Source organism: Rheinheimera sp. A13L (genome assembly GCF_000217935.1).
Classification (GTDB): Bacteria; Pseudomonadota; Gammaproteobacteria; order Enterobacterales; family Alteromonadaceae; genus Pararheinheimera.
The window spans coordinates 57,672-115,342 of the sequence record NZ_AFHI01000009.1 but is presented as its reverse complement, the minus strand read 5'-3'; the positions used below and the strand labels follow the sequence as shown (position 1 = coordinate 115,342).

The 57,671-nt window shown below is 46.8% G+C and carries 49 protein-coding genes (2 of these 49 cut by a window edge); 11 read left to right on the top strand and 38 right to left on the bottom strand.

Annotation, left to right across the window (positions count from 1 at the left end; all coding sequences use genetic code 11):
• Window positions 1-841: the 3' end of a PAS domain S-box protein gene (locus RHEIN_RS20330; protein ID WP_008898150.1), read on the top strand. Its footprint begins 3,014 nt before the window's first position; only the last 841 of its 3,855 coding nucleotides appear in the window; the start codon falls outside the window, past its left edge; the stop codon is at window positions 839-841.
• Window positions 842-904: 63 nt separating this feature from the next.
• On the opposite strand, the gene RHEIN_RS06330 is transcribed toward RHEIN_RS20330, so the two are convergent.
• The 3 genes from RHEIN_RS06330 to RHEIN_RS06320 form a co-directional block, all read right to left on the bottom strand.
• Window positions 905-2,560 (bottom strand): diguanylate cyclase, encoded by a 1,656-nt coding sequence (locus RHEIN_RS06330; protein WP_008898149.1) that lies wholly within the window; start codon window positions 2,558-2,560, stop codon window positions 905-907.
• 156 nt (window positions 2,561-2,716) lie between these two features.
• Window positions 2,717-3,976, bottom strand: a complete 1,260-nt coding sequence (locus RHEIN_RS06325) for an ABC transporter permease (protein WP_008898148.1) — start codon at window positions 3,974-3,976, stop codon at window positions 2,717-2,719.
• The gene (locus tag RHEIN_RS06320; protein ID WP_008898147.1) at window positions 3,970-4,665 is read right to left on the bottom strand and encodes an ABC transporter ATP-binding protein; all 696 of its coding nucleotides are present in this window, start codon (window positions 4,663-4,665) and stop codon (window positions 3,970-3,972) included. The genes RHEIN_RS06325 and RHEIN_RS06320 overlap by 7 nt, the downstream gene beginning before the upstream one ends.
• A 67-nt stretch (window positions 4,666-4,732) precedes the next feature.
• Between RHEIN_RS06320 and RHEIN_RS06315 the strand changes: the two genes are divergently transcribed.
• Window positions 4,733-5,290 (top strand): DUF3299 domain-containing protein, encoded by a 558-nt coding sequence (locus RHEIN_RS06315; protein ID WP_008898146.1) that lies wholly within the window; start codon window positions 4,733-4,735, stop codon window positions 5,288-5,290.
• Between the two features lie 71 nt (window positions 5,291-5,361).
• Here the strand turns inward: RHEIN_RS06315 and RHEIN_RS06310 are convergent, their stop codons facing one another.
• The 3 genes from RHEIN_RS06310 to RHEIN_RS06300 form a co-directional block, all read right to left on the bottom strand.
• On the bottom strand, window positions 5,362-6,150 hold the full coding sequence (locus RHEIN_RS06310) for a hypothetical protein (RefSeq protein WP_008898145.1): 789 nt from the start codon (window positions 6,148-6,150) through the stop codon (window positions 5,362-5,364).
• 141 nt (window positions 6,151-6,291) lie between these two features.
• Window positions 6,292-9,279 (bottom strand): TonB-dependent receptor domain-containing protein, encoded by a 2,988-nt coding sequence (locus RHEIN_RS06305; protein ID WP_008898144.1) that lies wholly within the window; start codon window positions 9,277-9,279, stop codon window positions 6,292-6,294.
• A 232-nt stretch (window positions 9,280-9,511) separates the two neighbouring features.
• A complete protein-coding gene (locus RHEIN_RS06300; protein WP_008898143.1) occupies window positions 9,512-10,063 on the bottom strand; it encodes a ZrgA family zinc uptake protein in 552 nt (183 codons plus the stop codon).
• 183 nt (window positions 10,064-10,246) lie between these two features.
• Between RHEIN_RS06300 and RHEIN_RS06295 the strand changes: the two genes are divergently transcribed.
• Genes RHEIN_RS06295 through RHEIN_RS06280 form a run of 4 tightly spaced genes read left to right on the top strand, consistent with a single transcriptional unit; the run spans window position 10,247 to window position 15,952 of the window.
• Entirely contained in the window at window positions 10,247-11,770 is a 1,524-nt protein-coding gene (locus tag RHEIN_RS06295) for a cryptochrome/photolyase family protein (protein ID WP_008898142.1), read from the top strand.
• On the top strand, window positions 11,767-13,110 hold the full coding sequence (locus RHEIN_RS06290; RefSeq protein WP_008898141.1) for an FAD-binding domain-containing protein: 1,344 nt from the start codon (window positions 11,767-11,769) through the stop codon (window positions 13,108-13,110). Before RHEIN_RS06295 ends, RHEIN_RS06290 begins: the two co-directional genes overlap by 4 nt.
• The gene (locus RHEIN_RS06285; protein ID WP_008898140.1) at window positions 13,107-14,624 is read left to right on the top strand and encodes a cryptochrome/deoxyribodipyrimidine photo-lyase family protein; all 1,518 of its coding nucleotides are present in this window, start codon (window positions 13,107-13,109) and stop codon (window positions 14,622-14,624) included. The genes RHEIN_RS06290 and RHEIN_RS06285 overlap by 4 nt, the downstream gene beginning before the upstream one ends.
• Before the next feature lie 59 nt (window positions 14,625-14,683).
• On the top strand, window positions 14,684-15,952 hold the full coding sequence (locus tag RHEIN_RS06280; protein WP_008898139.1) for a pirin family protein: 1,269 nt from the start codon (window positions 14,684-14,686) through the stop codon (window positions 15,950-15,952).
• 19 nt (window positions 15,953-15,971) lie between these two features.
• Here the strand turns inward: RHEIN_RS06280 and RHEIN_RS06275 are convergent, their stop codons facing one another.
• Both RHEIN_RS06275 and RHEIN_RS06270 read right to left on the bottom strand, forming a co-directional pair.
• On the bottom strand, window positions 15,972-16,904 hold the full coding sequence (locus RHEIN_RS06275; RefSeq protein WP_008898138.1) for a M28 family peptidase: 933 nt from the start codon (window positions 16,902-16,904) through the stop codon (window positions 15,972-15,974).
• Window positions 16,905-16,917: 13 nt separating this feature from the next.
• A complete protein-coding gene (locus tag RHEIN_RS06270; protein ID WP_040554638.1) occupies window positions 16,918-18,084 on the bottom strand; it encodes a tetratricopeptide repeat protein in 1,167 nt (388 codons plus the stop codon).
• Window positions 18,085-18,299: 215 nt separating this feature from the next.
• On the opposite strand from RHEIN_RS06270, the gene RHEIN_RS06265 reads away from it, so the two are divergent.
• The gene (locus RHEIN_RS06265; RefSeq protein ID WP_008898136.1) at window positions 18,300-18,995 is read left to right on the top strand and encodes a flagellar brake domain-containing protein; all 696 of its coding nucleotides are present in this window, start codon (window positions 18,300-18,302) and stop codon (window positions 18,993-18,995) included.
• 38 nt (window positions 18,996-19,033) lie between these two features.
• Here the strand turns inward: RHEIN_RS06265 and metH are convergent, their stop codons facing one another.
• Genes metH through metA form a run of 3 tightly spaced genes read right to left on the bottom strand, consistent with a single transcriptional unit; the run spans window position 19,034 to window position 23,648 of the window.
• Window positions 19,034-21,661, bottom strand: coding sequence for a methionine synthase (metH, locus tag RHEIN_RS06260; protein ID WP_008898135.1), 2,628 nt, complete (start codon window positions 21,659-21,661; stop codon window positions 19,034-19,036).
• Window positions 21,661-22,725 carry a homocysteine S-methyltransferase family protein gene (locus tag RHEIN_RS21410; protein ID WP_008898134.1) on the bottom strand — a complete coding sequence of 355 codons (1,065 nt, stop codon included), beginning with the start codon at window positions 22,723-22,725 and terminating at the stop codon, window positions 21,661-21,663. Before RHEIN_RS21410 ends, metH begins: the two co-directional genes overlap by 1 nt.
• Entirely contained in the window at window positions 22,722-23,648 is a 927-nt protein-coding gene (gene metA / locus RHEIN_RS06250; protein ID WP_008898133.1) for a homoserine O-acetyltransferase MetA, read from the bottom strand. Before metA ends, RHEIN_RS21410 begins: the two co-directional genes overlap by 4 nt.
• Before the next feature lie 171 nt (window positions 23,649-23,819).
• Between metA and RHEIN_RS06245 the strand changes: the two genes are divergently transcribed.
• Window positions 23,820-24,698, top strand: coding sequence for a hypothetical protein (locus tag RHEIN_RS06245; RefSeq protein WP_008898132.1), 879 nt, complete (start codon window positions 23,820-23,822; stop codon window positions 24,696-24,698).
• 171 nt (window positions 24,699-24,869) lie between these two features.
• Here RHEIN_RS06245 and recA read toward each other — a convergent pair whose 3' ends face one another.
• Window positions 24,870-25,928, bottom strand: a complete 1,059-nt coding sequence (gene recA / locus RHEIN_RS06240; protein WP_008898131.1) for a recombinase RecA — start codon at window positions 25,926-25,928, stop codon at window positions 24,870-24,872.
• Window positions 25,929-25,994: 66 nt separating this feature from the next.
• Window positions 25,995-26,486: a CinA family protein gene (locus tag RHEIN_RS06235; protein ID WP_008898130.1), complete on the bottom strand. Its 492-nt coding sequence runs from the start codon at window positions 26,484-26,486 to the stop codon at window positions 25,995-25,997.
• Window positions 26,487-26,518: 32 nt separating this feature from the next.
• Here RHEIN_RS06235 and mutS point away from each other — a divergent pair, with 32 nt between their 5' ends.
• Both mutS and RHEIN_RS06225 read left to right on the top strand, forming a co-directional pair.
• Window positions 26,519-29,104: a DNA mismatch repair protein MutS gene (gene mutS, locus RHEIN_RS06230; protein WP_008898129.1), complete on the top strand. Its 2,586-nt coding sequence runs from the start codon at window positions 26,519-26,521 to the stop codon at window positions 29,102-29,104.
• A gap of 144 nt (window positions 29,105-29,248) precedes the next feature.
• A complete protein-coding gene (locus RHEIN_RS06225) occupies window positions 29,249-31,096 on the top strand; it encodes an alkaline phosphatase D family protein (RefSeq protein ID WP_008898128.1) in 1,848 nt (615 codons plus the stop codon).
• A gap of 44 nt (window positions 31,097-31,140) precedes the next feature.
• Here the strand turns inward: RHEIN_RS06225 and RHEIN_RS06220 are convergent, their stop codons facing one another.
• From RHEIN_RS06220 to xerD, 22 genes are all read right to left on the bottom strand, one after another.
• Window positions 31,141-31,596, bottom strand: coding sequence for a hypothetical protein (locus RHEIN_RS06220; RefSeq protein ID WP_008898127.1), 456 nt, complete (start codon window positions 31,594-31,596; stop codon window positions 31,141-31,143).
• A gap of 237 nt (window positions 31,597-31,833) precedes the next feature.
• Window positions 31,834-32,715, bottom strand: coding sequence for a transglutaminase family protein (locus RHEIN_RS06215; protein ID WP_008898126.1), 882 nt, complete (start codon window positions 32,713-32,715; stop codon window positions 31,834-31,836).
• 62 nt (window positions 32,716-32,777) lie between these two features.
• Window positions 32,778-35,261, bottom strand: a complete 2,484-nt coding sequence (locus RHEIN_RS06210) for a circularly permuted type 2 ATP-grasp protein (protein WP_008898125.1) — start codon at window positions 35,259-35,261, stop codon at window positions 32,778-32,780.
• A 3-nt stretch (window positions 35,262-35,264) separates the two neighbouring features.
• Window positions 35,265-36,224, bottom strand: a complete 960-nt coding sequence (locus RHEIN_RS06205) for an alpha-E domain-containing protein (RefSeq protein WP_008898124.1) — start codon at window positions 36,222-36,224, stop codon at window positions 35,265-35,267.
• 3 nt (window positions 36,225-36,227) lie between these two features.
• Window positions 36,228-37,679, bottom strand: coding sequence for a circularly permuted type 2 ATP-grasp protein (locus RHEIN_RS06200; RefSeq protein WP_008898123.1), 1,452 nt, complete (start codon window positions 37,677-37,679; stop codon window positions 36,228-36,230).
• 166 nt (window positions 37,680-37,845) lie between these two features.
• Window positions 37,846-38,844, bottom strand: a complete 999-nt coding sequence (gene rpoS, locus RHEIN_RS06195; RefSeq protein ID WP_008898122.1) for an RNA polymerase sigma factor RpoS — start codon at window positions 38,842-38,844, stop codon at window positions 37,846-37,848.
• A 99-nt stretch (window positions 38,845-38,943) separates the two neighbouring features.
• A complete protein-coding gene (locus RHEIN_RS06190; RefSeq protein ID WP_008898121.1) occupies window positions 38,944-39,792 on the bottom strand; it encodes a peptidoglycan DD-metalloendopeptidase family protein in 849 nt (282 codons plus the stop codon).
• 3 nt (window positions 39,793-39,795) lie between these two features.
• The gene (locus tag RHEIN_RS06185; protein WP_008898120.1) at window positions 39,796-40,374 is read right to left on the bottom strand and encodes a YqaA family protein; all 579 of its coding nucleotides are present in this window, start codon (window positions 40,372-40,374) and stop codon (window positions 39,796-39,798) included.
• 17 nt (window positions 40,375-40,391) lie between these two features.
• Window positions 40,392-41,030: a protein-L-isoaspartate(D-aspartate) O-methyltransferase gene (locus RHEIN_RS06180; RefSeq protein ID WP_008898119.1), complete on the bottom strand. Its 639-nt coding sequence runs from the start codon at window positions 41,028-41,030 to the stop codon at window positions 40,392-40,394.
• Between the two features lie 3 nt (window positions 41,031-41,033).
• The gene (gene surE / locus RHEIN_RS06175) at window positions 41,034-41,786 is read right to left on the bottom strand and encodes a 5'/3'-nucleotidase SurE (protein WP_008898118.1); all 753 of its coding nucleotides are present in this window, start codon (window positions 41,784-41,786) and stop codon (window positions 41,034-41,036) included.
• A gap of 28 nt (window positions 41,787-41,814) precedes the next feature.
• On the bottom strand, window positions 41,815-42,867 hold the full coding sequence (gene truD / locus RHEIN_RS06170) for a tRNA pseudouridine(13) synthase TruD (RefSeq protein WP_008898117.1): 1,053 nt from the start codon (window positions 42,865-42,867) through the stop codon (window positions 41,815-41,817).
• Window positions 42,867-43,346, bottom strand: coding sequence for a 2-C-methyl-D-erythritol 2,4-cyclodiphosphate synthase (gene ispF / locus RHEIN_RS06165; protein ID WP_040554637.1), 480 nt, complete (start codon window positions 43,344-43,346; stop codon window positions 42,867-42,869). The genes truD and ispF overlap by 1 nt, the downstream gene beginning before the upstream one ends.
• Entirely contained in the window at window positions 43,346-44,047 is a 702-nt protein-coding gene (gene ispD, locus RHEIN_RS06160) for a 2-C-methyl-D-erythritol 4-phosphate cytidylyltransferase (RefSeq protein ID WP_008898115.1), read from the bottom strand. Before ispD ends, ispF begins: the two co-directional genes overlap by 1 nt.
• Entirely contained in the window at window positions 44,044-44,328 is a 285-nt protein-coding gene (ftsB, locus tag RHEIN_RS06155; protein ID WP_008898114.1) for a cell division protein FtsB, read from the bottom strand. Before ftsB ends, ispD begins: the two co-directional genes overlap by 4 nt.
• A 104-nt stretch (window positions 44,329-44,432) precedes the next feature.
• On the bottom strand, window positions 44,433-45,077 hold the full coding sequence (locus RHEIN_RS06150; RefSeq protein ID WP_008898113.1) for a hypothetical protein: 645 nt from the start codon (window positions 45,075-45,077) through the stop codon (window positions 44,433-44,435).
• A gap of 74 nt (window positions 45,078-45,151) precedes the next feature.
• On the bottom strand, window positions 45,152-46,447 hold the full coding sequence (gene eno / locus RHEIN_RS06145) for a phosphopyruvate hydratase (protein WP_008898112.1): 1,296 nt from the start codon (window positions 46,445-46,447) through the stop codon (window positions 45,152-45,154).
• 60 nt (window positions 46,448-46,507) lie between these two features.
• Window positions 46,508-48,145, bottom strand: coding sequence for a CTP synthase (locus RHEIN_RS06140; RefSeq protein ID WP_008898111.1), 1,638 nt, complete (start codon window positions 48,143-48,145; stop codon window positions 46,508-46,510).
• 195 nt (window positions 48,146-48,340) lie between these two features.
• Window positions 48,341-49,867, bottom strand: coding sequence for a lysine--tRNA ligase (gene lysS, locus RHEIN_RS06135; protein ID WP_008898110.1), 1,527 nt, complete (start codon window positions 49,865-49,867; stop codon window positions 48,341-48,343).
• 27 nt (window positions 49,868-49,894) lie between these two features.
• Window positions 49,895-50,993 (bottom strand): peptide chain release factor 2 gene (gene prfB / locus RHEIN_RS06130; RefSeq protein WP_192826708.1). Its coding sequence is split into 2 segments (ribosomal slippage): window positions 49,895-50,917 and window positions 50,919-50,993, totalling 1,098 coding nucleotides; the frame shifts between segments, so codons are not numbered across the junction.
• A 150-nt stretch (window positions 50,994-51,143) separates the two neighbouring features.
• Complete coding sequence (recJ, locus tag RHEIN_RS06125; protein ID WP_008898108.1) at window positions 51,144-52,874, bottom strand: single-stranded-DNA-specific exonuclease RecJ; 1,731 nt, start codon at window positions 52,872-52,874, stop codon at window positions 51,144-51,146.
• A 12-nt stretch (window positions 52,875-52,886) separates the two neighbouring features.
• Window positions 52,887-53,594, bottom strand: a complete 708-nt coding sequence (dsbC, locus tag RHEIN_RS06120) for a bifunctional protein-disulfide isomerase/oxidoreductase DsbC (RefSeq protein ID WP_008898107.1) — start codon at window positions 53,592-53,594, stop codon at window positions 52,887-52,889.
• A gap of 21 nt (window positions 53,595-53,615) precedes the next feature.
• Window positions 53,616-54,521, bottom strand: coding sequence for a site-specific tyrosine recombinase XerD (xerD, locus tag RHEIN_RS06115; protein WP_008898106.1), 906 nt, complete (start codon window positions 54,519-54,521; stop codon window positions 53,616-53,618).
• A gap of 94 nt (window positions 54,522-54,615) precedes the next feature.
• Between xerD and fldB the strand changes: the two genes are divergently transcribed.
• Window positions 54,616-55,152, top strand: coding sequence for a flavodoxin FldB (fldB, locus tag RHEIN_RS06110; protein WP_008898105.1), 537 nt, complete (start codon window positions 54,616-54,618; stop codon window positions 55,150-55,152).
• A 10-nt stretch (window positions 55,153-55,162) separates the two neighbouring features.
• Here fldB and RHEIN_RS06105 read toward each other — a convergent pair whose 3' ends face one another.
• The 3 genes from RHEIN_RS06105 to RHEIN_RS06095 all read right to left on the bottom strand — a co-directional run.
• On the bottom strand, window positions 55,163-55,939 hold the full coding sequence (locus tag RHEIN_RS06105) for a substrate-binding periplasmic protein (RefSeq protein ID WP_008898104.1): 777 nt from the start codon (window positions 55,937-55,939) through the stop codon (window positions 55,163-55,165).
• Between the two features lie 115 nt (window positions 55,940-56,054).
• A complete protein-coding gene (locus RHEIN_RS06100) occupies window positions 56,055-57,248 on the bottom strand; it encodes an amino acid aminotransferase (RefSeq protein ID WP_008898103.1) in 1,194 nt (397 codons plus the stop codon).
• 51 nt (window positions 57,249-57,299) lie between these two features.
• Window positions 57,300-57,671: the 3' portion of a GAF domain-containing protein gene (locus RHEIN_RS06095; RefSeq protein WP_040554615.1), read on the bottom strand. The gene runs 318 nt beyond the window's last position; only the last 372 of its 690 coding nucleotides appear in the window; the start codon falls outside the window, past its right edge — the gene reads right to left on this strand; its stop codon occupies window positions 57,300-57,302.

Sequence of the window (57,671 nt, the reverse complement as noted above, 5' to 3'; positions counted from 1 at the left end):
AGTCAAAGAGCTGACCGAACATATGGATGGCAAAGTGGGCTTTTATAACCTGAATCCAAAAGGCAGTTGCTTCTATCTGAGCTTTGCACAAGCCAGACAAGCCAGCCTGAATCAGCCGAAAATACTGGTGGTGGAAGATGACCCCCATGTCGCTGGATTTATTATGCAACTGCTTCACAGTCAGGGTTATCAGAGCCGTTGTGCTGCAACCCTGAAAGAAGCAATAGCGGCTTTGGATCAGGACCAGTATCAGGCCATTACGCTGGATCTTAATCTGCCCGATGGCCATGGTTCAGCTCTGTTTGCTGAACTGCGCAGTCGTAGCCAGTATCAAACCACTCCTGTGTTGATCGTCAGTTCAGAATCAAAAGACAACCATACTCAGTTATTAGGTGGCATACATGCGCTGGATTGGCTGGATAAACCAGTGTCGCCTTCCTCATTGCTTGGAAAACTGGAATTATTATTAGGAGCGGATAAAAAACACAGTACCCGGATTTTACATGTGGAAGATGATCCGCACTTAGGCCAGATTCTGGCAGTACACCTGGCTGATTTTGCGTCCTCTGTGCAAGCTACCAGTGTTAAATCAGCCTTACAACTGCTGAACAGTCAAAGATTTGATTTAGTCATACTGGATATAGGTTTACCAGATGGCTCAGGACTGGAATTGCTGCCTGAATTAGCTGTTCGACAGCCACAAACCCCAGTGGTGATTTGGTCGGCTCAGGAGTTAAATCAGGCTCAGCGGCATCAGGTGGACTTAGTTTTAGCGAAAAGCAGAATCGACTTACCCGCCTTATTACAGCAGCTAAAAAACTTACTGCCTCCAGCTCAGTAGTAGCTTAGAGCTGAAACAAGCAATTTATGGAGAAGAAAGCTCCGGCAAGCTGCCTGGCTGGTGTCAGGCTGGAGGCTGATACAACTGGGTTTGATTTCGCCCTGCATGTTTAGAAGCGTACAAGGCTTTATCGGCCTGATCGATCAGTTGATCAGTCTGATCTGTGGCTGTCGCCTGGCAAATACCAGCACTGAAAGTACAGTGGAAATTCTGATAGTCAAAACTAAAAGGCAAGCTGGCAAAAGACTGTCGTAGTTGCTCAACCAGACCAAAAGCTTGATTCTGATTACAGTCAGGTAAAATTAATAAAAACTCTTCGCCGCCATAACGGCCAATAATGTCTGTTTTACGCAGTTGCTGCTTCAGTAAGTTGGCTAAACTGCTGATCACCTGATCACCAGTTAGATGACCATAGTTATCATTCACCTTTTTAAAGTGGTCGATATCCAGCATCACCACACTTAAAGGCTCACCGGTACGTTCACTGCGTTGCAACTCATGGCTCAATCGTTCTTTTACTCTGGCGTGTTGTAATAAGCCGGTTAAGCTGTCTTTTGTCATCATATCGGCCAGTTGCCTGGCCCGTTGTGCTCTGGCAAAAACAGCCACTATTAACGCAGTGTCTGTGATAGGTTTAGTCAGGAAATCATCGCCCCCTTTCACTAAAGCCGCCAGTTGGCGTTCACCATCTGTTTCTGAGGATAAATAAATAATAGGCACACTAAGCCATTCATCCTGTAAACGGATCAACTGAGCCAGTTCAGGGCCTGAACAACCCGGCATCAGTACATCCAGCAAAATAACATCAGGACGGAAACGACTCAGGCCATCATAAATTTGTGAAGGGTCCAGCAAAATCTCAGCCCGCAGGCCAGCGCCTTGCAGCACTAAAGCATAATGTTCAGCCAACAGTTGATCATCATCCACTATCAGTACTCTGAAGGCTTCACGCCGCCTTACAGCCAACAAACGCTGTAAACGGGCTTCCAGCGCTGTGGTATTTAAAGGCTTCACAAAGTAGCCCTGAGCGCCGATACGCACAGCCTGCAGGTGATGCTCAAAGCTGTCATGACTGGTTAATACCAGCACAGGTAAAGCTTCATCTAAACTCTGTTGAAATTCAGCAATATAATCCAGACCCGTTTGCTCTTCATCTGGCAAGGTGATATCCAGAATTAATGCTTCAGGCAACTTCGTTTTCAGCGCTTGATCTAATTCAGCAATGCGCCTGTAACTTTGGATCTGATAACCAAAAGTCGCTAAGGTCAAGGTCAGATGTTGTGCTGTTTCTTCGTCATCTTCTAAAACATAAATCAAGGCTTGCTGATCATGTATCAGATCGAGTCTGGCAGACGTCAAACTCATCACCTGGTGTCCACTTTGATGGGCGTATTGCACTTGCTGGAAAATCGCCATAAAACTGTTAATTTCTGACAATTCAGGCGGAAACTCCGCAGCCATCCAGTCTTTTAGCTGTAATTCCAGCTTTTTTGCCAGTTTGCCTAACTGCGGCAAGCCAAAAGTACCAGCAGAACCAGCCAGGGTATGAAATTTATGCTTAAGTGGAAGTACTACTGAACGCCAGTCTGATTGAGCAGATAAGGTCACCAGAGTTCCAACCTGAGAGGCTAAAACAGGGATATCGGCTTGTAACCGCTCCATATATTGATGGTGAAGCTTGGCCAGTTGTTGCTCTAATTTGGATTGCTCTGCAGTCATGCTCAGTCATTGTTCTATTGTAGATGCAGTTCTACTATAACAAATGATTAAACAAATCCCAGTGAGAAATACAAATTTGCCAGAAAATTTGTACGCTATGTGATTAAAACAACAACAGAAATTGGGCATAAACCAAAACGGATATGCCCAAAACAGTTATAACCTGACCATCAGTCCTGAAGCTAAAGCTCTGCGATACGCTAAAAAGGCCGGAATAGCCCCCAACAATAAGGTCAGGCCAAGCACAGCTGCCAGTAACAATGCGGTTTGGTCATGCCACGGATTGATGCTGATAAAAAGCCCGTACTGACTGGCTAATAATTCGCGGAATCCCCAGAGGCCAGCCACCAAAATCACAAAAGCAGAGCCAATGGATAATAACGCCATCAGCAACAATTCCAACTCGATCAGCAAAAATACCGTGGCAGCCGGAGCACCTACAGCACGTAATATCGCCATTTCACGCTGACGTTCTTTTAACCCCGCCAGCAAGGTTGTAACTATACCCACCAGAGTCGCCACTATCACTAACACAGTGATCAGCAACAGCATATTCTCCACCATGCTGAGCATTTGCCACAGCTCTGCTAATGCAACGCCAGGTAAAATGGCGGACAGTGGCTCGCCTTTAAATTCATTCAACTGGCGTTGTACCGCAAAAGTTGCCATTTTAGATTTTAGCCCCAGCATATAAGCGGTAATGACTTTAGGTTCCAAATCCATAGCCAGGCTTTGTTCAGCACTGACACTGCGGCCTGGCGCAGGCATACCACCACCTTGCCAGCCCAAATGAATAGCTTCAATGCCTTCAAGTGGTATATGCACACTCTGATCCACAGGAGTGCCAGTGGGAGCAAGAATACCTACCACTTCAAAAGGCTTGTCTTTGTGCTGCGCAAAACTGACGCTACCAACACCATGCGACAAAATGATTTGTTCGCCCAATGTATAACCGAGTTTTTGCGCAACCACAGAACCTAAAACCGCCTGATACACGCCAGCAAAAACTTTACCCTCTGCCAGTTTCAGTGGCTGTTTTTCGCCATACTGATAAAACTTAAAGTAATCTTCGTTGGTGCCTATCACTCTATAACCACGGTGAGAATCCCCTAAGGAAAGCGGAATACTCCAGGCCACCTGCGGATGAGTTTTTACCTGCTGATAATTCTTCCAGCCGATATTATTGGTGGCATTACCAATACGAAACACTGAATACAACAATAAGTTCAGTTGGCTGGAACGGGCGCCAACAATCAAATCAGTGCCTGATACTGTGCTGGTGAAACTGCTTTTAGCTTCATGTCGAATATGATCGATGCCCAATAACAAGGCGATACTGATAGTTAACGAAATAACCGTCATCAGCACTGTGCCTTTGCGGTTCCATAAACTGGCTCTTGCCAACTGCATTAACATGGCTGAACTCCTTTATGTAACTGTTCCATATCCAGTTCAAACTTAAAATACGAACGCAAAGCAGGGTCGTGACTGACAAATACGACTGTAGTGCCACAAAGCTCAGCTTCAGCAAGCATCAGCTGCATAAAGCCGTCTCTGTGTTTATGATCCAAAGCTGAAGTAGGCTCATCTGCAATCAATAAAGCAGGCTGACTTAATAAAGCCCTGGCTATCGCCACCCTCTGTTGCTGACCAACACTTAACTGATTGGCGGGCGCTTGCCACAACTGTTGCTCTAAGCCCAGCTTTTGCAACAAGTAACGGGCCCGTTGTTCTGCCTGCGGTATTTTTTTAGCAAAAGCACTGACCAGCAAGACGTTTTGCAATACCGACAAATAAGGAATTAAGTTCAGTTGCTGAAACACCACCCCTATAGAAGAGGCGCGTAATTGATCTCTTTTTGCGGCTGATGACGCAGCCATAGACTGACCGGCAATCAAAATATCACCGTACTTACAAGGGTAAATTCCGGCCAGCAAATTCAATAAGGTGGTTTTACCAGAGCCGGATGAACCATAAATAAATAAATGCTGGCCCTGCTCTAATTTCAGTTGTGGTATATCCAATAAAGCGGCTTGGCCCGGCCAACTGAACACCAAAGATTTGAGTTCAAGTGCCGGAATTTTCAGGTCTGTGTGCGCTGACATTACAATGCTCATGTTATGATACGGCTTCTTTTGAGACCTTATAACATAAGCAGAGGCTGAGGCTCCAATGGTTAAATCGTTATACATGGCGTTAATTCTGACTTTGGTCGCATTTACTGCGTTACCGGCAAAAGCTGAAGACTACAAGACATTGGAATGGACAGATTTATTGCCGGAAGAAGATCTGAAAAAGATGGAACAACTGCCGGAAATCAGCCATGAAGGTGGTGAAGTTCCAGCGGGTAGTCCATTAAATCAGGCTTATGCTAATCAGGATCCGGCCGCAGCAGCATGGAATGAAGTGCTGATGTCAGCCAATGTAAAGGGCGAGCTGAATAACAAAAAAGTGAGGGTTCCTGGTTTTATAGTACCAGTGGAATACGATGCAGACCAAAACGTCACAGCCTTCTTCCTAGTGCCTTATTTTGGCGCTTGTATTCACGTGCCACCACCACCACCCAACCAGATTATTTTTGTCACTAATAAGCAAAAAATTCAGGGTGACATGATTTATTCGCCTTTCTGGATCAGCGGTACTTTAACCACTGAAACCATGAGTCACGATTTGGCAAAATCTGCCTATTCAATGAAAGCCGATAAAATTGAAGAATACAGCTACGAGTAATAGTTTTCTTTGGCGTAACCTTTGTCTCTGAATAAAAAAACCGGCATCGCCGGTTTTTTTATTCAGAGCAGTCAATAATAACCTAACAAATGACGTAACCCTGGTGCAGCATATTCCACCAGTTGCTTTTGTACCAAGGGCAATTCATCCGGTATTTCGGCTTCAAGCCCTACTAAGTTTTCTCTGTAGGTACCACTTTGTTTACGGTCTGAGCCTGTAAGTACTCGTGTTTTCCAGTCTTCTGGCCATTCTGGCAAATTCAGTACACTCAATAAGTCACGGAAAAAAGCTTCGGCTTCAGGTTTATCCATGGCTTTTAGATGTTTAACTATGTCTTCATAACGCACCAGCTTCACCCCTGTGCCTAACCAAGCCACAGCGTTATGGGTAAAAATTTCGTTTAAGGTTGGGGCTTTTTGGTAAATACCAAAAATCATCATATTCAGCATTTCTTCAATGGAGACTTTACCGCCTTTTAAATGCTCCAAAGAGCCCTGAAAAGTATCAGATAAGAAAAAACGGGCACGAGCTAACACCCAGTCGTAAGGGTCTCGTACCACCACTATCTGTGGCACATGACGCAAAGCAATAGCTGAATCGTCAGAGAACAATAAATGACCCCAGCTCAACATAGGCTTCTGCGGGGCAAAAGCAGCAAGATGCTGATGTAAAATAGGGATTTGAATAAAAGTCTGATGGTATTGCTGCGCCACTGGCACAAACATACGGAAAATATTGCGGATCAAATGAGTGCCACATTTTGGCACTGAATTTAAGAACACAGGTTGCTGCAATGGGGTTTGCACAAAGTTTGAGTTCAATTCATTTAAGGTATCAGGTTTAGCTATTACCCTTGGCATTGCAGGCTCTCTTATTATGGTTCTGAAATAGCATCTTCCGCCCAAAGCGGAAAACAGACAAAACTGAACTTATCCCAGTTCAATTTAAAAGTAAAAGAAAATGCCGGACTAGGCCGGCATTTTTATTCAGTGTATTACCAATCAGAACTGATAAGACAAGTTCAGGAAGACACGACGTCCCAGTGAGTCATATTGACTATAAAAAGCAGAGTTACCTTCACGACGCAATCTGCGGTCACCACGGAAACTAATGCGTGGCGGCTCTTCATCCAATAAGTTAGCTACACCCAAAGTGGTGGTTAAACCATAGTCTTTCAGTGTGTTAGTCACAGACAAAGAGTGATAAATCACTGCATCAGAATCCAGGACCAGACGAACTTCCTGACCACGGATCGTCGTTGTATTCAGGAATTCCCCTTCACCATAGCTTGTGTAATTTTCTGCAGAGCCCACATAACGTGCGGAATAATCGATATTCCAATCACCTTTACTCCAGCCCAGTCTAAAGTTACCTACATGCTTAGGGCTACCCAAATCGCCTGTAAAATCTTCAGGTGCGCTGCTTGCAAATAACACTCGACTGGCTTCTAACTGAATGGTGTGTTCATAACTGGCAACAAAAGTGCCGTATTCAGTATCGATATCGTACGCAGTTTCAATATCCACACCGCGGTTGCGCTGAGAAGCTATGTTCAGGAAACCACTACGTACTGTTTCGATACGCTGGTCGACTGTTGCACGGTCGAACTGGTCACACAATGGGTCTGTCGCAAAGTTTTCTGACAGATAACACTGACGCACTATCTGAGGACCTGTCAACTCGGTCACTTCTGAATCAATTTCGATATCAAAATAATCGATAGAAGCACTGAAGTTGATAAAGTCAGGAGTCCAGACAAAACCATAAGTCTTGGAAATTGAAGTTTCAGCTTCAAGATTGCCTGCACCACCACCCGAAATAACAGTGGCAGAACTTGCTCCACCAACATAATCAGGTGCTATACCATCCGCAGCACAGTTATCAGCTAAACGCTGGCTGATAGTACCACCCTCCAGTGCTGTCCCCCAATTAATACATGGGTCTACAGTACGCTGACCAACAAAGCTGGTTTGATCGTTTAAATACAACTCGTACAAGGCTGGTGAGCGGAATGACGTGCCTTGTGAAGCACGGAAACGGAAACCATCTACCAGGGTCCAGTTCAGGCCAACTTTATAAGTGGTATCGTTGCCATAAGAAGCCACATCAGTGTAACGAGCTGAAGTGGTGAAATCCAAAGCTTCAATCATCGTCAGATCACTTAATAACGGGATCTGAAACTCAGCAAATATAGCTTTAGAGTTGTCTTTACCTTGAGTGATACCAGCAGCTGAAGCCCCCCAGACGTTACGGGCTAAAGTATGTTCACCCGGTGTATCGTTCAGAGAGTCACGCTGATAAGCAAAACCAAAAGCAGAACCTAAAGGACCACCAGGTAAATCCATCAGATCACCAGTGATAAAGCCTTCCAATGATTGTTGCTTATACACTGTATTGCCTGTGTCATAACCAAACAGGAAGTCTTTGTGTTGCTGACTGATATTACCTGCCAGGAACTGTGGGTCCAGCCAAGGCACATCAATACAAGCTACACCACGGACTGCAGTAGTTTCACCTACACAAGAACCAGTCGCAAATTCAGAAATGGCCACCGCATCTTCAAAAATAATAGCGCTGGTGTATGTACCGTCGCTATGACTGTCCTGATAAGACACATCCCAAAACCAATCACCAAGAGAACCATTGGCACCCACCACAAAACGGCGGTAATCCACAGTAATATCTGAGCCTGAATGGTCAGTAATAGGGGTTGGACTTAACCACTGATCACCACTCCAGCCTACTGAGGTTGGGTTAGTTCCAATACCAAAGGCTTCATAGGTTTCATTGAGGGTATAAGTCCAGAACTGGCGGTAACCATTGGTATTGGTTTCACGGCGGTTTAACAGCGCTTCACCGTATACAGTGATATCGTCTGTTAGTGAATAATCACCCTGGCCATATAAAGTGATGGTTTCTTTACGTGGGATTAAAGATTCCAAATCCTGGAACGGGTGATCGGCATTTAATACCGCATCAGAAGCATTGTCATACCCTACAGGGAACCAGCCAGCAGGTGCCTGCATAAAACCAGGGTTGCTTGGATCTGTAGCTAAACCAGGAATATAGCCCCCCAGGTTGCCAGCATAATCATATTGCATTTTAGTACCAGGGCGAACATTACCACCTTCGTCCTGATAGTCATAAATCCAGACCTGTCCCCAAGGCAAATCGTTGCAATGGTATGAGCCTGTTCTTGGATCTATTAAATCTGCACGCTCACCAGTGGTCGGATTAAACACATAACGTTCACCGCAGTTATAAAAGTCGCGTTGGCCTTTGGCTAATTCCTTGTCCAGCTTGTAATCAGCTAAAAGACGGAATGAACCGTTTTCAGTGCTACGACCAAAAGTGGCATTACCGCTCATAGTCTCGCCGCCGCTGTCAAACGGTTGAGAAGTATTAAAGTTAATTGAACTGTCATCGCCTTTTTTGGTGATAATGTTGATAACACCTGCAACTGCATCAGAGCCATAAAGTGACGACGCACCGTCTTTCAGAATTTCAACCCGGTCAATAGCTTCAAGAGGAATAACGTTCATATCAAAAGAAGCCACTTCTCCGCGGGTTCCTGCAGGACCTGCGCGACGACCATTTAATAAAACTAAAGTTCGGTTGGCACCTAAACCACGCAGCGACAGAGTTTCTGCACCAGTACCACCAGATTCAACAAAAGCTGTTGAAGAAGCTGAAGTGACCTGGTTTGAACCTGCGGCCAAAGTGGAGCTACGTAACAATTCACCTAAATTACCTAAGCCCTGGCTTAAAGCTTGTTGCGCATTTATAACAGAAACAGGTGCAGCATTATCAAACCCGCCTGTGCGGATACGGGAGCCTACGACGGAAATTCGTTCCGCAGCCTGTTCCTCTTCAACTTTTTCTTGTTCTACGATTTCCTGCTGAGCCTGAAGGCCAAATGCCGTTGTGGCAAACAGACAACCCATAGCAATAGCTAAGCGAGTTTTTACTCTCTGTTGTGGTAGTGTCATTTTATATTTCCCTGGATAGGTTGTTATATTTTTTGTATTAATTTGTAGCAGTAAATCTGCACACAGAATGACCTTACCAAAACAAATGGGGTTTGAAAACCTGAATCAAAAATGAATGCTTAAGATTTATCTAATAATGTGCCGGGCGGGTGAAAGTGAGGGATGAAAAAACGAAAAACTCTGCAGCAGAATGGCGTCACATAAAGTGACAACCGTTCTGTGACAGATTGATTTATTTGAACTGAACGCCTTCATTGCCCTGAACCCAGTCGGCGGCCCCTTGTTCACCGTTCAGTATCCACTGCACTGTTACTTTTTCCACACCAGCAGCGATAGTGGCTAAGTCGAGTGTCAATGACTGTAAACGGGCGGGGTTCTGGCAAACCAGAGTGTAATTGGCATTTAAATCTGCGTGCTGCGGTTTAGTGGTGCGTTCTGCTGTTAAATCTGAGCTGATGTCTGTGCCCGTTACTGTGCAATGGGCTTGCGCATCAAAACTAAACCAGGTGGCTGCGGTAAAGTCAGCAATCATTTTTTGCACCAGTTGTCGCTGCGTATCATCTTTAGCCTGATGTTCAAAACCTACAAGGTTCGCCGTTGGAGTGGCAAAAGCCAACTCAGCTTCATTGCCTTCCAATACAAAAGTCAGAGTAGCCTGGCCGTGAGTATGGCTGCCGTGTTCTTCATGATGATGTTCCTGCGCTGAAGTTGCAGCGGCAAACAGACTGCTGGCGAGAAACAGCCCTGATAAGATTGTTTTTGTATTTACGATTTTTGATGTCATCACAGCCCACTCCGAAGCAAAAAATTCTGTTTTATCATAACCGCAGCAACGCCGGTATTAGCGGTCTGAACTGGCTTTTCGCCGCAGCTTTTTGTTCATCCAACGGTATCAGCGTTTTATAACACTCATTGATCTGATTGACAGCCCCTGCCGTATCAAAAAGCAAACTAAATGGCAAAGTCTATGGCGAAGTTAATACTGGTATTGGGAGATCAGCTCAGCCCTGCACTGTCTTCTTTACGTGACCTGCAACCGCAAGACAGGGTTTTAATGGCTGAAGTAGCCAGTGAAGCCAGTTACAGCCCTCACCACAAACAAAAAATCATCCTGATCTTCAGTGCTATGCGCCATTTCGCTGCGGTACTGCAGCAACAAGGCATCAATGTAAGCTATATAGATTACCAGCAAAAAGTCATCAGCCTGACCGAAGCTGTCGCCATTGAACTGGCGCGCTATCCACAGCTAGATCAGATTTGTGTCACTGAATGTGGCGAATACAGGTTAGAACAGGAAATTCTAGGCTGGCAACAACAGTTCCAGCGCCCTTTACTGCTGTTGGAAGACGACAGATTTATTGCCACAAAAGCCATGTTTCAGCACTGGGCTCAAGGCAGAACCCAATACAGAATGGAGTATTTTTATCGCGAAATGCGCCGCTACACTGGCCTTTTGATGCACAACAATCAGCCTGTGGGCGGTCAGTGGAATTTTGATGCCAACAACAGAAAGGCCCTGTCGAAGAAACAACAGTTACCAGACATACTGAAGTTTGAGCCGGACGACATCACCTTAGCAGTCATAGCTTTAGTTAAACAGCAATTCCCGGCCAATATGGGTGATGCAGGCAGCTTTAATTACGCTGTCACCGGCAAGCAGGCGCGACAGGCTTTTTTGCATTTTGTTGAGCATCAGTTGCCACTTTTTGGCGACTATCAGGATGCAATGCAACTGGATGAACCTTATCTGTTTCATAGCATTTGCTCTATGTACTTAAACTGTGGGCTTTTAGATGTGCGCTGGGTCTGTCAAAAGGTGGAGCTGGCTTACAAAGAAGGCAAAGTCCCACTGAATGCCGCCGAAGGTTTTATCCGCCAGTTGATTGGCTGGCGCGAGTATGTGCGGGGTTTGTACTGGTTACTGATGCCAGACTACAAAAATCGTAACTTCTTGCAAGCGCACACCCCTTTGCCGTCCTTTTATTGGACAGGCGACACCAAAATGCGCTGCATGCAACAAGCCATTGGCCACACCATAAAATATGCCTACTCGCATCATATTCAGCGGCTGATGATCACTGGCAATTTTGCACTATTGGCAGGCTTGTCGGTAGATGAGATTTGTAACTGGTATCTGGCTGTTTATGCCGACGCCTATGAATGGGTGGAATTGCCAAACACTCTGGGCATGGCGCTTTTTGCGGACCAAGGCGTGTTGGCATCCAAACCTTATGCCGCCAGCGGTAAATACATTCAGCGCATGAGCAATTACTGCAAAAGTTGTGTCTACGACGTCAGTGAAACCACAAGCCCCATGGCTTGCCCTTTTAATGCTTTGTACTGGAATTTTCTTGAGCGGAATCAGGCGCTGCTATCCGGCAACGCCAGAATGCAGCTGAGTTATCAGAACTGGTTTCGTAAATCGGATGAAGAACGTTTACTAATTACTGAAAAAGCTCAGCAGTTGCTGATCCATCTGGAGCAACTATGAGACGGGCTTTGGTGCTCTTTAACCAAGCCATGCGCTGGCACGACAATCTGTTGTTATCTGAACAGGCAGAATTTGATCAACTGATAGCAGTGGTCGTATTAAATCCTGATGACTATTTAGGCAGACAATATGGCATACAGCGTGCCAGCATCCAGCGCTTGCAAGCTCAGTTAAAACTGCTGCTGAACTGGCAACAGCAGTGGCAGCAAAAACAACAGGTATTGCATATTCGTATTGGTCCAACGGACCTTTGCCTGCAGCAACTGGCACAGCTGTACGGAGCAGACACTTTAATAGCGGCAGAACCCACAGCACCAGAGCAGTACCAACAGCTACTGCAGTCAGGCCTGAAGCTGAAACTTTTTGATATCAACTCTTTATTGCAGCATCAGCTCAGGCCTGATTTAGCAACGCTGCCAAAAAGCTTTTCGGCATTCAGACGAGAACGTGAACCGGATCTTTGGGTACAGCCACCAGAACAGCATGCAGTTACTACACAATTTCATGCTGACCCCAGCCTGGCTGTTGATACCACAGCGTTGGATTTTATCAACCGTTATCATCAGCCAACAGCAGCACTTTTTAACGAAGCTGCCGGCTTAGAGCGCTTGATGCAATTTATCTGGCATCACCAAGCCGTCATTGATTATAAGCAAAACCGTAATGCACTGGATGGGGACTGGAACAGCAGTTTGTGGTCTTTTTATCTGGCCAATGGCACTTTATCCCCTTGCTATACCTGGCAACAAGTACTGGTGTTTGAACAAAAACAGGTCGCTAATGAATCCACCTACTGGCTTCGCTTTGAATTGTTGTGGCGAGAGTATTTCCGCTGGCAAATGCGCCAGCATGGCCGGGCCTGGTTTAGCAAAAACGCCTTTCGTCCTCCCCTTGATTTCTCGTCGCCTCAGGCTGATCCGCGCTTTGAACTCTGGTGCAAAGGTGAAACTGGCCTGCCTTTTGTCGATGCCAATCTCAGGATGCTGTTGCACACGGGTTGGATGTCAAACCGTGGCCGACAAAATGTAGCCAGCTACCTTATTTTTGAATTGCAGCAAGACTGGCGTTTAGGAGCCGCCTTTTTTGAACAGCACTTATTGGATTATGACTGTGCCAGCAACTGGTGCAACTGGGCTTATATCGCCGGAGTCGGCAATAGCAGCGCCCGGCAATTTAATCAGATTAAACAAGCCCTTACTTATGATCCTGACGGCGATTTTGTCCGGCATTGGTTACCGGGAAAAATGGCAACTGGCTCCTCAGTACATCAACCAGAGCCCCAGGTACCTATTCAAGAGTTTTGGTTGCCCTTTTTGCAACAACTGAAAGTCAGCTTATGATCAGTCTGGTTTGGTTTAAACGGGATTTGCGGATTGACGACCATGGCCCTCTGGCAGAGGCGGCCAGAAAAGGTGCTGTATTACCTGTTTATATTATTGAACCTGATTATTGGCAGCAGCCCGACACCTCAGTTCGGCAATGGCTTTTTATCGAACAAAGCTTACAACTTTTGGATCAACAGTTAACGGCTTTAGGCCAGCCACTATTGGTACTGAAAGGCCCTGCAACCCAAGTACTGCGACAGCTCTGCCAGGAGTTTCCTATAGCACAAGTACTCAGCCACGAAGAAACGGGCAATTTGTGGACTTTTCAGCGGGATTTGGCGGTAAAGCAACTACTCAAAGAACTGGCTATTCCATGGCAGCAGTATCAACAGCATGCTGTATTTCGGGCACTTAAAAACCGGGATCTGTGGGCTGGACAAGCTGATGCTTATTTATCAGGTACTTTGTATCCAAAACCAACAGCCTTGCCCTTTATTTGTCATGGCCGTCAGCCGCTGCAGCCTTTTCGACCGCACAGAGCTTTGGATTTGATTCCCTGTAGTTCGGCTCAGACTGCCTTTGTTTTGCCCGATACATTACAAAGCTTTTTTAATTACAGAGCCAAAGACTATAGCCGGCATATTTCGTTACCCGACAAAGCACAACACAGCAGTTCTCGCCTCAGCCCTTATCTGGCTTATGGACAACTCAGTTTAAGAGCCTTGCAGCAGCAAACCTTAAGGCAGATCAAACAACAAGCCGCGCTGAGCTTTGGTTTGTCATCTTTTTACAGCAGGTTACGCTGGCATTGTCATTTTATTCAGAAGCTTGAATCCGACCCGTTAATTGAAACAGAGGCTTTGCATCCCGGCTACGCCCGCTTGCGTAAGCAGGACTTTAATTCAGATTGGTTTTGGGCCTGGTCTAACGGCTACACAGGCTACCCCTTAATTGATGCCTGTATGAGGGCTTTGTTGGCGACAGGATGGTTACATTTTCGAGCAAGAGCCATGTTAGTGGCTTTCGCCTGCTACCACTTATGGCTGGACTGGCGCCCCGTGGCTTTGCATCTGGCTCAATGTTTTGTTGATTACGAACCCGGCATTCATTATCCACAAATTCAGATGCAAGCCGGTACCACGGGCATCAATCCAAACCGGATGTACAACCCTGTGCTGCAAAGTCAGCAAAAAGATCCACAAGGGCATTTTATCAGACGCTGGTGCCCTGAATTACGGTTGTTGCCAGACAGCTGGCTGCATCAGCCCTGGCTGATGCCATTGTCGTTGCAGCGTCAGTATGGCTGTATTTTAGGCACTGACTACCCTATGCCAGTGGTGGACTTGCAACAGGCAATGCGGCTGGCTAAACAGCGCATCACTGAATGCAAACAACAGCAGGACCCAGACTGGTGGCGTGAGCAAAAACATCAGGTAGTGCAACGCCATGCCAGCCGGAAAAGGCCGTCACGGCCTAGCGTTAAATCGGCAAGCTCAACAGGACAGCTAAGCTTAGATCTGAACGAATAGAACTTATACAAGTCTATTTAAGTTATGCTGGGTTCAGTTACCTCAAAAAGGATTTATTTATGACCATCACTGTCAGCCAACATACACCGGGTCAATTACGTCAGACCATTCAAATCAGCAGCCACCAATTGAATGCAGATGCATCAGAAGCAGCCGGAGGCTCAGCGACAGGGCCAGATCCGCATGATTTATTTGATGCTGCGCTCGCCACTTGCAAGGCCATGACGTTACAGCTTTATGCCAAACGCAAAAATATCCCGCTGCAAGAAGTAAAAGTTGAAATCAGTCGGGATGACAGTGCTGAAGCAAAAGGTTTGTATCAGTTGCATGTCCGTCTGGAGTTAATTGGCGATTTAACCACAGAGCAGCGCGAGCAATTACTGGCCATTGCTGACAAATGCCCTGTTCACAAACTGATGACTCAAACCGAAGTACAAGTGCACACCAGCCTGAAAGCTGAACCCGTATCTACAAATCAGACCGAACCTCTGATCATTCAACCACAAGAACGTGATATTGGTTTTATCATCAAACGTTTGTTGCCAGCCAAAGCACAACGCCGTGTTGGACCCTTTATTTTTGTGGATCATATGGGCCCTGCTACTTTTACCCCAGACAGCACCGAAGGTGATGTGCGGCAGCATCCACATATTGGTCTGGCAACTGTGACCTACTTGTTTTCAGGCGCTATGCAGCATAGAGACACTCTTGGCAATAATCAGCGGATTGAACCAGGCGCAGTTAACCTGATGCGTGCTGGCCGGGGCATTGCCCACTCCGAACGCATACCTGCCGATATTCGTGCTGAACAAGTGAAAGTGGAAGGCATGCAAATCTGGTTAGTCTTGCCAGAAGACGAAGCAGAATCTGAACCTGATTTCCAGCATTACCCAGCCGCATTGTTTCCGGCTATTCAGGTGCCAGGCAGCGAGATACGTGTACTTTTAGGTGACTATTTTTCCCAGACCTCAGTCGTAAGTTTTCCAGCCCGTTGCTGTTATGCCGAACTGAAACTGACGCCATGCAGCAGCCTGAATTTGCCTAAATCTGAGCAACAGCTGGCCATTTATCTGGCTGCAGGTTCATTGAAAGAACCTGTACTGAATGCAGGCCAAATGCTGGTGATGACCGAAGATTTAACAGTGGTCGCTGGTGATGATGGAGCACATTTTATGGTGTTGGGAGGCGATGAAGTAGAAGATCCTGTACTGCTAAACTGGAACTTTGTCGCTCGTAGTCCGGAGCGTTTAGTCCAGGCTAAAGAAGAGTGGAACAGCGGTGTTTTCCCTCGTTTGGCTGACGATCCGGAATGGATCCCTGCCCCTTAGCCTCTGTCAGAGTCAGAAGTTATTTAGTTTTTCGTGCCGCCTGATACCATTCAGGCGGTTGTTTGTCTAACCAGAGTACCACCCGACTCAGGCTGTCAAACATCCGTTGCAAATAAGCAGGATTAATTCTCTGCCAGTCATCCTGCGGCGTATGATAGTCTTTGTGCGAGTCGACACCAAAAAACAAAAATGGGATGCCAGAGCGCCGAAAGGGAGCATGGTCGCTGGCGTTAGCCCAGTCTAACTGATGCTGCCCTCTTAATCCTTTGCCTCTTTTACGCAATTTCAGCTTCACCGAAAACTCTTGAGTGTTTAAATAGTCCGCCACACCAGGTAAAGAAAATGCACCATACAGATACAACTGATTAGCCCGCTCTCCCCGACTGAGCATATCCAGATTGAGATTTAACGCTATGTGCTGCAAGGCTACCGGCGGCGAGGCGACAAAAGCTTTTGCACCATAAAGTCCCGACTCTTCTGCATCAGTGGCGACAAAAAGATAACTGTAATGAGGGCAAGGCTGAGTTTTCAGCAGTTCTGCCAGCGCCAGCATAGCCGCTACTCCGGAGGCATTATCGTCAGCGCCGTTGTATACCTTTCCGGCAACAATACCTAAGTGATCATAGTGAGCCGTCATCACAATGTAGGCATCAGCTTGAGTACAGCCTTTTAGTTCAGCAATCAGATTAATACCTTCTTTGTCAGAAAAGCCGGATCTGTAACTAAAAGGATGCTGAAAATCTGCTTTTAATGCGGTTAAACCTAAGTCAACAAAGCGCTGCTGAATATACTGTCGTGCCAGTTGTGCCCCTTCTGTGGCCGTTTTCCTCCCGCTCATACGATCGTCAGATAACTGCTGAATATCATGCAATAAAGCAGATTGAGCCTGCAGCGCACAAGGCGCCAGAGTGCAGAAAAACAGCCAGATAAAATAAACAAAACGACACAGCACTGGCAGAAGTCTCTTAATGTTGCGCAGCAGCAGCTGTCAGCAGTTTTAGTTTGTATTGATAACGTTCACGTTCGCTGCGATTGGGAGCTGATTGTTCAGCCGACTGCAAGTACTGCTGAGCCTTGGCTTTTTGCCCTAGCGACAAGTGAGCTTTGGCCAGACCAAACATAGCCTCAGCTGATTTTTTATCTAATGTAAGGCTCTTTTTATAATGTTCTATCGCTTTTTGTGCCCAGCCAGCAGCCAAAGATTCATGCCCTAACATAATGTGGTAATAGGGGTTTTGATTTCGTTTTGCCGTAACTACACGCTTTAACTGGGCAGCCTTTTCCGTTTCTCCCATCACCTCATAAAGTAACGCCAGATTTGCTTTAGAATTGAGTTGGTCTGGAGCCAGCTGCGCTGCCAACACATAGGTTTTTTCAGCCAATTCAAAGTGCTGTTTCTGCCGATATAAAACTGCAAGGTTATTCCAGCTCTCAGCCGCGTGAGGGTCAACAGTCACTGCGGCCTTTAAATAGGCGTAAGCCAGATCATAGTTGCGATACACCATAGCTTCAGCCGCTTTGTTATTGTAAAACATACCAATCACCTGATTTTGCTTCAACGCAACTGAAGGGAAGTGACTTTTATTACTTTCTACATCAAAATCAATCACATAATTAAAGACGCTATAATTAACGCTGCCATTTTTCCCTATACTTTTTCCACCCACAATACTTAAATTCACATGGCCATTTAACAAACTCTGACCATTATTCCTGGTCCAGTATTCCGGGATTTTTATATCCCGAAATTCAGCTTGTAGCTCCATTTCCTGCGCCAGGCTGTAAGATAAAATGGTTAAAGACAAACAATTCGCCTGGCGGGCGGCTAAGGTTTCTGTAGCCGTCAAAGTGGCATCGTTTTGATACAGTAAACTGGTGCCTTTTTTCTCAAACAAGTAATTCAGTAACAAATCCGTTTTCACCCTGGCTGAAAAGGCAGAGCGTGTAAGCTGTCGGATATCTGCTTTGGTTTGCTCAGGCAAAGCAAAAATTTGTTCCGGAGTTTCAATCACAGCATCAACAGGTTTAAATAAATCGTCATTCAGCAGAGCGCCAGGCGCTATGGTTGGGATATTGTTTTGCTGACATGCTGCTAAAAGCATAACCAAACCAATGCTCAGAAGAAGTTTCATGGCCGTCATCTGTCTTAGCTTTTCATTATTAAACTATAGGGCATTTTTATCAGTAGCGGCTTTTTTCGTATACAGCTCCCATCCCGTTTTTTCACCCTTTGGCATAATTGATAAAATCAGTTTCTAAAACGGAAAATAACTTTGCATTTTTATCATATTTGCACTATTAATCAAAGATTCGTTTTTGTTCATTTTTTAATCAGGAGTAACTATCGATGGAACAGTCGTTACTTTCACCCGTGGTGCATGAAAAAATCCGCCACTTACATCCCGGCTCATTAGTGGATTTACAGTTTTCACAGCCCAATAGTTTAAGGATCCGAACGTCCCTGGTTGGTTATGAAAAAAATCGCTATCTGGTGCTCAAACTTCCGCAACAAGTGATAGACGGTGCTTATAAAGAAGTTTTTGTAGAAGGTAATGTCACTGTAGTGCGTTGCCTGCTTGAAGGTGACTTAGGTGAATGTATTGCTTTTAGAGCCACCATTAAAACCATTTCTCATCATCCGGTTCATCTGCTGTTTCTGGAGTATCCGCAACAGATTGAAAACCGATCTTTACGGGCAAAACAGCGGATCAGGGCTTTTATTCCAGCTTATGTGAATCCGGTGGAACAAGGAGCGTTACCAGAGAATTTTTCACTTTATAATGGCTTTGTTATTGATATCTCGCCTTGTGGCTGCCGTTTTTCGATGAAATTACATGCAGACTCCAGCCAGATCAATAAAGTATCAATAGTGCTGGAGTTATTGGTGCCAGGAGAAGAGGAACGTATTCAGATCCCAGGCGAAATAATGAACTGCCATCTGGAATTACAGGAGTTGTCTTTAGGTATTAAGTTTGATCTACCAGAACGACAGGTCGCAAAAATGCTGCAACGTTTTATCGTAGACACTGCTATCGCCAGCTAGTTGCAGGGTCAGAGCCGTGGCTCTGACCCACCTGTCTATCACCCTAAATTCGGTGCCAACCAACTTTCCGCTTGTTCAGCACTCCAGCCTTTTTTAGCGGCGTATTCATCTTTTTGATCAATACCAATTTTGCTGACTGCAAAGTATTTGCTATCCGGATGAGCAAAATACCAACCACTGACAGCAGCGCCTGGCCACATGGCATAACTTTCAGTTAATTGGATACCAGTTTGCGCCTCCACATCCAGCAGCTGCCATAAAGTGCCTTTTTCAGTGTGCTCTGGACAAGCCGGATAACCAGGTGCTGGTCGTATGCCCTGATACAACTCACGAATAAGTTGCTCGTTATCCAGGCTTTCTTCCGGAGCATAACCCCAGAATTCACGTCGTACTTTCATATGCAGGTATTCAGCTAAAGCTTCGGCCAGACGGTCAGCTAAGGCCTTGACCATAATGCTGTTGTAATCATCATGCTGAGCGGCAAATTCAGCAGCCAGCTCATCTGCACCAAAACCTGTGCTGACGGCAAAACCACCTATATAGTCAGCAATACCAGACCCAACCGGAGCCACAAAGTCAGCTAAACAGCAGTTTGGATTGTCATTACGCAGCTGCAATTGCTGACGTAAGTTAAACAAACGGCAGCGCTCTGTAGTTCTGCTTTCGTCTGTGTAGACAATAATGTCATCCCCCAAACTATTGGCAGGGAAAAAGCCAAACACAGCTTTGCCCTGCACTTTCTTCTGCTGGATCATCAAGTCAAGAATAGCGTTGGCGTCTCTGTGCACCCGACGCGCTTCCATGCCCACTTCAGGGTGATTCAAAATGGCCGGGAATTTACCGGATAACTGCCAGGTCAGGAAAAATGGCGTCCAGTCGATGTAATCACGCAGCTTTTCTAAATCAACATCCTGCCATAAATGCACACCAGGTTGTTTTGGCGCTGGTACCACTTTGGTTAAATCCAGTTTGAATTTATTAGCTCGCGCCTGCCCCAGCGTCAGCAGTTTTTCACCTGGCCTGCTGCGGGCATGCTGCTCACGAGCTCTGACGTATTCATCATTCACCCGTTCTAAAAAAGCTGGCTTATGTTCTTTGCTGATCAGCGACTGCACTACAGACACGCTGCGTGACGCATTAGGCACATAAACCACACCATGCTGATAACTGGGTGCAATTTTTATCGCGGTATGGGCTTTAGACGTCGTAGCGCCACCTATCAGCAGTGGGATGTCAAAACCTAAGCGGGTCATTTCTTTGGCCACATGCACCATCTCGTCCAGAGAAGGCGTAATAAGCCCGGACAAGCCGATAATATCGACATTCAGTTCTTTGGCTTTTTGCAGCAAAGTGGCGCATGGCACCATCACGCCAAGATCGATGACTTCATAGTTATTACACTGCAGCACCACACCCACAATGTTTTTGCCTATGTCGTGCACATCGCCTTTAACTGTCGCCATCAGCACTTTGCCCTGAGCACGAGCACCAGTGCCGGCTTTTTCCAGTTCGATAAAAGGCTGTAAATAGGCCACAGCTTTTTTCATCACACGGGCGGATTTAACCACCTGAGGTAAGAACATTTTACCTTCGCCGAATAAGTCACCGACCACGTTCATGCCGTCCATCAGCGGACCTTCAATCACATGCAAAGGCCGCTCTACAGTGAGGCGGGCTTCTTCGGTGTCCTGATCGATAAAGTCGGTAATACCTTTCACTAAAGCATGTTCAAGACGTTTATTGACAGGCCAGGCGCGCCAGGCTTCATCTTCCTTAACGGCAACAGAGCCATCGCCTTTAAATTCAGCGGCAATATCCAGTAAGCGTTCTGTGGCGTCGTCGCGGCGGTTTAAGATCACATCTTCTACCCGCTCACGTAATAACTCTGGAATATCGTCATACACAGCCAACTGGCCTGCGTTGACTATGCCCATGTCCATGCCGGCCCCAATGGCATGGTACAAAAACACCGAGTGCATGGCTTCACGCACAGGGTCGTTACCACGGAACGAAAAAGAGATATTGGACACGCCACCTGAGATTTTAGCGTAAGGGCATAAACGCTTGATTTCACGGGTGGCTTCAATAAAGTCGACCGCGTAATTGTTATGCTCTTCTATGCCTGTCGCCACGGCAAAAATATTAGGATCAAAAATAATATCTTCTGGTGGAAAACCAATCTGATTGACCAGAATGTCGTAGGCACGCTGACAGATTTCAACTTTACGCGCTTTGGTATCAGCCTGACCTTTTTCGTCAAAGGCCATCACCACCACAGCGGCACCATAACGGCGCAACAATTTCGCCTGATACAAAAACGGCTCTATGCCTTCTTTGAGCGAAATAGAATTGACGACAGGCTTACCCTGAATACATTTCAGTGCAGCTTCTATCACTTCCCATTTCGACGAGTCGACCATAATAGGCACACGGGAAATATCGGGTTCAGACGCCAGTAAATTCAGGTAACGCACCATGGCTGCCTTGCTGTCGAGCATGGCTTCGTCCATGTTGATATCAATGATCTGAGCGCCACTTTCGACTTGCTGACGCGCAACATCCAAAGCTTTTTCGTATTCGCCTTCTAAAATCAGCTTTTTAAAACGGGCTGAGCCAGTGACGTTAGTGCGTTCACCAACGTTAATAAAACGGGCTTGTTGTCGCATTACCACTCCAGACCAAAAGCTTCTAAACCAGACAAATGAAACTGATGTGTTTTTTCTTTCGGCTGACGTGCAGGTTTTCCTGCCACCACATCACTGATAGCCCTGATATGTTCAGGCGTGGTGCCACAACAACCACCGACAATATTTAAAAAACCCTGCTCTGCCCAGTCCGCAATTTCTTTGGCCATCTCTACAGCGTCTAAGTCGTATTCACCAAACTCATTGGGTAAACCAGCGTTTGGATGCACTGAAACATAACATTCTGAAATACCAGATAGCGTCTCTACATAAGGCCGCAATAAATCGGGGCCTAAAGCGCAGTTCAGGCCAAAACTAACAGGTTGCACATGAGCGAGTGAATGATAAAAGGCTTCAGTCGTCTGGCCGGATAAAGTGCGACCAGAGGCATCAGTGATAGTACCGGAGATCATCACAGGTAAACTGAAACCCAGTTCATCAAATACTTTGAGTACCGCAAAAGCCGCAGCTTTAGCGTTGAGCGTATCAAAAATGGTTTCCAGCATAATAATGTCAGCACCGCCTTCAATCAGCGCATGAGTGGATTCACAATAGGCTTCGACTAAGGTGTCAAAATCGACATTACGATAACCCGGATCGTTTACATCAGGCGAAATAGAAGCAGTTCTATTGGTAGGGCCTAATACACCAGCAACAAAACGTGGTTTATCCGGCGTGCTGTATTCATCACAAGCCTGACGTGCCAAAGCGGCCGACTCGCGGTTGATACGGGCAGACAGATGTGACATGTCATAATCGGCCATAGCTATGGGCGTGGCGTTAAAGCTGTTCGTTTCCAGAATATCAGCACCAGCAGCCAAGTACTGGCGATGAATATCCAGAATAAGTTCAGGTTTGGTCAACACCAATAAGTCGTTATTACCTTTTAAATCAGTAGACCAATTGGCAAACTCAGTGCCACGGTAATCTTCTTCCTGCAATTTATACTGTTGGATCATAGTACCCATAGCACCATCTAGTACCAGAATACGTTGGCCTAACAGCGCACGAAGGGCGTCTGGGGTTAACACACTGCGATTGGTCATAACTGCTGCCCTATCTGCTGAATATCAAAAGGTGTGGCCTGATACACATAATAATTCAGCCAGTTGCTGAATAATAAAAAGGCATGGCTTTGCCATAACTTATGCGGACCTTTGGCCGGATCATTTTGTTTATAGTAGTTCTCAGGAATTTTTGGCTCAAGACCTGCGGCGACATCGCGCTGGTATTCATCATTCAAGGTGGTCAAATCGTACTCAGGATGACCGGTCACAAACACCCGGCTGCCGGTGCTGTTTTGCAGCAAATAAGCGCCTGTCGCATCAGCTTCTGCCAATACATGCAAATCCGGATGATGTTGGTATTTTTGTTTTGGCACCTGGGCATAACGTGAATGGGGCACCAAAAATTCATCGTCAAAACCCCGAACTAAAGGGCTTAAAGGCTGAGAGACGTTTTGCCAATACACACCTGATAACTTCTCACCACGAATTTCACGCTGCAAGCCATAGTAATGATACAAAGCCGCATGAGCAGCCCAGCACAAAAACAAGGTTGAAGTCACATGCCGGTCAGCCCAGGTCAAAATTTCTGCCAGTTGAGGCCAATAACTGACATCCTCGTAATTGACTAAACCTAAAGGCGCACCTGTGATAATAAGGCCATCATAATTTTGCTGCTGTACATCAGAAAAATAGCGATAAAAACAGTCGAGATGATTTTGTGGCGTATTTTTGCTGACATGGTTGTCGAGTCTTATCAGCTCCACATCCACTTGCAGCGGACTATTGGCCAATAAGCGCAGCAGCTGAATTTCAGTCGCAACTTTATTTGGCATTAAATTCAGAATAGCGATTTTCAGCGGCCGGATATCCTGTGATAAAGCCCGGCTTTCAGTCATGACAAAAACGTTCTCTGCAGAAAGAGCTTCTACAGCAGGCAACTGATCAATGACTTTAATAGGCATAGCATCTCCGACAAGGCTGAAAAATGAGGTTACTCTGGCTCAAAGCATTGGAAATGTCAACTTCTAAACGTTTAGACGTCTAAATTAAAAAAAGTAAAAATCTGCTTTGACGTTTCCAACTGGCTTATTCCTGTTTATGCTTAAAAAATCTTTCACCAACAGGACATACTCATGCAAAAAACCTGTTCCCCGTTTTTGCTGTTATGTTGTTTACTGTGGTGTTTTTCCGCTTTGGCAAAGCCCATCACTATTTATATCAGAGATGATGTTTACCAGGATTATCTGGCTTTTCTGGATGGTCGTGATGTATTAGAACTGACAGATTTCAGCGGCAGTTTTATGCGCCGTGATGTGGCCGACATGGTATTGCTGCAGCAAGCGCTGAAGCTGGGCGGTTTCCATAAAAATTTTCATTACCTGCCGGGTAAAGTGAATTTTCGTAATACCAAAATGCTGGAGAATGGCGAGCTGCTGCTGAGTTTTGACACCTACTGGCTTAGTGATGCCAACAAACTGTCCGATAAGGTCTATATATCCAGTCCCATAGTAAAACGTGGTCACTATATGGCTGGCATTTACGCCAGCCCAGACAATACCAAAGTATTTGCAATAAAAGAGTTGAAGGACCTGCAAAAGCTGACCGCCGTGTCGACCCCCAAATGGCATACAGATTGGGCAACTTTATCGGCTTTGCCATTAAAAGAGCTGATCAGAGAGGACGAATGGTTGAGCCAGGCCCGCATGGTGCATATGCAATGGGTTGATTTTATGTTGATGCCTTTTTATCCGTCCTCTGACGGCAGCTTTGTGCTGGAGCAAATTAAACTGCAACTGGTGCCCGGTCTTGCGGTTTTACTGGATGACAGCAGGCATTTTGTCATCAGCAAACAGCACCCAGAAGGTAAGCTGGCTTATACGGCGTTAAATAAAGGGCTGGCCTTGTTGGAGCAACAAGGCCGCATTGAGCAACTGTATTCGCAAGCTGGTTTTTTTATCGACCAGAAAAAATACAAAGTGCTAAACCCTTCGCAGCAAAAGGCTAAGCAATAAGGGCAACAAGTAGCGCTATACCCCACCACATCATACTTCTGCATCAAACCGAACCAAAACAAAGCCGGTAAAAACAACAAACCCGACCTGAGCCGGGTTTGTTTTGTATTTTGTAGTGATATCAGCCTGAGCTACCAGAGCTTGAGCCGATACAGCCTGAGCGAATACAGCTTACAGGTCTGCTTCTGCATCAGCTGGCAGCATACCAAAATCTTCTGCTGGTGACGGAGCACCTTTAGATGGTTCCAGTAACAGCATACGGCGTAATTCAGCTTCAATTTCTTTGGCAACAGCAGGGTTTTCCTGCAGGTACTTCATGGCGTTGGCTTTACCCTGACCAATTTTGTTGCCTTTGTATGCATACCAGGCACCGGCTTTGTCGATCAACTTATGCAGTACACCTAAGTCGACTAACTCGCCATCTTTGCTGATACCAGCGCCGTACATAATAATAAATTCGGCTTGTTTAAACGGTGGTGCTACTTTGTTTTTTACCACTTTGACGCGGGTTTCGTTACCCGTCACTTCGTCGCCATCTTTGACAGAACCAGTACGACGAATATCTAAACGTACTGAAGCGTAGAATTTTAATGCGTTACCGCCTGTCGTAGTTTCTGGTGAACCAAACATCACACCAATTTTCATACGGATTTGGTTGATGAAAATACATAAAGTGTTTGAACGTTTGATATTACCTGTCAGTTTACGCAGCGCCTGAGACATTAAACGTGCCTGTAAACCTACATGGCTGTCACCCATATCGCCTTCAATTTCAGCGCGTGGTGTTAAAGCGGCCACTGAGTCGACAACAATGACGTCTACCGCTGCTGAGCGCACTAACATGTCACAGATTTCCAGTGCCTGCTCACCCGTATCCGGCTGAGACACTAATAAATCATCGACATTCACACCTAATTTTTTAGCATATACAGGGTCCAGCGCGTGTTCAGCATCGATAAAAGCACAGGTTTTACCCATACGCTGAGCTTCAGCTACGACTTGTAAAGTTAAAGTCGTTTTACCTGAAGATTCAGGACCGTAGATCTCAACAATACGACCACAAGGCAAACCGCCTATGCCGAGCGCAATATCCAAACCTAACGAACCTGTAGGGATAAAGTCGATATCAAGCGCAGTGCTGTCGCCCAGACGCATAATTGAACCTTTACCAAACTGGCGTTCGATTTGACCTAAGGCTGCGGTCAGTGCTTTTTGTTTATTGTCGTCCATTGCTCTCTCCGGTGGATTCTTGGATGCACTCAAAGTGCTGTATGCTCATACAGTAGTCTTTTTGCTTTAGTCTGTCAATAACAAGATCAACTGCTGCAAGACAAAATCGATTGCCTGCTGGCGCACTGTGGCTCTGTCGCCATCAAAGATACGGTGCGACAATACCTGATGGCCCAAAATTTCAAAACAGAAAAACACAGTACCCACAGGTTTGGTGGCAGAACCGCCGTCAGGGCCTGCAATACCAGACACTGCGACTGCCACTTCAGCACCAGCGGCTTTGGCAGCACCTACAGCCATTTCCAATACAGTTTCTTTACTGACAGCACCGTATTGCAACAAGGTTTCAGCTTTTACACCTAACAGCTGTTGCTTGGATTTATTGCTGTAGGTGACAAAAGATCGGTCCAGATAAGCCGAACTGCCAGGCACTGCGGTTAACACATAAGCAATACCACCCCCAGTGCAGGATTCTGCTGTGGTGATACTGATGTTTTTCCGCAATAATAGCGCTCCGAGATCCGCCGCCAATTGATAGGTGGTTACTGGAATTGTCATCTTTGGTCCAACGCAGGAATTATTAAGCCATTATGCCGCCAGAACAGAAAGACGGGCAAGCCCTAAGCCCGCACACTCCGATGATGCAACAGTACCTTGGCCTGAAATGCCAGCATCCTGATATTTTGCTGTTTTATCGTATGGGTGACTTTTACGAGCTGTTTTACGATGACGCCAAAAAGGCCTCTGCCCTGTTAGATATTTCCCTGACCAAAAGAGGTCAGTCGGCGGGTCAGCCTATTCCTATGGCAGGCGTGCCTTATCACTCGATAGAAGGTTATTTAGCCCGTTTAGTGCAACTGGGTGAGTCCGCTGCTATTTGTGAACAAATCGGCGATCCGGCTTTGAGCAAAGGGCCTGTTGAACGTGCTGTGGTGCGTATTGTGACTCCAGGCACAGTCACAGACGAAGCGCTGCTGAATGAACGGCAAGACACCCTGGTGTCGGCTTTGTATCAGCAAAAAGGCAGTTATGGTTTTGCTTATCTGGATTTAAGCAGCGGCCGTTTTTTAGTTAACGAAGTCACCCATCTGGATGACTTATTGGCGTTGTTGCAGCGTTTAAATCCTGCAGAAATTTTATATGCCGAAGAGCAGGACTGGCCGGATAGCGTCATTAACCGTAAAGGTGTGCGCCGCCGCCCTGTCTGGGAATTTGAGTTAAGCAACGCCAAACGCTTGTTAACCCAACAATTCGGCACCCGCGACTTACAAAGTTTTGGCGTAGAACAAGCCCCTGTGTCGCTGATGGCCGCAGGCTGCCTAATGGGGTATGTCAAAGACACCCAGCGCGCTCAGTTACCTCATATCCGTTCTATCGCTCTTGAACGTAATCAGGACTGTATAGTACTGGATGCAGCAACCCGACGTAATTTAGAGCTGACCCAAACCTTAGCTGGCCAGTTTGATCACACGCTCGCAGCTGTGCTTGACCAATGCCAGACCGCTATGGGCAGCCGTTTATTAAAGCGCTGGATCCATGCGCCGCTACGCGATCAGGCCTTGGTGACAGGCCGTCATCAGGCCGTTGCTGAATTGCAGCAGCATCATCAAAACTTACAGCCACTGTTTAAACAAGTGGGTGATACAGAACGCGTTATTGCCCGCTTAGCACTTCGAAGCGCCCGACCCCGAGATTTCTCACGTTTACGTGCGGCTTTGCAGTTATTGCCAGAACTATCGCCTGAATTGAGCCAATTACAAAGCCCTTTATTGGCTCAGTTGACCGCTAAATGTCAGCCGCTGCCAGAGCTTTGTGATTTATTAGAGCGTGCCATAGTTGAAACCCCTCCTATGCTAATTCGCGATGGCGGCGTGATAGCTTCTGGCTACAACGCCGCATTGGATCAATGGCGTGAACTGGCAACAGGTGCCACTGATTATCTGGAGCGACTGGAGCAACGAGAAAAAGAACGTACCGGCATAGCGTCACTCAAAGTGGGTTTTAACAGAGTAGCTGGCTATTACATTGAAACCGGCCGCAGCGCTGCCGATCAGGTTCCAGCGGATTATATTCGCCGCCAGACGTTAAAAAACAACGAACGTTTTATTATTCCTGAATTAAAAGAATACGAAGACAAGGTGCTTGGCAGTCAAAGCAAAGCTTTGGCATTGGAAAAGCAGCTGTATGAAGAGTTGTTTGATTTAACAGCACCTTACCTGGCTGAACTGCAGCAACTTTCAGCGGCTTTGGCCGAGCTGGATTTACTCACCAACTTTGCCGAACGGGCTGAACAGCTGAACTACCATCAGCCAGAACTGACGCCAGAGCCAGGAATACAGATAGAAGCAGGTCGTCACCCCGTAGTAGAACAGGTAATGACAGAACCTTTTATCGCGAACCCACTTAAGCTGTCGCCAGAGCGGCGCATGCTGATGATTACAGGCCCGAATATGGGCGGTAAATCGACTTATATGCGTCAGAATGCGTTGATCGTCCTGATGGCTTATATAGGTAGTTTTGTTCCGGCAGAGCGCGCTGTATTAGGCCCGGTCGACCGGATATTCACCCGGGTGGGTGCATCCGATGATTTGGCGTCAGGCCGTTCTACCTTTATGGTGGAAATGACAGAAACTGCCACTATTTTGCATCATGCGACAGCGCAAAGCTTAGTGTTGATGGATGAAATAGGCCGTGGCACCAGTACTTATGATGGTTTGTCTTTGGCCTGGGCCTGTGCTGAATACCTGGCGCAGCAACTGAAAGCCATGACCTTGTTTGCCACCCATTATTTTGAGTTAACTGAACTAGCCTCTCAGTTACAGGGCTTAGCCAATATTCACCTGGATGCGGTCGAGCACGACGAACACATCGTCTTTATGCATCAGGTGCAAGACGGCGCAGCCAGTAAAAGTTATGGTCTACAGGTGGCTCAGTTGGCTGGCGTGCCCAGGATAGTGATCCAAAAAGCCAAACAAAAACTGGCTCAATTGGAACAACAGTCAGTTGTCAGTGCCAAAGCGCCTGCAGCGGCTAAAACAGCAGAACCTTTGCAGCAACAATTATTTGTCGAAGCAGAACCTCACCCAATACTGGAGCAACTGGCAAAACTGGATCCTGATCAGCTATCAGCCCGTCAGGCTTTGGATTTGTTGTATCAACTGAAAGCCAGCTTGTAGAAATAGGGTTGAAAAAGGAGCGTTGTTATTTCTGAACTAAGTTTGTCCAAAGCGGCCAGTTGTATTCCCTTGGTGTGGGCAGGCCCTATACTACGCCGCCTGACACCAAAGCGGCTATGTCTCTGGTTAGCCACTTGCGAGCCAGTGGAATTAAAACTTCAGCTTCAACCTGAACAAGGTGAACCGCTAGAGTTTGACGCAACACAGCTGCAGCCCTTTGTGCAACAACTTCAGCTTGCTGGCAAACTCTATCTGTATTTTTTGGATTTGGAACTGCATGAGGCGCTGCCAACTGAACGCTGGATCAGTCATGACCTGCAGTTAAAAACCAACACAAGCGACTGGCAAAACTGGCGTCAGTGGGCGGACGATTTAGTCTATCCGGGCCGGGACTTGCCAGGGTTTATCATCAAACCCAAAGTACATTCGGTGTTACATGGCTCCTGTCGCAAACCACATTTTGGCAGTGGTGATGGCTTAGTCCGCGCTGATCAGCAACTGTTGGAAACCAGCCCAGCAGAGTGGCCATCGTTTTTAATGTTAAGTGGCGATCAAGTCTACACAGACGACGTAGCAGCACCCACGCTTTATGCCATTCATCAACTGATTGTCAAACTGGATTTTGCCGACGAAACCTTACCTTGTGCCACTTTGAGCTCTGCGCACCAGTTGCATAGTGAGACGCCATTTTATTATCAGCGCGAAAAACTCTTACCCGGTACTGACGCAGGCTTTGCTGTGTTAAAGCAACTGTTTCAAGGTGCAAAAAAACCTGTTTTTACCACCGACAGTGCACACAATCATTTAATTTCGCTGGCGGAAATGTTTTCGATGTATCTGCTGGTATGGTCGCCCGCTCCATGGCAGGGATTGGATCTGCAGATGCCGGAAGCCCTGCTGAATAGCTTTAGTCCGGAGCGCCAGAAGCGCAGCATCAACTACAGTAAAAACCTGGAGCAGTTCAGAGCAGGTTTAGGTCAGGTCAGACGGTTAATGGCTCATCTGCCTGTTGCCATGATGTTTGATGATCACGATGTCACCGACGACTGGAATTTAACTGCAGAGTGGGAAAAAACGGCTTACGAGCATCCGTTCTCACGGCGTATTATTGGCAATGCACTGATGGGCTATCTGCTGTTTCAGGGCTGGGGTAATGCACCGGAAAAAGTCCAAAAGCTGATACCCGTGTGCCAACAGGCGCTGAATCAACCCGGCACCCCCTCTCATGATGAATGCATCAACAGCCTGCTCAAATTCTCTGAGTGGCATTACAGCTGGCCTACCCAGCCACCATTATTGGTGCTCGATACCCGCACTCAGCGCTGGCGGTCAGAAACATCACTGGGAAAGCCTTCAGGCTTAATGGACTGGGAATCTATTACTGAATTGCAGCAACAACTGCTGGGCCATCAAGCTGTATTGCTGGTGTCCCCTGCCCCTGTATTTGGCGTGAAATTAATTGAAACTATTCAGCGTATCTTTACCAGCTTCGGCAAACCTTTGATGGTGGATGCTGAAAACTGGATGACGCATCCGGGTTCAGCTTATGCACTGCTGAATTTATTCCGTCATCCAAAAACACCACGCAACTTTGTTATTTTATCCGGCGATGTGCATTACAGCTTTGTATTTCAGGTGGCGCTACGGCACAAACAACAAAGCCCGGCCATCTGGCAAATTACCAGCAGTGGTCTGAAAAATGAGTTTCCACACCGACTTCTGGCCATTTTAGATACAGCCAACCGCTGGCTTTACGCCTCCCGTTCGCCACTGAACTGGTTTACCAAAAGACGCCGTATGAAAATCACTCACCACAAGCCGATAGGTGAAACCAAAGGTCGCCGTTTGGTGAACTCCGCTGGTATAGGTTTACTCGAACTAACGTCTGAAGGTGTGCCCTGTAAAATTCAACAGCTGTGTGCTGATGGCGAAACCGTCAGTTTTGAGCTGGAAAAAGGCGATGATGAAATGGCGCTGGATTTGAGTTTATGAGTTGGGGGAAGCCACCACTTCAAACTTACAGCAGGTATCTATGATCAGGCTTTGGTATCAATACCAATAGTACGCCCCTGATGTTGCTGCATAGCCGACATGGCGGTTTGCAGCATGTTGAGTGTATCTTTGTCATGACGTGATAAAGCTCCTTCAATGCCATCACGTACTTTTTGCATAAAATTAACGGCTTCCCCATTGTCTGCCATCAGCAGTTCGCCAGTGGCTCCGGCATCGACCGGAATGTTCATCGTCATGGCCATAAAAGCTCTGCTTTCGTCCAAAGACATTTCACCACTACGAATTTGCTCGTTCACCCAGCCACGCATTTCCTGCCGTGTCATCTGATGAAAGTCGGCTTGTTTGCTGTCCGTCTTCGCCGCTGCGGGTTCACCATCTGAGTAACCTTGCACCGATAAAGATTTTTTGCTGTAACTGTCCACAGATGACTGAGTTTGCTGGCTGTTGTAGAGATAGTTTATTCCTGCATCAATTTTCATCGGAGTCTCCTTTGCTCATCCAGATCCACTACTGAATAAGCAAAGCCTGTGCCGTTTTATCACTATTAGGCACAAAAGACTGGTTAGTATCTGAGCAAAGGTCATTGAGCTGCGTATTGTGATGTTAAAAAGTCGATTTTCAGATAGGACAGGCAAAAAATTGCCTTTTGGCGGCATAAAATGACAGTGATTTTTTCATGTAGAGCACAGGGGAATAGCCTGTTAAAGGAGGCAGAGTCAGATCGGCACTACATCCACCTCCACTTCCAGCAAATGCACACCATGGCCTTGCAATAAGCCTTTCAGCGGCACTACGTCAGCATAATCACGGCCATAAGCTAAAGTGATATGACGCTCTGCCGGCATCAGGTTGTTGGTCGGATCAAAATCGACCCAACCCAGCTGTGGATCGTAAACAGCAAACCAGGCATGAGAGGCATCAGCTCCTATTAAACGTGGCTGCCCTTCTGGTGGCGAGGTTTCCAGATAACCACTGACATAACGCGCTGGTATACCTAAAGCGCGTAAACAACTGACAGCCAGCTGGGCAAAGTCCTGACAAACCCCCTTTTTATGCAGCAGCACTTCAGACACAGGTGTGACGACTGAGCTGAACTCAGGGTCGTATTCAAACTGGTGAAATATTAAATCCGTCAGTTGTTGGGCTAACTGTAATACTGTGAGCTTCGGGTCAGCTATGCTCTGGATCAATGCCTTGGTTTCATCAAGCACCGGGATCATCCGGCTTGGACCTGAACATAACAGCGCTTTAAGTTGTTCGGGCGAATAACCTTGTTGCTGGCGAAAAAATGCGGCGACTTCAGGCCAGGGCTGAGTGAGATCCAAAGCCAGACTCTGCTGGCGTGGCAAGACTTCAACCACAGAAAAAGCAGTCACTGCCAGTTGCTGATGCGGTGGTTGCAAGTGAATAAAATGCTGGGTATTGCCAAAGGTATCTGTTCTGGCATAGACAGAAGAGGCTGTGGGCGACACCTGTAGCTCAAAACTGCATAGCTCTTGTGTTGGCAATTGCCGTGGCTGCAAACAAGCCAGATTGTAACTATTGGCCACAGGATGCTGGTAACAATAACGGGTCAGGTGACGGATTTGGTACTTCATATAGTCGCCCCTGTTGTGGCGGGTCTTGTGCCCGCCCGCCTGAAATTCAAATCAATGCTCATTTAAAAACTCTGCCAGGATCTGCCCGCTTCGGCATGGCTGAAATACGACAACGTAATGCTGTCGGATAATTGCCGCAGCACCGAATGCAACTGCTGTAGCAAGCGACTCAGCTCTGGTGTTGCCTGTAACTGATCATTAAAGAGTTGTTCAGGCTCAGCCAGTTGCAGTAAAGATACCAGCTCTACCGCCAGTTTTTGCTCACGGCTTAATACCACAGCTGAACCGGGTTTAGGCAGTTGCTGAATTTGACTGGCAAGCCGGGCGCACTGATAACCCACAGAACGTGGCGTACTGTCATCCAACAGCAGTAAATCAATCACCGCCAACGGATGCAGCTCGGTTTTATAACGGCGTCTGTAAGTCATTAAGGTGTCCGTCATACGCAGCACCGACTCCATTAACGAAGCACTGCAGTTACAGCCTTGATCAAATACAAAGACTTCCTGCAACAAGGTGACACTTTGCAATGCCCTTTCCATATGCTGGCCCAAATCCATAAACCTTAAGGTTTGGGTACGGCTCATGGTTTCGTTATTCAAACCATAAATAGCAGTTTGCAGCAAAATTACTTCATCCAGTAAACGCACCATCTGCTGGGGTTGCTGCCAGTTCAGCGGATGAGGCCATTGCGTCAGCGCCAGCTGTAATTTATCCAGCACATACCAGGTATCTTCACTGAAGTATTCCCGTACTGACTGAGCATTAAACAATAAATTTTTCAGCACCTGAGCTAAACCTGCCGGATGCTGCAATGAAAACAATTCACTTAAGGCCTGCTGCAAAGCGCTGGTTTGTTGTAATGAACTCAGCGCAATACTGTCTGGCAAAGTTCCATTGGCCTGCAGACAAAAACGGACTAAGGCTCTGCTGTCATTTTGTTGACCGGCTGTGACCTGGAAACTGGTTAAAAGCGGCACTGTGTAACGTAAAGCCCGGCAAACTAAATTCAGCCGCTCGTTATAACGGCCGAGCCAAAATAAATGGTCGGCAACACGGCTTGGCAACAGACCACTATGACGGGACAATAAAATACGTTTTTGGGTATTTTGCAGTAAGCTGACTGCATGGTCCTGATCGGCCAGCACCCAGACATCTTTGGCCACAAAGCCCATGCTGTAGTGCTGCTGCAAACTTTTTGCATCAGGGCTGATACGGGCCAGAGCGCCAGGCATTACAGCAGCTGTGTGTTGCTCGGATAACAAAGCAAATAAACGCAAGACGCCATACTGCTGATGTTCGCCTTGAGTACTGTTCCAGCAAGGCACAGAACTTAATGGCAGTAAGCGGATGGCGATAAAAAGTCTGGGTTCTGCCAGAAGTTGTTGCTGTAACTGCTGTTGTTGCAACGGGTCCAGTTCGGCCCAAAGCCAGCTTTGGGCCGTGTCGATCCGGCGGAATCGATAATGGGTGGCTTCAGATAAAACCTGTTGTAACTGCTCCGGCTGACCACACCAAAAAGCGGCAGTGGTGGGTAACAGCAATTCTTCATTTAAAAGCCTTCTGCATATCTCTGGTAAAAAAGGCAATAACACGCCAGAGTCCAGCAAGGCGCTTCCAGGCGGATTAGCACAAAACAGCTGCTGCTGACGAATACTTTGCAGTAAACCTGCAGTGCCTGTGGAATCCGGATCCAGCTCCAGCGCATCACAAGCTGCATCGGGTAAATAACGCATCAGGCTGTCGACTTGCTGCAAACCTGTGACTGTTTTTAACCACAAAGCACCGTCTTTAAACATCAGATCGGCACTGTGCATCAAAGCTATATCTAAATAATTGGCTAAAAAAGCATGTTCAAAATAGGCGGCGTCACGTTTGCCGTGGGTTAACAAACCACAAAGTGGCCGCCGTCCTTCGGCTGTATGACCTGTGCCCTGAGCAAACACCAGCTGCAATTTACGGAAAAAACCAGCCAGCTGGCTTTTGCCAATGCTGTGGTTGAGCTCACCAATACAGTGATTAAAGGCCAGCCTGTGCTCTAATACAAAACCCAGCCCTGCTGGCATCTGGCTTTGATCGGCATAAACACAAAAGGCACCATTCTCATCACGGCCTATATCGACCGCCAGCAAACTCAACCATTGTTGATGATTAGGCACAAGCTGATGACAAGGCAATAAATAATTTTTGTTCTGAAAAATCAGTTCGGCAGGCAAGACGCCCTGCTGTATCAGTAGCTGAGGGCCATACAAATCCTGCAATACCATAGAGAGCAGCAATTGGCGCTGCTTTACACCCGCCTGCAGCTGCTGCCACTCGTTATCACTAATCAGCCATGGCATTAAATCCAGCTGACGTTGTTGCTCCAGCCAGGGATCAAAAGTAGCGCCATTTTCCCGCAACTGATGTTGCAAGTCGGTATGCAGCTGCACCAGATGTTGCTGACTTTGCTGCTGCCACCACAACTCTAACTGCTGCCACTGAGGTAAATCAGTCCAGCGTTGCTGCTCTGTATTCAAACTTCGGCTTTGCACTACAGTGGCCATAGATCAGGCCGACATTTGCTGGCTGAGATCTGTGGAAAATTCAAGCTTGGGCGTACAAATCACCTGATGCAATTCAATAATTCCTGTCTGGATTTCATCGATCAACTGATGCAATTGGCCTGTAGTCAGTTCTGATAAGCTTTGTGTTTTTAACAAATCCTGCAACTGCCAAATCCGCTGTAATATTGCAGCGCCGTGAGGCAAGCCTTTGGCTGATGCTACTATACGATGCAAACAGTAAGCAATGGAGCGGGGAAAGTCAGCATAAGTCAGCAAATAATCCACCGCATCTACTTCAGTGTTTTGATGTGCCAGATAATAGTGGTACGACTCCACGCCACCCAACGCATTTAAAATCGAGGTCCAGCGAAAACGGGGTCTTTTGATATCGGTCGGTTGCAGTTGCTGTAGCACCATTACATCCATAATACGGGTCGTCATATCAGCCCGCTCTAAGTGTCGGCCAATATTAAACAAATCAAACGCATCACTACGCAGCATAGTGCCATCCAGCACCCCAACCACCATCTGACAACGACGGCTGACTTCGTTCATCAGACGGTATCTGTGCTGGCGGCCTTGCAACTGCTGGCAATGCTCCTGCAAAAACAAATCCAGCGAATTCAGCTCTTCCCACATATCACGGGGGATCAACTGCCGTACTGTTCTGGCATTTTGTTTCAGCGCTGTACAAGCGGCACGAATAGAGACTTCACTATCCACATCTGTGATTAAAAAGCCCATCACTTGTTGCTCTACCGTCAAATCGCTGGCTGGCAAGCCGCTTAGCAATTCGGCGCCATTTTGACCTAAGACATCCAGTAATAATGGCCAGCTGAATTGGCTGTCTTTGTGGCTGTCGATCAGTAAATGGCTGGTGGCATTAATTAATCGCGCCGTGTCGTCCAGCCGTTCCAGATAACGGCCTAACCAGAAAATATGGTCCAGAGATTTTAATAACATAGATCAGACCTCATCGTTGATGATCCAGGTGTCTTTGCTACCGCCGCCTTGCGACGAGTTCACCACCAAAGAGCCTTTTTTCAGTGCCACCCGACTTAAACCACCGGTGGTGCAGTACAAATCTCTGCCCTGCAAAATAAAGGGCCGTAAATCCAGATGCCGGGGTTCCAGCACTCCATCACATAAAGTAGGAGCTGTGGATAACGCCAGAGTGGGCTGAGCGATAAAGTTGCGCGGATTGGCTTTAATGGCTTCTGCCATCTGCTGTTGCTCTTCTTTGGTTGAGCGTGGGCCTATTAAAATGCCATAGCCACCGGATTCATTGGCGGGTTTCACCACCAGTTTGTCCAGATTGGCGAGCACATAGTCCCTTTGTTTTTTATCCAGACACAAATAGGTAGGAACATTGTCGATCAGCGGTTGTTCGCCCAGATAATAATTGATGATTTCTGGCACATAAGCGTAAATCACTTTATCGTCTGCCACTCCGGAACCAGGCGCGTTAGCAATAGACACATTGCCTTTAGCCCATGCATTGATCAAACCCGGAATACCTAAAACTGAATCTGGCCTAAAGGCTTGTGGGTCAATAAATACATCATCCACCCTGCGGTAAATCACATCCACCCGCTGCAGGCCGTGCAAGGTTTTCAGATAAACAATATCATCCTGCACCAGTAAATCGGTATTTTCTGCCAGCTCTATTCCCATTTGCCGGGCTAAAAAGCTGTGCTCAAAATAAGCGGAGTTATAAACACCAGGCGTCAACAGCACTATACAAGGCACATCGCCTGGGCGAGGTGATAAAGAGGCCAGCATACGCCACAGCTGATGCGGATAATCGTCTACAGGGTAGATAAAGGAGTCGGCAAATAATTCCGGAAATACCCGTTTCATCACAGTGCGGTTTTCCAGCATATAAGACACACCGGATGGCACCCGCAAGTTATCTTCCAGCACCAAAAATTTGCCAGAGCCGTCACGTACCAAATCAGTCCCGCAGATATTGGCCCACACCCCATAACGGGGCGAAATGCCCTTACATGGTGCAAGGTAGTTGCGGGAGTCCAACACCAGGTCGGCCGGTACTATGCCGTCTTTAAGGATACGTTGATCATGGTACAAGTCGTCAATAAACAGGTTTAAAGCCGCTAAACGTTGCTTCAGGCCAGCGCTGGTTTTTTGCCATTCAGAGCTTGGGATAGTGCGAGGCATCACATCTAAAGGCCAGCAGCGATCAATATTATTGCCGTCTGAATACAAGGTAAAACAAACACCCATAGCGCTAATCGTTTGATTTAACTGCTCTTGTCGCTGTATCAGCTCAGCAGAACCGTGGCGGTCGATAAAACGGGCTATAGCCGCGGCCGGAGTCCGTATTTGTCCGTCCGCCTGCACCAGTTCATCAAAGCACTGGTCAATTTGCTGATAGTGCCCAAAACTTTTTGCACCCATTGGCGACTCCTTCCCGTCCGATACAACCCGAACATCATCAGTTCAAGGCCTGTTTTTTTAGTTCTGTATCAGAAAGGAGCAAGGGTTATGCCACTACAAAAAACAAAAGGGGCTTGCGTCACTGATCTTATGCGATCAGTGACGCAAGCCCCTTTAGCAGGGAGAATTATTCCTGAAATAAAGTTTCGATATTCAGTCCCTGATGAGTAACAATTTCACGCAGACGGCGTAGTGCCTCCACCTGAATCTGCCGCACTCGTTCACGGGTTAAACCTATCTCTTTACCTACATCTTCCAAGGTCGAAGGTTCATAACCTAATAAACCAAAACGTCGGGCTAATACTTCGCGCTGTTTAGGATTCAGCTCGTCTAGCCATATCACCAGATGCTGACGAATATCGGCATCCTGTAATTCAGTCTCAGGGCCCAGTTCTTTTTCATCAGCCAATACATCAAGTAATTGCTTTTCTGAAGAGCCTGCAACAGGAGTATCAACTGACGTAATTTTTTCATTCAGTTTCAACATCTTGCGTACTTCTTCGACAGGCCTGTCTAATGCTGCTGCAATTTCTTCTGGCGTTGGCTCATGGTCCAGTCGCTGTGATAACTCACGGGCAGCCCGCAGGTAAATATTCAGCTCTTTCACTACATGAATAGGCAAACGAATAGTGCGGGTTTGATTCATAATGGCCCGCTCTATGGTTTGGCGGATCCACCAGGTGGCGTACGTTGAAAAACGAAAACCACGTTCAGGATCAAATTTTTCCACAGCCCGAATTAAGCCTAAATTGCCCTCTTCAATCAGATCCAGCAAAGCCAAACCACGGTTGATATAACGGCGGGCAATTTTCACCACTAAACGTAAGTTACTTTCAATCATACGTTTACGGGCGGCTTTGTCGCCCTTTAGCGCAAGACGGGAAAAATACACTTCTTCTTCGGCGGATAATAACGGGGAAAAACCAATTTCACCCAGATAAATCTGAGTGGCATCCATAGCGCGCTGGCTATCGTTGGCGGTAAATACGTCGTCTGGGGTATTGTCTTCTTCCGCTGCTAAAGCGGCTAAATCGGGTTCAGCGTTATCGTCATCGGCTAAACTAACGTCATCCGTTAATTCAGCTTCTTTGAATTCGATTACATCATCTTCATCTTTATGGCCCATTTCCTTCTCCCACTTCTACAAGCTTTGGGTATCACCTGAACTGCCTGGTTTCCTTACCTCTTCGCCCTTTCGGGGTGATATTTTTATTATTGTATTTAATTATTTTAAGTATCGTTTTGGATCAACAGACTTACCACGGAAACGGATTTCAAAGTGCAACCGGACTGAGGGTGCATCAGTATTTCCCATTTCGGCTATAGTTTGCCCGCTTACAACAGTATCACGCTCTTTCACCAGTAATTTTCGGTTATGGGCATAAGCACTCAAGAAGTCGTCATTGTGACGGATAATCACCAGATTGCCGTAGCCTCTTAATGCGTTACCCGCGTAAACCACTTCACCAGCTGCTGCTGCTTTTATAGGAGTACCTGCTTTCCCCCCTATATCTAACCCTTTGTTACCATGTTCAGCGTTGGAGAAGCCTGCCAATATTGGTCCACGAACTGGCCAGGCCCACCGCACTTTAGAACTGGAAACAGAATTTGTTGCTGAAGTTGCATTTTCCTTTACCGTCTGCTTCTGAACATAACCCGTTTGATTGTTGCGCGCAACCGCTTTGTTAGCAGTTGTTAATTTACTTTGGTTTTGTTTCGCTGTTTTTACAGTACTGGTCGTACTTTTTTGGCTTTTTACCGCTGAAACAGGTCTTTTAGGTGCAGAGGATGATAACGAAACGTTAACAAGATGTATCTTTTGACCTACTAAAATGCGGTAAGGCGGCGCAATATTGTTTAATTTTGCCAGTTGCCGGTAGTCCATACCAGCACGAAATGCAATGGAGTATAAGGTGTCGCCCGGCTGTACTGTATGTGCAGAGCCAGGCTGACCTTGAGGGTATTTTTTATAATAATTTTTGATGTCATTTAGTGTGGTGACGGGTGCTGGCGATTGCCTTGAGCTACAAGCGCTTAACACTAAAACCAGACAACACAGACTAAAGAGTTTCATCAGTTAGCGATATACCAGATATAAAACACCAGCCAAAGCTACGGTTCCCCAGCCCAGCCAGTCCACTATATCGCGTAATTTTTGCTGCATTTTTTCACCACCCCAATACATTAATCCTGCCACCAGAAAAAACCGGCTGGCACGACCCACAAAAGAAGCGATCACAAAAGGCAAAAATGCCATGCTCATCAGGCCTGCACCTACAGTAAATAACTTATAGGGGATAGGTGAAAAACCAGCGATAAAGACTACCCACACGCCGTAAGTCGTAAACCAGTGTTCTACTTTAGCGAAAGTATCCTGGTAACCCAGATACTCGACAACAGGCAATACAACGGGTTCATATAACCATAACCCAAGGAAGTAACCACAAATGCCACCTAATACTGAAAACAAGCTGGTAACCCAGGCAAAACGCCAGGCTTTCTCTGGCTGGGCCAATGCCATAGGCGCCAGCATCACATCGGGCGGAATAGGAAAAATGACGGATTCAGTAAAACTTAACCCCGCTAAATAACGTTCGGCGTGTCGATGTCTGGCCCATACTAAAGCTTTGTCGTACATCCACTGAAAAATTTTCAACTACATTGTCCTTTTAATCAAGCCAGTTCGCCCGGCACTAATGGCACAAAACGTACCGCCTCGACATCTTTTTGTTCAAACTCATCACCCATACGGGTAAAGACTCTTAATACTTGTTCCTGAGCACCCACTGGGATCACCAGACGGCCACCTTCAGACAATTGCTGTAATAAAGCTTGTGGCACCTCATGAGGCGCAGCTGTGACTATGATGCAATCAAAAGGGGCTTTGGTGGCCCAACCCAGCCAGCCATCGCCATGTTTCATCGACACATTATGTAAATCCAGCTGTTGCAGGCGTCGTTTGGCTTGAAACTGCAATGACTTTATCCGCTCAACACTACAAACCTGTGAAAACAAACGAGCAAGCACAGCGGTTTGATAACCAGAGCCAGTACCAATTTCAAGCACCTTCTGACACTGCTGGGATTGCAGTAACAGCTCGGTCATCTTCGCCACTATATAAGGCTGGGATATCGTCTGGCCCTGACCTATAGGCAAAGCTGTATTTTCATAAGCCTTGTGAGCCAATACAGCTTCGACAAATAAATGCCGTGGAGTTTGTGCAATAGCAGACAAAACACGACTGTCCTGAATACCATCCTGCTGAAGTTTTTGTGCCAAAACTGCGGCACTACGATGAGTGACTACTGCCATAACTTAACACTCAATTCCATCTAACCAGTCCGTTAATAATTCCATGCTGCGGTACGCTGTCATATCCACATGCAAAGGTGTGATAGAAGCATAACCCTGAGCTATGGCGTAAAAGTCTGTGCCAGGACCTGCATCAAGCTCCGGCCCTAAAGAGCCATACCAATAAATAGGTCTGCCCCATGGGTCGTTTGAACTTTGCATAGTTTCGGCTTTATGCCGCCGCCCTAAACGAGTGACCTGAATACCACGAAGTTGATCTAAGGGGACTGCCGGCACATTAATATTTAAAATCTGGTCCGCAGGCAGCGGATGGGATTTTAATTTTTTAATCACCTGCACTGTAACATAAGCAGCGGTCGCAAAATGCTGTTCATCACGTCCGGCTAAAGACACAGCAATAGCAGGCAAACCTAAGTGCCGGCCCTCTGTAGCAGCAGCCACAGTACCTGAATACAGCACGTCGTCTCCCAAATTAGCGCCGTGGTTGATACCAGCCACCACCAAATCAGGAGCATCAGTCAATAACTGACTGATGGCCAAATGCACACAGTCTGTGGGTGTGCCATTGACTGCAATAAAACCGTTGTCCAGCAGCTGAGTACGCAAGGGATTCAGCAGCGTTAACGAGTTACTGGCACCGCTGCAATTGCGATCAGGCCCAACAGTAGTGACCTCTGCAATTTCTGCCAGGGCATTGTGCAAAACCTGTATGCCTTTGGCGTAAACGCCATCATCATTACTTAATAAAATCCGCATTGTTTATCTGCCCTTGCCTGAAAATCACTTAATCCAAAGTAGCGTAATTACGTTGTACGTCCTGGTAATTCACTAACTCCCGTAGTACGGAGGTAGCAAAACAACCGGAATAAAGTTTAAAGCTAATTTTTACATTCTGATCTTGTACTTCGGCTTTTAATTCTGCCGGTAACACCCGGATGGAACGACGTTCGGCTCTGACATTCAGTTGTGCCAGTTTGTCGGCCCAATGTTGCCATGGCTGCAGGCTTTGTTGTTCAAAAGCCAGTGCGTCCGCTGTGATTAATGGCTCACCTAAACCAGGCAAGCCTGCTGTTGGATGAATGTCAGCCTCCAACAAACGTTGACGCAGAGTATCATCCACTTCCGGTACTTTAAAAATGGAGCCTGAACCATCCAGTTGTACCACTTCGCCAGGCAAAATCTGGTTGAAAGTACCAGCTTTGACCCGCGCATCGACCTGCAGATTAAACAAAAAAGAACGGCTGGCTGACAACGCTAAACCCCGTATTTTCCGATCTTCAATGCCACCGCCAGAAAACAGCTGTTCGGCTAAAGCTAAATTACCGCCCTGAATACCAAAACGTTGTTCGCCGTAATAATTAGGTACACCTTGTTTCACCAGCTCTAACCGCTGCAATAAAGCGGGTATATCGCTGACATCCCGCAACGTCAGGCTAAATTCGTTGTATTTAATAGAACCTAACTTTAACCGGCGCTGATGGCGGATAGTATCGAGGATTTTAACCCCTTCGATAGTCCATTCCTGCCAGTTCAGCTGTTGTTTGATAGGCACAGGTACACAAAACCACTGACGGGTGACAGCGTGTCGGTCTTTTAAACCTGCATAACTGACCTGACGGGCTTTACAACCGACCAATTCGGCCAGCAGCTTAGCGACATACTGGGTATTCTGACCAATTTTCTCCACCAGCAACAACATGTGTTCGCCTGCGCCAGTGGGGGTAAAGCTGAGTTCCTCAACCACAATAAAATCATCAGGCTGTACACGCAATAAAGCTGTAGTTTCAGGCTGGCCGTACAAATAACTTAGTTTTGGCAGCTCCACTTTTTTTTGCATCAGGATTTCACCAACAGCACCACGGCTTCTACGGCTATGCCTTCTTTACGACCAACAAAACCCAATTTTTCAGTGGTGGTGGCTTTAACATTGACCTGGGATAAGCCACAGACCAGATCTTCCGCAATACAGGCGCGCATTGCATCTACATGAGGAGCCATTTTTGGTGCCTGCGCCATAATAGTTACATCCAGATTGCCGACTTCATAACCCAAAGCTTTGACATCAGCAAAGACCTTACGCAATAAGATACGGCTGTCGATGCCTTTAAACGCTGCGTCTGTGTCCGGAAAATGATGGCCTATATCACCTAATGCCATGGCGCCTAACAAGGCGTCGGATACCGCATGCAGCACCACATCACCATCTGAATGCGCCAGCAAACCTTGCTGATAAGGGATTTTCACGCCACCTAAAGTAATAGGGCCTTCGCCACCAAAAGCGTGTACGTCAAAACCATGGCCAATACGAAACGGCATCATACAGAATGCTCCAGATAAAAAGCGGCCAAAGCTAAATCTTCAGCCTGAGTAATTTTGATATTGTCGGCATGTCCCTGTACCAAAAGCACAGGCAATCTTGCCCATTCCATAGCGCTGGCTTCATCTGTGATAGCCACAGCCTGAGCTAAAGCCTGCTGCAGTGCATCCCGGAGTAAAGCGGTCGGAAACAATTGAGGGGTATAAGCATGCCATAAACCGGTTCGATCTACAGTGTGGTCTACAGTCTGCTCTGCAGTGTCAGAGGCTCGTTTCATCGTATCCCGCACTGGCGTGGCTAAAATGCCGCCCTGACCAGCTTCGATACAACTATCAATTAAAAGTTCGATATCGCTGACCCTGACTACAGGACGAGCGGCGTCATGTACCAGCACCCAGGGATAGGCTTTGGCATCAATTTGAAGTAAAGCATTCAGCACTGAATTAGCGCGCTCCGCACCACCTTCCACTCGCTGGATCTGTGGGTCAGCAGCTAAAGGTAATTCGGGGAAATAAGGATCGTCCGGGCTTAACGCCAGAAAAAACTGTTGCAGCGCCGGAACTTGTTTCAGCCGATGCAGAGTTTGCTCAAGCACAGTCAGACCACAAAGTGGCAGGTACTGTTTGGGCCTATCCGCCTTCATTCGTTTGCCAACACCAGCGGCCGGGATCACAGTCGCAATAGCAGGAATAGCGGTCATTTTTTATCCAGCGGGGTAATGATCCGGAAAAATACTTCGTCGTGTCTGATCAAACCCAATTCGTTACGGGCACGTTCTTCAATAGCATCCAAACCTATTTGCAGGTCGGTGACGTCCGCTTTAAGTAGTTTATTACGTTTGGTCAGTACTTCATTTTGTTGTTCCATTTTGGCGAGTTCAGTTTTATGTGCCCAATACTCCATCACGCTGTGCTGGCCAAGCCACAAACGGTATTGAAGTGCTGCAAGCAGCGTAAGTAGCAATAAAACTAACAGGCGCATAACGAACCAAAAAATAAAGAGATAAAGGTATTATGAAGCTTATCGGCCAGACTGGAAAGCCCTAATAAAGCTGAAAACAAAGGCTTGCTGTGGAAAAATGCGGCTTAAGGTTGAAAAGGCTTAGCAAAGTTCTGCCAATTCAGCCTGCTGGCCAGTAATAACTCTCTTAAACTCAGCACTCGTGGGCTTTTGCGTTCGCCGTTGAGCCACTGGTGACCACAACAAGCAGCTGTCATTAAGCTTTTGGTTGGCTTAAGCAGGAATTTATCGCTGTTTTCGTCGGTAAGAGGTGTGCCATTAAAACTAAACCAGCCATGTTCGTTGCAATGCAGTCGTTGCCCTGACAGATCAATTTCATCGACTGAATCCAGCCAAACTGTCTCCAGAGCCTGTTGATTCTGATACACAGGCACTAGTAAGGCCAGTTTGCAGTGCTTTAAATAAAACTGTTCGATTTGTTCAATACCCTGCTCTTTAGCCGGACACCGCGGGCTCTGACGTCCAGTCCAGCTGGCATTCTGGCTATCAATTTCAAGCGGGGATTTATGTGACAAAATACTACTGGCAGCGCGACGGATATAAAAAGGTAAACTGGCTAAACGTTTTTGCAGACTGGCTAAAAATTCCGGCGGCATTTTGGCATAACGCATCAACTCCCGTTCATACAAAGCATTACAAAGCTCTGTATAAGTCAGGTCCTGCGCCGGGCTTTGCCACAGCTGATGTTGATCGGCTGAATGTTTTTTCATCCGTTGATGGTAATCAAGGGAGCAAAACCAATCAAGGGGTCAGTTGACCCCTTGATTGGTTTATCTGACCTGGCTTACGCCTGACCTTTAATTTCTACACGGCCACGGTATGGCGCCTTAGCACCCAATTCCTGCTCAATACGCAGCAACTGGTTGTATTTAGACACCCGGTCTGAACGGCATAAAGAACCTGTTTTGATTTGACCAGCAGCTGTACCTACAGCTAAGTCAGCAATAAAGGAGTCTTCAGTTTCGCCCGAACGGTGTGAAATAACTGCAGTGAAACCCGCATCTTTTGCCATTTTAATAGCGGCTAAGGTTTCAGTTAAGCTACCAATTTGGTTAAATTTGATCAGGATAGAGTTACCAATGCCCTGCTCAATACCACGGGTCAGAATCTTAGTGTTGGTGACAAATAAATCGTCGCCCACCAGCTGGATTTTATCGCCCATTTTATTGGTCATGTCTTTCCAGCCATCCCAATCCGACTCGTCTAAACCATCTTCAATAGAAATGATCGGGAAACGGGTCGCTAAACCAGCCAGGAAGTCGTTGAATTCATACGAAGTGAATTCTTTGCCTTCGCCAGAGAGTTTGTATTTACCGTCCACATAAAACTCAGATGCAGCACAGTCTAAGGCTAAAGTGATGTCTTTGTTCAGCTCGTAGCCGGCTGAAGCCACAGCTTTAGAAATCACAGTTAAAGCTTCTTCGTTTGATTTCAGATCCGGAGCAAAACCACCTTCATCACCTACAGCTGTGTTTAAACCCTGGCTGTGCAGTTCTTTTTTCAACTGATGGAAAATTTCCGCGCCCATACGCAGAGCTTCAGCGAAAGTTTTAGCGCCAACAGGCTGCACCATAAATTCCTGAATATCGACGTTGTTATCCGCATGCTCACCGCCGTTGATGATGTTCATCATAGGGACCGGCATGGAGTACACACCTGGTGTGCCGTTTAAGTCGGCAATGTGCTGATACAGTGGGATTTTTTTGTCAGCAGCAGCTGCGCGGGCTACAGCTAAAGACACAGCCAGAATAGCATTGGCGCCTAATTTAGATTTAGACTCAGTGCCGTCCAGATCAATCATGATCTGGTCAATTTCAGCTTGTTTATACGCATTTTTGCCGACTAAAGCGGCTTTGATTGGGCCATCGATATTGGCAACAGCAGTACGTACGCCTTTACCTAAATAACGGCTCTTGTCACCATCACGCAGTTCTAAAGCTTCACGGGTACCGGTAGAAGCACCTGATGGCGCGCAACCACGACCCATAGCACCACTGGCCAGGAAAACGTCGGCTTCTACTGTTGGGTTACCACGTGAATCCATGATTTCACGGGCGATGATATTGACGATCTCAGACATGTAAATCCCCTTTCATTTGTCGCATAAAAAAGCCGGACTAAAAAGCCCGGCTGCAACTGGTTATACGAGTTGCTGTTTCTGATATTTATAAGCGGCGGCCACGAAGCCCTGGAATAACGGATGTCCGTCACGTGGTGTTGAGTTAAATTCCGGATGGAACTGACCCGCCACAAACCATGGGTGTGTAGGTATTTCAATCATTTCAACCAACTGGTTGTCCGCCGACAAACCAGAGATCTTTAAGCCAGCCTCTTCGAGCTGAGCAACAAAGTTGTTGTTCACTTCGTATCTGTGGCGATGACGTTCGGCGACGATGTCCTTGCCATAGATCTCGCGGGCTTTTGTATTGGCTTTGAGGTTACAGTTTTGGCTGCCCAAACGCATAGTGCCGCCCATATCAGACTTGTCAGTCCGTTGTTCGACTTTACCATCTGAATCCAGCCATTCTGTGATGAGACCCACCACAGGGTAAGGCGTGTTCTTATTAAATTCGGTCGAGTGGGCATCTTTCATACCAGCCACATGACGGGCATATTCAATCAGCGCCACTTGCATACCTAAACAAATACCCAGGTAGGGCACTTTGTTTTCACGGGCATAACGGGCGGCCATAATTTTGCCTTCCACGCCACGCTCACCAAAACCACCAGGCACCAGAATGGCATCCACAGTAGACAGAATATCTGTGCCTTTGCTTTCTACGTCCTGCGAGTCGATGTATTTGATATGCACAGTTAAACGGTTTTTTAAACCTGCATGGTTTAAGGCTTCGTTCACTGATTTATAAGCGTCTGGCAGCTCAACATATTTGCCCACCATACCTACTGTGATTTCGCCAGTAGGGTTGGACTCCTGATACAACACCTGTTCCCATTCGGTCAGGTCTGCTTCAGGGCAAGTAATATGGAAACGACGTACTACTAAATCATCCAGACCCTGTGACTTTAACAGCGCAGGAATTTGATAAATGCTGGACACGTCTTTTAACGAAATAACAGCACGTTCTTCCACGTTAGTGAAGAGTGCAATCTTAGCGCGTTCATTCGATGGTATAGCACGATCAGAACGACAGACCAGAATATCTGGCTGAATACCAATAGAACGCAGCTCTTTAACAGAATGCTGAGTAGGTTTGGTTTTGATTTCACCGGCAGTGCCCAGGTACGGCACCAAGGTCAGGTGCATATACATGGCACGTTCGCGACCCAGCTCAGTGCCTAACTGACGAATAGCTTCCAAAAATGGTAAGGATTCGATATCGCCTACAGTGCCACCAATTTCCACTATGGCAATGTCATAACCTTCAGCACCAGCAATCACACGGCTTTTGATTTCGTTGGTGATATGAGGAATAACCTGAATAGTGGCACCTAAATAATCACCACGGCGCTCACGACGTAACACGTCTGAGTAGATACGGCCTTGAGTGAAGTTATTACGTTTGGTCATTTTGGTGCGGATAAACCGCTCGTAGTGACCTAAATCGAGGTCGGTTTCTGCGCCGTCTTCTGTGACGTACACTTCACCGTGCTGAATTGGGCTCATGGTGCCCGGATCCAGGTTGATGTACGGATCCAGTTTAAGGATGGTCACTTTCAGGCCACGGGCTTCTAAAATAGCCGCTAACGATGCAGCAGCAATGCCTTTACCTAAGGATGAGACAACCCCACCCGTCACGAAGATGTATCTTGTAGTCATGAGACCCCTGAGACGCCATTGGCAATAAAGAATTTACGAACTTAGGACGGGGGGAAATTATAACAAAGGGCGGCTGACTGCTCAATCAAAAGGCTGGATAAAAAAATAATAAATCACAGATCCCCACCAGAGGCTCTGATTTTGACTGTAAAACAGAATAAAAAGGCAGCTTGCGCTGCCTTTCAAATCGAAAATTTATGAGCCGTGCTTGTCGCTATGGCGCATATGCGGGAACAGGATCACGTCGCGGATGCTTGGCGCGTCGGCCAATAACATCACCAGACGGTCGATGCCAATCCCCTGACCAGCAGTTGGTGGTAAACCGTGCTCCAAAGCTGTAACGAAATCTTCGTCGTAGTACATGGCTTCATCATCACCGGCTTCTTTTTGCGCAACTTGCTCGCGGAAACGTTCAGCCTGATCTTCAGCGTCGTTTAATTCGCTAAAACCATTGCCTAATTCACGACCACCGATAAAGAATTCAAAACGGTCTGTGATTTCCGGATTGTCATCATTACGACGCGCCAGCGGAGAAATCTCTGCCGGGTATTCAGTGATAAAAGTAGGTTGTTGCAGCTTGGTTTCGACCAGCTCATCAAAGACTTCCATCAGAATACGGCCATGGCCATAGTTGGCTTTGACTTCAATGCCTAGAGACTTTGCCAATTCAGCCACTGCTTCACGGGTCGTTAACTGCTCGATTTTCAATTCCGGGTTGTAGTGCAGAATAGATTCAGTCACTGACATACGGGCAAAAGGTTTGCCGAAGTCAAACAGGTTACCCTGATAAGGCACTTCAGTAGTACCCAACACAGACTGAGCCAGACCACGGAACAACTCTTCAGTGATATCCATTAAATCGTTGTAATCGGCATAAGCCCAGTAGAATTCCAGCATAGTAAATTCAGGGTTATGACGGGTTGAAACGCCTTCGTTACGGAAGTTACGGTTCAGTTCAAATACTTTTTCAAAACCACCGACCACTAAGCGCTTTAAATACAGCTCAGGGGCAATACGCAGGAACATTTGCATATCCAGCGCATTGTGGTGTGTCTCGAACGGACGGGCTGAAGCACCACCGGGAATGCTTTGCAGCATTGGGGTTTCTACTTCTAAAAAGCCTTTGCTGTTAAAAAACTGACGGATATAAGCCACAGTTTTTGAACGGATTAAAAAGGTTTTACGTGACTGATCGTTCACAATCAAATCTAAATAACGCTGACGGTAACAAGCTTCCTTATCGGTTAAACCGTGGAATTTGTCCGGCAAAGGGCGCAATGCTTTGGTCAGCAAACGGATTTCGTCTAACCAGACGGTCAGCTCACCGGTCTGAGTTTTAAACAACACGCCGCTGCCGCCGACTATGTCGCCTAAATCCCACTTTTTGAAGCCTTCGTTGTAGACGTTTTCTGCCAGACTGTCGCGTGCTACATACAACTGCAGCTTACCGCCGACGTCCTGAATAGTGGTAAAGCTGGCTTTACCCATAATACGGCGCAGCATCATACGACCGGCTACAGTGACACGGATTTTTTTCTCTTCCAGCTCTTCCTTGCTCAGGTGCTCGTACTGGGCATGGATCTGATCGGAAGTCGCATCACGGCGAAAGTCATTTGGAAAAGGGTTACCCAGTTCACGTAATCCGGCCAGCTTATGTTTTCGCTCAGCAATCAGTTTATTGACGTCCTGATGTTCTTCAATAGGAGTATTCTGTTCAGACATGATAAGTTCCTGATTTTGTGAGCTAAATTACAAACCGGCTTTTAAGCTGGCTTCAATAAATTTGTCGAGATCGCCGTCCAATACCGCCTGGGTATTGCGGGTTTCCACGCCTGTGCGTAAGTCTTTAATACGCGAGTCGTCCAGCACATAAGAGCGGATTTGGCTACCCCAGCCGATATCCGACTTGGTGTCTTCCAGTGCTTGTTTTTCGGCGTTTTGTTTTTGCAGTTCAAACTCATACAGCTTGGCGCGTAACTGTTTGTAGGCGTTATCGCGGTTTTTATGCTGTGAACGGTCGTTCTGACACTGCACCACTATATTGGTCGGTAAGTGAGTAATACGTACCGCAGAGTCGGTTCTGTTGACGTGCTGACCACCAGCGCCTGAAGCACGGTAAGTATCTATACGTAAGTCGGCCGGGTTGATCTCGATTTCAATATCGTCATCCACTTCAGGCGCCACAAAAACGGACGCAAAAGAGGTATGGCGACGGTTGCCTGAGTCAAATGGGCTTTTACGCACTAAACGGTGTACACCGGTTTCAGTACGTAACCAACCATAGGCATATTCGCCGGTAAATTTAATGGTACAGCCTTTGATGCCGGCCACGTCACCGTCTGTCACTTCGTATAACTCAGGTTTAAAGCCTTTGGCTTCGCCCCAACGCAGATACATACGCATTAAAATACTGGCCCAGTCCTGAGCTTCAGTACCACCAGAACCAGATTGAATATCCAGGTAACAATCGGCCGGATCACTTTGGCCGGAAAACATACGACGGAATTCCAGCTTAGCCAGCTGAGTTTCTAAACCCGCCAGTTCGGTCTGAGCTTCGATAAAGGTGTCTTCGTCTTCGGCTTCAATGGCCAGCTCAACCAAGCCAGCCACATCTTCCAAACCCTGATCCAGCTTGTCTATGGTGCCGACAATCTGCTCCAGCGCTGAACGTTCTTTACCTAAAGCCTGAGCATATTCAGGCTTATTCCACACACCTGAATCTTCCAGCTCGCGGCTGACTTCTTCTAGCTTTTCTTTTTTGGCGTCGTAGTCAAAGATACCCCCGAAGCACGTTAGTGCGTTCAGTCAGATCTTTAATGGCGTTGTATACCGGATTTACTTCAAACATGATTTATGGCGCTTAGGAAAAAATTGGTGGCGATTGTAGCAATTTTTCTACAGACATGCAGCCATCCCGATGATTTTCTATCGAAAGAGTTGAACAGGATCCTGCACAGGCATTTCAACAGAAGATGTGCAGTATCCCTTTAGCGCGCAACTAGCCGATTTTTTCAATCAACCGCACAATCAACTGCACCGATTGTTGGTCTCTGTAGTCGTTGATATCCAACTGATAGGCGACGCGGATCTTTTTTACGTTGGCATCTGGCCAGGCTTTGTTGTCGGCATTAAACCAGATGGCATCCACCAGAACTCCGTCACTGGATTCCAGCATCAGCTTCAAATGTTTATCCGCCAATAAACGCTGTTGACGTATCACAAAGCCACCTTCAAACACAGGTTCAGGGAAAGCCTGTCCCCAGGGACCGGCTTGTTGCAACAACTGTGCAAAAGGCACTGACAAACAATCACTGCTTAAATCACCGTCTGTATAAAGCACTGCGGTCAAAAGCTCTGGCGTCAGATACTTTTTAGCGACAAAGTTCAGTGCCAGCTTAAAGGTATCAAAGCGCTCCTCGGCAATAGTTAAACCTGCCGCCATGGCATGGCCGCCAAACTTTTTAATCAGGCCCGGGTATTGAGTGGAAACTTCATCCAATAAATCGCGGATATGTAAACCCGGAATAGAACGGGCAGAACCTTTCAGCTCGCCTGCGTCACCTTGGGCAAATACCAGCACGGGTCTGTGGTATTGCTCTTTAATACGACCAGCCAGAATACCTATCACGCCCTGATGCCAATCGCTTTGGTATAAACACAAGGCATCCGGCAATTCATCCGAAGCGAAAGACAAAAGCTGCAGATAAGCCTGAGCTTCCTGCTGCATGCCCTGCTCTATTTCACGGCGTTCGACATTTAAACTGTCGAGTTCTGCGGCGTACATTCTGGCTCTGGGCAAATCAGGCGCTAATAAACAGCTGATGCCAAGGCCCATATCGTCTAATCGTCCTGCTGCATTTAAGCGCGGCGCTAAGGCAAAACCAAAATCCTGCGCTGTCAGCTTTTCCGCTTTGCGATTAGCAATATCAATTAGGGCCTGAATACCAGGACGGGCTTTGCCACTGCGGATACGCTGCAGGCCCTGATGCACCAGAATTCTGTTATTGGTATCCAGGGGCACTACGTCTGCTACTGTGCCTAAGGCCACTAAATCCAGCAGATCCGCTAAATTAGGTGCAGGCTGGCTTTCGGTAAAATAGCTTTGGGTGCGAAGTTCAGCACGAAGCGCCAATAACAAATAAAAAGCCACCCCCACACCGGCCAGTTGCTTGCTGGGGAAATCACAACCCGGTTGGTTGGGATTAACAATAGCGTCAGCGTCCGGCAGTTCATTGCCAGGCAAATGGTGATCTGTGACCAGCACTTTCACGCCCATTTTTTTCGCCAGCGCTATGCCGTCAATGGCTGAAATACCGTTGTCTACTGTGACTATCAACTGAGCGCCCTGAGCGACCGCAATTTCTGCCATCTCTACAGATAAGCCATACCCATATTCAAAACGGTTAGGCACCAGATACTCCACATGCTTAAAACCCAGGCTTTTTAAGCCCGTCAGCAAAGTTGCAGTACTGGTGGCGCCATCAGCGTCAAAATCGCCGACTATGACAATATGCTGCTGTTGCTGCAAAGCCTCAATCAACAAAGCTACAGCTGCAGATATGCCTTTGAGTAAGGTAAAAGGCAACAACTGAGCTGCGCCTCGCGCCAGTTGCAGCGAGCCTTCAATACCCCGGCTGGCGTAAATTTGCTGGATCACCGGATGGTATTGCGAGAGTTCCGGTGAAATAGCCGGCACAGGCCGGCGCTGAATTGTTTTGCTGATACTCAAACTGAAACCTGCTTAGGGCGCTTCTTGACTCAAGGTGGCAGCTAAAGCTGCGGCTGGCTGGTAACCAGGAATTAAACGGCCATCCGGTAAAATTAATGCCGGAGTACCATTGATGCCAAAACTTTGGCCTAACTCATACTGCTGAGCCACAGTGTTTTTACAACTGGCTTGTTTTACTGCTTTACCGGCTTTACCGTCAGTCATCGCCTGTTGGGTATCTTTAGCACACCAAATCGATTGCAGTTCATCATAAGTTGCAGACTGTACGCCACCCCGTGGGAAGGCCAGATAACGCACTGTGATACCGGCTTTGTTAAAATCGGCCATTTCGTCATGTAACTTGCGGCAATAACCACAGCTGGTGTCCGTAAATATATGCACCACGTATTTTTCATCAGCCGCTTTAAACTCGATGGCTGAGTCGTTAAATTCTTTGACACCCGCTTTACGGATATCTTTCAGAATGTCTTCATTGACCAGTTTTTTGTTTTTTAAGTCGTAAATATTGCCTTCAAACAGATACTGCTTATTTTCCGACATAAAAAATAAGCCTTTGTCGGTTTGTACCTGCAACATGCCTGGCACTGTCGAATCGGCCACAGCTTTGACATTTAAACCCACTTCAGAAAAGGCTTTGTTCACTTCAGGCAAACTGACCTGAGCAGTTAATCCTGTACTTAAAAAGGCTGCCATAACGGCGAGATAGCTAAACTTCTTCATCTGTATTTCCTGCACCCAAAGCTAGCCTCTGGGATGATGTTGTTGATGTAAACTTTGCAGACGCGCCTGCGCCACATGAGTATAAATTTGGGTGGTCGATAAATCGCTATGCCCTAATAACAACTGTACGACCCGCAAATCTGCACCATGATTCAATAAATGAGTGGCAAAAGCATGCCGTACCGTATGCGGTGACAACTCTGCACTAATGCCCGCCACTTTGGCATAAAATTTAATCCGGTGCCAGAAAGTTTGTCGGGTCATTTGTTGCCCCCTGTTGCTGGGAAACACCACATCACTCTGACCATCAAGCAACAAGCCACGGCCTTGCTTCAGGTAATTGTCCAGCCACTCCACTGCAGTTTCCCCTAAAGGCACCAGCCGTTCTTTTTTACCTTTGCCTGTGACACGCACTAAACCCTGACGCAAATTGATTTGCTGTAAGGTTAAACCAACCAGCTCCGATACTCTAAGACCGGCCGCATACAGAATTTCTAACATCACTTTGTCGCGAAATTGAATTAAATCGCTCACATCCGGGGCTGACAGCAATAAATCCACATCCTGCTCGGATAAAGTTTTAGGCAAGGAGCGACCAATCTTCGGGTTAAAAACGTCCGACAGCGGGTTTTCGGTGATCTGTCTGGTTTTATGCAAATGACGATAAAAACGTCGCAAACTGCTTAAGGTTCTGGAGGTGCTGCGTGGACTAAAACCTTGATCCACCCGAAACGCCAGATAGCTATTGAGCAGCATTTGATCAACAGAGCTCAGTTGTTGACCCTGTTGCTGCAGAAATAATGCGAATTTAGTTAAGTCTGTGCCATAAGCACTTAACGTATGTTCACTGACACCTTTCTCCAGCCAGAGCTGGTCTAAAAAAGCTTTAATCAGCTGTTGTTCTGAAACGGCCAACACTAATGCCACTTACCTGCTCCCGGGTTAATTTACCTTGCCTGACTTTGTTGGTTTCGACGCTTCTGCTACACTGCAGCCCACAGAAAATGCTGAGTCCCGTCAGATGAAAATTGGTCTTTTTTACGGTTCCACCACCTGCTACACAGAGATAGTGGCAGAAAAAATTCAGGTGCTTTTAAGCGCCGACCCAAGCCTGCCGGATGGCAGCAGTGTAACACTTCATAATATTAAAGATCAGCCTCTGGCAATGATGGCTGACTATGATCTGCTTATTTTAGGTATTTCAACCTGGGATTTTGGTGAGCTGCAGGAAGACTGGGAAGCCCATTGGGATGATATCGCTGAAGTGGATTTAAGCGGCAAAATTGTAGCTATTTATGGCATGGGCGATCAGCTGGGCTATGCAGAGTGGTTCCAGGATGCTGTAGGTATGTTGCATCAGGCCATAGCGCAACAAGACTGTATTCGTATTGGTTTCTGGCCTGTTGAGGGTTATGACTTTATTGCTTCCAAAGCAGTCACAGAAGACGGTGAGTGGTTTTATGGTTTAGCTTTGGATGAAGAGAATCAGTACGATTTAACCGACCAGCGCCTGAATCAATGGCTGACTCAACTGATGAATGAGCTGATAGCCCTTTAACATCAAGAGCTTAAAAGCGGCTGGTCATGACGTTCTGAAACAGCTGAGTTTTTTGTACTTCAAGATGAGCCTGCTGCAGCTTTTTCACCAGCTCAGGGTCACTGTTTTTGCTGGCGGCCAGATAAGTTTGTTGCTCCAGCTGCGGAATGGTCAGTACAAAAGTGGTGATGCCGGCAGGCAGGGCTAATTGCTGCTCCATCGAAGGCAATGCAGCTTGATCATCAATCACATAGTCTACTTTGCCTTTGAGCAGTAAACGCCAGGACTCCAGAATATCAGCCGACAACTGTAACTCTTTGCCTTCTTTCATACCTTGCTGTTTCAGCCATTGGCCCGAAAAGTCACCTCGTTGCACAGCAATAACAGACGAACCTAAATCTTTAATATGGTTTGGGTTTAGATCTGTGCGGTCCGTTAACCTCACCAAGCCAAACCGGTATTTCGCCACAGGACCAATCCAATGGAACTCGTTTTCCCTCTGCGGTGTTCTGGCCATATTGTAAATCAGTACATTGGGTGTCGAACTGGCGATATAAAAAGCTCTGGCCCAGGGATAAACTTCAATACGGCTCTGCAGTCCGGCTTGTTTTAACGTCGCCTCGACAATCTGAGTACTAAGCCCATCCACTTTGCCCTCGATAATCGTCTGATGAGGGGGCGATAATTCAGTCACTACTCTTACCGCAGGAAGATCGGCATGTGCAGTGAGCGTGAAAAATAAACACAACGAAACAACCACTAAGCTTTTTATCACAGCCCAACTCCAGGTTGATAGATCACTTTGCATACAAGACTTACCTGTATCCTAGCTTAGTTACTCTGAGCTATCCTGACAACAGCTGATTTTTTGCTCTATAAAAAAGGGCGGCTATCGCCCCCCTCTTTTCACTAACAGCGCAAAATTAACCTTTTAACACTTGTGCCATGGCTTTAGCGAAATAATCTATATTGCTGTGATTTAAACCCGCAATACTGACGCGGCTGGAGCCGACCATGTAGATACTGTAGTCTTTACGCAGACGTTCAATCTGTTCCTTGTTAATGCCAAGGAAAGAGAACATACCGTGTTGTTTGGTAATAAAGCTGAAATCCTGCGTGATGCCTTCAGCAGCAAATTTATCGATGATCAACTGGCGGTAGTCGTTGATACGATTACGCATCACAGCCAGTTCCTGATGCCATAAAGCCGTTAATTCCTGGCTATCCAGAATATGACTGACCACAATAGCGCCATGGGCAGGCGGCATAGAATAAATACTGCGTACTACACTTAACAGCACTGATTTAGCAATGTCTGCCGTTTTGCTGTCAGCTGCCACTATGCTGCAGGCACCAATACGTTCACGGTATAAACCAAAGTTTTTTGAACAGGAGCTGCACAGGATCATTTCTTCAACCTGATCCGCTAAATAGCGTAAGCCTTGTGTGTCTTCATCCAAACCTAAACCAAAGCCCTGATAGGCCATGTCCACTAGCGGTGTAAAACCTTTTTCTTTGGCTAAATCAGCAAATTGTTTCCACTGCTCAAAGTTTAAATCCATACCACTTGGGTTATGGCAGCAGGCATGCACTAATACCACGTCACCGGCAGGAACTTGCGCCAGTTCAGTCATCATGGCATCAAATTTTAAACCTTTGGTTTCCCAGTCGTAGTAAGCATATTCTTTCACTGTCAGGCCGGCAGCCTGAAACAAGGAGATATGGTTAGCCCAGGTTGGGTTAGTGACCCAGACTGTAGCATCCGGATTGGCTTTTTTAATAAATTCAGCAGCCACCCGCAAAGCACCTGTACCACCTGGAGTATGAGCTGTAGTGACACGGCCTGATAACAGTACTTTGTGCTGACCAAAGGCCAGTTTTTCGATATGGCTGTTAAAAGATAAATCTCCGGCCATGCCAATATAGGTTTTACTGTCTTCGCTTTTTAAACGCAGTGCTTCGGCCTTTTTCACACAATCCAGCACAGCCGTATGGCCTTGCTCGTCTTTGTAGACTCCAACCCCAAGGTCCACTTTTAATGGATTTGGATCTTCTTTATAAGCGGCCATTAAACCTAAAATTGGATCGATAGGGGTTGGCTGTAAGTGCGAAAACATAGTTATTACCTGTTAGTTGCGGTGTGAATAGGTCTATTTCAATTTATCTTATCATGCGGGCAACAGCCCTGGCAGCACAAGACAGATGGCGACTAAGCGGACCAGCGCATCTGTATGGTAGGCCTGACGTTTAAAAGCCTCAGCGTCAATAATACCTGCCAGTTCACCTTTGCTGTTAAATAAAGGCAAACAAGCTTCGGCTAATACCTTTGGATCGCAGGTGTAATATTCGCCACCTGCAGTTAAATACGCAGTCACGTCGTTGATCACTTTAGCTTTACCAGTAAGCCCGACAGTACTGTTATTGCTGATGGCGGCAAATTCTGCAGTTAACGGAAACTCAGCACGGGAAGCGGCACCAAAATAGGCCAGTTTCACCAGTACGGTTTCACCTTGGGGGTTCAGACGTTTTTGGTAAATACC

What these genes read in the sequence shown, in the direction of transcription:
- fldB (WP_008898105.1), top strand. Translation starts at nt 54,616, where the DNA reads ATGAAAATTGGTCTTTTTTACGGTTCCACCACCTGCTACACAGAGATA.
- rpoS (WP_008898122.1), bottom strand. Translation starts at nt 38,844, where the DNA reads ATGGGCCATAAAGATGAAGATGATGTAATCGAATTCAAAGAAGCTGAA.
- RHEIN_RS06280 (WP_008898139.1), top strand. Translation starts at nt 14,684, where the DNA reads ATGACCATCACTGTCAGCCAACATACACCGGGTCAATTACGTCAGACC.
- lysS (WP_008898110.1), bottom strand. Translation starts at nt 49,867, where the DNA reads ATGTCTGAACAGAATACTCCTATTGAAGAACATCAGGACGTCAATAAA.
- RHEIN_RS06310 (WP_008898145.1), bottom strand. Translation starts at nt 6,150, where the DNA reads ATGCCAAGGGTAATAGCTAAACCTGATACCTTAAATGAATTGAACTCA.
- RHEIN_RS06210 (WP_008898125.1), bottom strand. Translation starts at nt 35,261, where the DNA reads ATGGCCACTGTAGTGCAAAGCCGAAGTTTGAATACAGAGCAGCAACGC.
- recA (WP_008898131.1), bottom strand. Translation starts at nt 25,928, where the DNA reads ATGGACGACAATAAACAAAAAGCACTGACCGCAGCCTTAGGTCAAATC.
- mutS (WP_008898129.1), top strand. Translation starts at nt 26,519, where the DNA reads ATGCCGCCAGAACAGAAAGACGGGCAAGCCCTAAGCCCGCACACTCCG.
- metA (WP_008898133.1), bottom strand. Translation starts at nt 23,648, where the DNA reads ATGCCTATTAAAGTCATTGATCAGTTGCCTGCTGTAGAAGCTCTTTCT.
- ftsB (WP_008898114.1), bottom strand. Translation starts at nt 44,328, where the DNA reads ATGCGCCTGTTAGTTTTATTGCTACTTACGCTGCTTGCAGCACTTCAA.
- RHEIN_RS06105 (WP_008898104.1), bottom strand. Translation starts at nt 55,939, where the DNA reads ATGCAAAGTGATCTATCAACCTGGAGTTGGGCTGTGATAAAAAGCTTA.
- RHEIN_RS06300 (WP_008898143.1), bottom strand. Translation starts at nt 10,063, where the DNA reads ATGACATCAAAAATCGTAAATACAAAAACAATCTTATCAGGGCTGTTT.
- RHEIN_RS06245 (WP_008898132.1), top strand. Translation starts at nt 23,820, where the DNA reads ATGCAAAAAACCTGTTCCCCGTTTTTGCTGTTATGTTGTTTACTGTGG.
- RHEIN_RS06140 (WP_008898111.1), bottom strand. Translation starts at nt 48,145, where the DNA reads ATGACTACAAGATACATCTTCGTGACGGGTGGGGTTGTCTCATCCTTA.
- RHEIN_RS06100 (WP_008898103.1), bottom strand. Translation starts at nt 57,248, where the DNA reads ATGTTTTCGCACTTACAGCCAACCCCTATCGATCCAATTTTAGGTTTA.
- RHEIN_RS06265 (WP_008898136.1), top strand. Translation starts at nt 18,300, where the DNA reads ATGGAACAGTCGTTACTTTCACCCGTGGTGCATGAAAAAATCCGCCAC.
- dsbC (WP_008898107.1), bottom strand. Translation starts at nt 53,594, where the DNA reads ATGAAGAAGTTTAGCTATCTCGCCGTTATGGCAGCCTTTTTAAGTACA.
- RHEIN_RS06150 (WP_008898113.1), bottom strand. Translation starts at nt 45,077, where the DNA reads ATGAAAAAACATTCAGCCGATCAACATCAGCTGTGGCAAAGCCCGGCG.
- RHEIN_RS06315 (WP_008898146.1), top strand. Translation starts at nt 4,733, where the DNA reads ATGGTTAAATCGTTATACATGGCGTTAATTCTGACTTTGGTCGCATTT.
- RHEIN_RS06295 (WP_008898142.1), top strand. Translation starts at nt 10,247, where the DNA reads ATGGCGAAGTTAATACTGGTATTGGGAGATCAGCTCAGCCCTGCACTG.
- RHEIN_RS06200 (WP_008898123.1), bottom strand. Translation starts at nt 37,679, where the DNA reads ATGGGTGCAAAAAGTTTTGGGCACTATCAGCAAATTGACCAGTGCTTT.
- RHEIN_RS21410 (WP_008898134.1), bottom strand. Translation starts at nt 22,725, where the DNA reads ATGACCAATCGCAGTGTGTTAACCCCAGACGCCCTTCGTGCGCTGTTA.
- RHEIN_RS06190 (WP_008898121.1), bottom strand. Translation starts at nt 39,792, where the DNA reads ATGAAACTCTTTAGTCTGTGTTGTCTGGTTTTAGTGTTAAGCGCTTGT.
- RHEIN_RS06235 (WP_008898130.1), bottom strand. Translation starts at nt 26,486, where the DNA reads ATGACAATTCCAGTAACCACCTATCAATTGGCGGCGGATCTCGGAGCG.
- RHEIN_RS06270 (WP_040554638.1), bottom strand. Translation starts at nt 18,084, where the DNA reads ATGAAACTTCTTCTGAGCATTGGTTTGGTTATGCTTTTAGCAGCATGT.
- eno (WP_008898112.1), bottom strand. Translation starts at nt 46,447, where the DNA reads ATGTCTGAGATCGTCAATATCATCGCCCGTGAAATCATGGATTCACGT.
- ispD (WP_008898115.1), bottom strand. Translation starts at nt 44,047, where the DNA reads ATGACCGCTATTCCTGCTATTGCGACTGTGATCCCGGCCGCTGGTGTT.
- surE (WP_008898118.1), bottom strand. Translation starts at nt 41,786, where the DNA reads ATGCGGATTTTATTAAGTAATGATGATGGCGTTTACGCCAAAGGCATA.
- RHEIN_RS06180 (WP_008898119.1), bottom strand. Translation starts at nt 41,030, where the DNA reads ATGGCAGTAGTCACTCATCGTAGTGCCGCAGTTTTGGCACAAAAACTT.
- RHEIN_RS06290 (WP_008898141.1), top strand. Translation starts at nt 11,767, where the DNA reads ATGAGACGGGCTTTGGTGCTCTTTAACCAAGCCATGCGCTGGCACGAC.
- RHEIN_RS06305 (WP_008898144.1), bottom strand. Translation starts at nt 9,279, where the DNA reads ATGACACTACCACAACAGAGAGTAAAAACTCGCTTAGCTATTGCTATG.
- RHEIN_RS06215 (WP_008898126.1), bottom strand. Translation starts at nt 32,715, where the DNA reads ATGAAGTACCAAATCCGTCACCTGACCCGTTATTGTTACCAGCATCCT.
- RHEIN_RS06205 (WP_008898124.1), bottom strand. Translation starts at nt 36,224, where the DNA reads ATGTTATTAAAATCTCTGGACCATATTTTCTGGTTAGGCCGTTATCTG.
- RHEIN_RS06285 (WP_008898140.1), top strand. Translation starts at nt 13,107, where the DNA reads ATGATCAGTCTGGTTTGGTTTAAACGGGATTTGCGGATTGACGACCAT.
- RHEIN_RS06330 (WP_008898149.1), bottom strand. Translation starts at nt 2,560, where the DNA reads ATGACTGCAGAGCAATCCAAATTAGAGCAACAACTGGCCAAGCTTCAC.
- truD (WP_008898117.1), bottom strand. Translation starts at nt 42,867, where the DNA reads ATGCAAAAAAAAGTGGAGCTGCCAAAACTAAGTTATTTGTACGGCCAG.
- metH (WP_008898135.1), bottom strand. Translation starts at nt 21,661, where the DNA reads ATGCGACAACAAGCCCGTTTTATTAACGTTGGTGAACGCACTAACGTC.
- RHEIN_RS06320 (WP_008898147.1), bottom strand. Translation starts at nt 4,665, where the DNA reads ATGTCAGCGCACACAGACCTGAAAATTCCGGCACTTGAACTCAAATCT.
- RHEIN_RS06220 (WP_008898127.1), bottom strand. Translation starts at nt 31,596, where the DNA reads ATGAAAATTGATGCAGGAATAAACTATCTCTACAACAGCCAGCAAACT.
- RHEIN_RS06325 (WP_008898148.1), bottom strand. Translation starts at nt 3,976, where the DNA reads ATGTTAATGCAGTTGGCAAGAGCCAGTTTATGGAACCGCAAAGGCACA.
- ispF (WP_040554637.1), bottom strand. Translation starts at nt 43,346, where the DNA reads ATGCCGTTTCGTATTGGCCATGGTTTTGACGTACACGCTTTTGGTGGC.